Origin of the sequence: Pseudomonas sp. OTU5201 (genome assembly GCF_038440135.1) — a bacterium.
Lineage (GTDB): Bacteria > Pseudomonadota > Gammaproteobacteria > Pseudomonadales > Pseudomonadaceae > Metapseudomonas > Metapseudomonas resinovorans.
In genome coordinates this window covers 1-55,927 of sequence record NZ_JASATC010000028.1, presented here as the reverse complement: position 1 = coordinate 55,927, position 55,927 = coordinate 1, and the positions used below count along the sequence as shown (strand labels likewise).

Annotated in this window: 50 protein-coding genes, 3 pseudogenes and 1 riboswitch (1 of these 54 cut by a window edge); of the genes and pseudogenes, 27 read left to right on the top strand and 26 right to left on the bottom strand. The window is 64.3% G+C overall.

All coding sequences use genetic code 11. The features are described 5' to 3' along the window. The 3 genes in view from AAHM40_RS17875 to AAHM40_RS17865 are tightly spaced (at most 13 nt apart) and all read left to right on the top strand, a layout consistent with a single transcriptional unit that may run on beyond the window. Positions 1–286: the final stretch of an Hpt domain-containing protein gene (locus AAHM40_RS17875; protein ID WP_342245838.1), read on the top strand. The gene continues 7,487 nt to the left of window position 1, outside the view; 286 of the gene's 7,773 nt are visible here — the last part of the coding sequence; its start codon lies off the left edge, out of view; it ends in the stop codon at positions 284–286. Continuing rightward, positions 283–1,302: a chemotaxis protein CheB gene (locus AAHM40_RS17870; protein ID WP_342245837.1), complete on the top strand. Its 1,020-nt coding sequence runs from the start codon at positions 283–285 to the stop codon at positions 1,300–1,302. The genes AAHM40_RS17875 and AAHM40_RS17870 overlap by 4 nt, the downstream gene beginning before the upstream one ends. Positions 1,303–1,315: 13 nt before the next feature. Continuing rightward, on the top strand, positions 1,316–1,786 hold the full coding sequence (locus AAHM40_RS17865; RefSeq protein WP_342245836.1) for a chemotaxis protein CheW: 471 nt from the start codon (positions 1,316–1,318) through the stop codon (positions 1,784–1,786). Positions 1,787–1,897: 111 nt separating this feature from the next. On the opposite strand, the gene AAHM40_RS17860 is transcribed toward AAHM40_RS17865, so the two are convergent. Together AAHM40_RS17860 and AAHM40_RS17855 are read right to left on the bottom strand one after the other, a co-directional pair. Beyond that, positions 1,898–2,617, bottom strand: a complete 720-nt coding sequence (locus tag AAHM40_RS17860; RefSeq protein WP_342245835.1) for a 16S rRNA (uracil(1498)-N(3))-methyltransferase — start codon at positions 2,615–2,617, stop codon at positions 1,898–1,900. Positions 2,618–2,682: 65 nt separating this feature from the next. Next, a complete protein-coding gene (locus AAHM40_RS17855) occupies positions 2,683–4,089 on the bottom strand; it encodes an adenosylmethionine--8-amino-7-oxononanoate transaminase (protein ID WP_342245834.1) in 1,407 nt (468 codons plus the stop codon). A gap of 161 nt (positions 4,090–4,250) precedes the next feature. Between AAHM40_RS17855 and AAHM40_RS17850 the strand changes: the two are divergent. The 3 genes and pseudogenes from AAHM40_RS17850 to AAHM40_RS17840 all read left to right on the top strand — a co-directional run. Next, a pseudogene (locus AAHM40_RS17850) lies at positions 4,251–5,714 on the top strand (flavin monoamine oxidase family protein); the annotation flags it as partial. A 238-nt stretch (positions 5,715–5,952) separates the two neighbouring features. Continuing rightward, positions 5,953–6,507, top strand: a complete 555-nt coding sequence (locus tag AAHM40_RS17845) for a cytochrome b (protein WP_342245833.1) — start codon at positions 5,953–5,955, stop codon at positions 6,505–6,507. Positions 6,508–6,538: 31 nt separating this feature from the next. Beyond that, positions 6,539–7,114: a YceI family protein gene (locus tag AAHM40_RS17840; protein WP_028629563.1), complete on the top strand. Its 576-nt coding sequence runs from the start codon at positions 6,539–6,541 to the stop codon at positions 7,112–7,114. Positions 7,115–7,299: 185 nt separating this feature from the next. Here AAHM40_RS17840 and AAHM40_RS17835 read toward each other — a convergent pair whose 3' ends face one another. The 6 genes and pseudogenes from AAHM40_RS17835 to ahcY form a co-directional block, all read right to left on the bottom strand. After that, positions 7,300–9,264, bottom strand: coding sequence for a DEAD/DEAH box helicase (locus AAHM40_RS17835; RefSeq protein WP_342245832.1), 1,965 nt, complete (start codon positions 9,262–9,264; stop codon positions 7,300–7,302). Between the two features lie 183 nt (positions 9,265–9,447). Further along, the gene (locus AAHM40_RS17830; RefSeq protein ID WP_342245831.1) at positions 9,448–10,209 is read right to left on the bottom strand and encodes a substrate-binding periplasmic protein; all 762 of its coding nucleotides are present in this window, start codon (positions 10,207–10,209) and stop codon (positions 9,448–9,450) included. A 108-nt stretch (positions 10,210–10,317) separates the two neighbouring features. Continuing rightward, positions 10,318–10,509, bottom strand: coding sequence for a DUF2817 domain-containing protein (locus tag AAHM40_RS17825; RefSeq protein WP_446731588.1), 192 nt, complete (start codon positions 10,507–10,509; stop codon positions 10,318–10,320). A 73-nt stretch (positions 10,510–10,582) separates the two neighbouring features. Continuing rightward, positions 10,583–10,772 (bottom strand): annotated as a pseudogene (locus AAHM40_RS17820) (DUF1302 family protein). A gap of 285 nt (positions 10,773–11,057) precedes the next feature. After that, a complete protein-coding gene (gene metF / locus AAHM40_RS17815; RefSeq protein ID WP_342245829.1) occupies positions 11,058–11,903 on the bottom strand; it encodes a methylenetetrahydrofolate reductase [NAD(P)H] in 846 nt (281 codons plus the stop codon). Positions 11,904–11,974: 71 nt separating this feature from the next. Continuing rightward, positions 11,975–13,384 (bottom strand): adenosylhomocysteinase, encoded by a 1,410-nt coding sequence (gene ahcY / locus AAHM40_RS17810; protein ID WP_342245828.1) that lies wholly within the window; start codon positions 13,382–13,384, stop codon positions 11,975–11,977. Between the two features lie 22 nt (positions 13,385–13,406). Next, positions 13,407–13,533: riboswitch (S-adenosyl-L-homocysteine riboswitch) on the bottom strand. Between the two features lie 186 nt (positions 13,534–13,719). On the opposite strand from ahcY, the gene AAHM40_RS17805 reads away from it, so the two are divergent. The 3 genes and pseudogenes from AAHM40_RS17805 to AAHM40_RS17795 all read left to right on the top strand — a co-directional run bounded on the left by AAHM40_RS17805 (position 13,720) and on the right by AAHM40_RS17795 (position 15,099). Then, positions 13,720–14,109 carry an acyl-CoA thioesterase gene (locus tag AAHM40_RS17805; protein WP_028629575.1) on the top strand — a complete coding sequence of 130 codons (390 nt, stop codon included), beginning with the start codon at positions 13,720–13,722 and terminating at the stop codon, positions 14,107–14,109. Between the two features lie 104 nt (positions 14,110–14,213). After that, positions 14,214–14,420 (top strand): annotated as a pseudogene (locus AAHM40_RS17800) (MAPEG family protein); the annotation flags it as partial. Positions 14,421–14,646: 226 nt separating this feature from the next. Beyond that, a complete protein-coding gene (locus AAHM40_RS17795; RefSeq protein ID WP_342245827.1) occupies positions 14,647–15,099 on the top strand; it encodes a c-type cytochrome in 453 nt (150 codons plus the stop codon). Here AAHM40_RS17795 and ligB read toward each other — a convergent pair. The 4 genes from ligB to AAHM40_RS17775 form a co-directional block, all read right to left on the bottom strand. Then, positions 15,093–16,763, bottom strand: a complete 1,671-nt coding sequence (gene ligB, locus AAHM40_RS17790; RefSeq protein WP_342245826.1) for an NAD-dependent DNA ligase LigB — start codon at positions 16,761–16,763, stop codon at positions 15,093–15,095. The two genes, AAHM40_RS17795 and ligB, sit on opposite strands and share 7 nt — an antisense overlap. Positions 16,764–16,936: 173 nt before the next feature. Further along, complete coding sequence (metK, locus tag AAHM40_RS17785; protein ID WP_280283680.1) at positions 16,937–18,127, bottom strand: methionine adenosyltransferase; 1,191 nt, start codon at positions 18,125–18,127, stop codon at positions 16,937–16,939. A gap of 19 nt (positions 18,128–18,146) precedes the next feature. Next, positions 18,147–19,148, bottom strand: coding sequence for an ArsR/SmtB family transcription factor (locus AAHM40_RS17780; protein WP_342245825.1), 1,002 nt, complete (start codon positions 19,146–19,148; stop codon positions 18,147–18,149). Between the two features lie 77 nt (positions 19,149–19,225). Continuing rightward, positions 19,226–20,107, bottom strand: coding sequence for a LysR family transcriptional regulator (locus AAHM40_RS17775; RefSeq protein WP_342245824.1), 882 nt, complete (start codon positions 20,105–20,107; stop codon positions 19,226–19,228). Between the two features lie 108 nt (positions 20,108–20,215). On the opposite strand from AAHM40_RS17775, the gene AAHM40_RS17770 reads away from it, so the two are divergent. The 8 genes from AAHM40_RS17770 to AAHM40_RS17735 all read left to right on the top strand — a co-directional run bounded on the left by AAHM40_RS17770 (position 20,216) and on the right by AAHM40_RS17735 (position 28,116). Further along, positions 20,216–21,349, top strand: a complete 1,134-nt coding sequence (locus AAHM40_RS17770; protein ID WP_342245823.1) for a TDT family transporter — start codon at positions 20,216–20,218, stop codon at positions 21,347–21,349. Between the two features lie 104 nt (positions 21,350–21,453). Then, complete coding sequence (gene tkt, locus AAHM40_RS17765) at positions 21,454–23,454, top strand: transketolase (RefSeq protein WP_342245822.1); 2,001 nt, start codon at positions 21,454–21,456, stop codon at positions 23,452–23,454. A gap of 110 nt (positions 23,455–23,564) precedes the next feature. Beyond that, on the top strand, positions 23,565–24,614 hold the full coding sequence (gene epd, locus AAHM40_RS17760) for an erythrose-4-phosphate dehydrogenase (protein ID WP_342245821.1): 1,050 nt from the start codon (positions 23,565–23,567) through the stop codon (positions 24,612–24,614). Between the two features lie 28 nt (positions 24,615–24,642). Then, positions 24,643–25,803, top strand: a complete 1,161-nt coding sequence (locus AAHM40_RS17755; protein WP_342245820.1) for a phosphoglycerate kinase — start codon at positions 24,643–24,645, stop codon at positions 25,801–25,803. A gap of 65 nt (positions 25,804–25,868) precedes the next feature. Then, positions 25,869–26,063, top strand: a complete 195-nt coding sequence (locus tag AAHM40_RS17750; protein WP_028629585.1) for a hypothetical protein — start codon at positions 25,869–25,871, stop codon at positions 26,061–26,063. Between the two features lie 45 nt (positions 26,064–26,108). Next, the gene (locus AAHM40_RS17745; protein ID WP_342245819.1) at positions 26,109–26,426 is read left to right on the top strand and encodes an MliC family protein; all 318 of its coding nucleotides are present in this window, start codon (positions 26,109–26,111) and stop codon (positions 26,424–26,426) included. A gap of 122 nt (positions 26,427–26,548) precedes the next feature. Then, entirely contained in the window at positions 26,549–27,613 is a 1,065-nt protein-coding gene (fba, locus tag AAHM40_RS17740) for a class II fructose-bisphosphate aldolase (protein WP_280283671.1), read from the top strand. A 68-nt stretch (positions 27,614–27,681) separates the two neighbouring features. Beyond that, on the top strand, positions 27,682–28,116 hold the full coding sequence (locus AAHM40_RS17735; RefSeq protein ID WP_342245818.1) for a hypothetical protein: 435 nt from the start codon (positions 27,682–27,684) through the stop codon (positions 28,114–28,116). A gap of 98 nt (positions 28,117–28,214) precedes the next feature. Here the strand turns inward: AAHM40_RS17735 and AAHM40_RS17730 are convergent, their stop codons facing one another. Next, positions 28,215–28,886, bottom strand: a complete 672-nt coding sequence (locus AAHM40_RS17730; protein WP_342245817.1) for a polysaccharide lyase family 7 protein — start codon at positions 28,884–28,886, stop codon at positions 28,215–28,217. 521 nt (positions 28,887–29,407) lie between these two features. Between AAHM40_RS17730 and AAHM40_RS17725 the strand changes: the two genes are divergently transcribed. From AAHM40_RS17725 to AAHM40_RS17705, 5 genes are all read left to right on the top strand, one after another. Further along, entirely contained in the window at positions 29,408–29,902 is a 495-nt protein-coding gene (locus AAHM40_RS17725) for a M48 family metallopeptidase (RefSeq protein ID WP_342245816.1), read from the top strand. Positions 29,903–30,028: 126 nt separating this feature from the next. Beyond that, the gene (locus AAHM40_RS17720) at positions 30,029–30,784 is read left to right on the top strand and encodes a substrate-binding periplasmic protein (RefSeq protein ID WP_342245815.1); all 756 of its coding nucleotides are present in this window, start codon (positions 30,029–30,031) and stop codon (positions 30,782–30,784) included. Between the two features lie 87 nt (positions 30,785–30,871). Continuing rightward, positions 30,872–31,729: an HDOD domain-containing protein gene (locus AAHM40_RS17715; RefSeq protein ID WP_342245814.1), complete on the top strand. Its 858-nt coding sequence runs from the start codon at positions 30,872–30,874 to the stop codon at positions 31,727–31,729. A gap of 45 nt (positions 31,730–31,774) precedes the next feature. Continuing rightward, positions 31,775–32,665, top strand: a complete 891-nt coding sequence (locus AAHM40_RS17710) for a hypothetical protein (RefSeq protein ID WP_342245813.1) — start codon at positions 31,775–31,777, stop codon at positions 32,663–32,665. Between the two features lie 116 nt (positions 32,666–32,781). Continuing rightward, complete coding sequence (locus AAHM40_RS17705; RefSeq protein WP_446731587.1) at positions 32,782–34,881, top strand: methyl-accepting chemotaxis protein; 2,100 nt, start codon at positions 32,782–32,784, stop codon at positions 34,879–34,881. Between the two features lie 24 nt (positions 34,882–34,905). On the opposite strand, the gene AAHM40_RS17700 is transcribed toward AAHM40_RS17705, so the two are convergent. After that, positions 34,906–35,139 (bottom strand): DUF1127 domain-containing protein, encoded by a 234-nt coding sequence (locus AAHM40_RS17700; RefSeq protein WP_342245856.1) that lies wholly within the window; start codon positions 35,137–35,139, stop codon positions 34,906–34,908. 187 nt (positions 35,140–35,326) lie between these two features. Between AAHM40_RS17700 and AAHM40_RS17695 the strand changes: the two genes are divergently transcribed. Then, the gene (locus AAHM40_RS17695) at positions 35,327–36,772 is read left to right on the top strand and encodes an aminotransferase-like domain-containing protein (RefSeq protein ID WP_342245811.1); all 1,446 of its coding nucleotides are present in this window, start codon (positions 35,327–35,329) and stop codon (positions 36,770–36,772) included. 139 nt (positions 36,773–36,911) lie between these two features. Next, the gene (locus AAHM40_RS17690; RefSeq protein ID WP_342245810.1) at positions 36,912–37,367 is read left to right on the top strand and encodes an REP-associated tyrosine transposase; all 456 of its coding nucleotides are present in this window, start codon (positions 36,912–36,914) and stop codon (positions 37,365–37,367) included. A 99-nt stretch (positions 37,368–37,466) separates the two neighbouring features. On the opposite strand, the gene yccS is transcribed toward AAHM40_RS17690, so the two are convergent. After that, entirely contained in the window at positions 37,467–39,644 is a 2,178-nt protein-coding gene (gene yccS / locus AAHM40_RS17685) for a YccS family putative transporter (RefSeq protein ID WP_342245809.1), read from the bottom strand. A gap of 230 nt (positions 39,645–39,874) precedes the next feature. Here yccS and AAHM40_RS17680 point away from each other — a divergent pair, with 230 nt between their 5' ends. Next, entirely contained in the window at positions 39,875–40,618 is a 744-nt protein-coding gene (locus AAHM40_RS17680; RefSeq protein WP_342245808.1) for a substrate-binding periplasmic protein, read from the top strand. A 1-nt stretch (position 40,619) separates the two neighbouring features. On the opposite strand, the gene dbpA is transcribed toward AAHM40_RS17680, so the two are convergent. Together dbpA and AAHM40_RS17670 are read right to left on the bottom strand one after the other, a co-directional pair. Continuing rightward, on the bottom strand, positions 40,620–41,999 hold the full coding sequence (dbpA, locus tag AAHM40_RS17675) for an ATP-dependent RNA helicase DbpA (RefSeq protein WP_342245807.1): 1,380 nt from the start codon (positions 41,997–41,999) through the stop codon (positions 40,620–40,622). Between the two features lie 60 nt (positions 42,000–42,059). After that, positions 42,060–42,221: a hypothetical protein gene (locus tag AAHM40_RS17670; protein ID WP_342245806.1), complete on the bottom strand. Its 162-nt coding sequence runs from the start codon at positions 42,219–42,221 to the stop codon at positions 42,060–42,062. 68 nt (positions 42,222–42,289) lie between these two features. Here AAHM40_RS17670 and torT point away from each other — a divergent pair, with 68 nt between their 5' ends. Continuing rightward, positions 42,290–43,321, top strand: a complete 1,032-nt coding sequence (gene torT / locus AAHM40_RS17665; protein ID WP_342245805.1) for a TMAO reductase system periplasmic protein TorT — start codon at positions 42,290–42,292, stop codon at positions 43,319–43,321. A gap of 121 nt (positions 43,322–43,442) precedes the next feature. On the opposite strand, the gene betA is transcribed toward torT, so the two are convergent. From betA to betI (AAHM40_RS17650), 3 genes are all read right to left on the bottom strand, one after another. Continuing rightward, positions 43,443–45,131, bottom strand: coding sequence for a choline dehydrogenase (gene betA / locus AAHM40_RS17660; protein ID WP_342245804.1), 1,689 nt, complete (start codon positions 45,129–45,131; stop codon positions 43,443–43,445). A gap of 152 nt (positions 45,132–45,283) precedes the next feature. Then, complete coding sequence (betB, locus tag AAHM40_RS17655) at positions 45,284–46,756, bottom strand: betaine-aldehyde dehydrogenase (RefSeq protein WP_342245803.1); 1,473 nt, start codon at positions 46,754–46,756, stop codon at positions 45,284–45,286. A gap of 47 nt (positions 46,757–46,803) precedes the next feature. Beyond that, complete coding sequence (gene betI, locus AAHM40_RS17650; protein WP_028629604.1) at positions 46,804–47,397, bottom strand: transcriptional regulator BetI; 594 nt, start codon at positions 47,395–47,397, stop codon at positions 46,804–46,806. Positions 47,398–47,684: 287 nt separating this feature from the next. On the opposite strand from betI (AAHM40_RS17650), the gene AAHM40_RS17645 reads away from it, so the two are divergent. Continuing rightward, complete coding sequence (locus AAHM40_RS17645) at positions 47,685–49,229, top strand: BCCT family transporter (RefSeq protein ID WP_342245855.1); 1,545 nt, start codon at positions 47,685–47,687, stop codon at positions 49,227–49,229. A 96-nt stretch (positions 49,230–49,325) separates the two neighbouring features. Here AAHM40_RS17645 and betI (AAHM40_RS17640) read toward each other — a convergent pair whose 3' ends face one another. From betI (AAHM40_RS17640) to AAHM40_RS17615, 6 genes are all read right to left on the bottom strand, one after another. Further along, positions 49,326–49,919 (bottom strand): transcriptional regulator BetI, encoded by a 594-nt coding sequence (gene betI / locus AAHM40_RS17640; RefSeq protein WP_342245802.1) that lies wholly within the window; start codon positions 49,917–49,919, stop codon positions 49,326–49,328. A 200-nt stretch (positions 49,920–50,119) separates the two neighbouring features. Continuing rightward, entirely contained in the window at positions 50,120–50,977 is an 858-nt protein-coding gene (locus AAHM40_RS17635; protein ID WP_342245801.1) for a glycine betaine ABC transporter substrate-binding protein, read from the bottom strand. A gap of 149 nt (positions 50,978–51,126) precedes the next feature. Further along, positions 51,127–52,071 (bottom strand): choline ABC transporter substrate-binding protein, encoded by a 945-nt coding sequence (locus AAHM40_RS17630; protein WP_028629607.1) that lies wholly within the window; start codon positions 52,069–52,071, stop codon positions 51,127–51,129. Between the two features lie 35 nt (positions 52,072–52,106). Then, a complete protein-coding gene (locus tag AAHM40_RS17625; RefSeq protein WP_028629608.1) occupies positions 52,107–52,994 on the bottom strand; it encodes an ABC transporter permease in 888 nt (295 codons plus the stop codon). 2 nt (positions 52,995–52,996) lie between these two features. Then, positions 52,997–54,193 (bottom strand): quaternary amine ABC transporter ATP-binding protein, encoded by a 1,197-nt coding sequence (locus AAHM40_RS17620; RefSeq protein ID WP_342245800.1) that lies wholly within the window; start codon positions 54,191–54,193, stop codon positions 52,997–52,999. Positions 54,194–54,609: 416 nt separating this feature from the next. Next, positions 54,610–55,563 (bottom strand): choline ABC transporter substrate-binding protein, encoded by a 954-nt coding sequence (locus AAHM40_RS17615; RefSeq protein ID WP_342245799.1) that lies wholly within the window; start codon positions 55,561–55,563, stop codon positions 54,610–54,612. Positions 55,564–55,927: the final 364 nt, after the last annotated feature.

Genomic DNA, 55,927 nt, shown 5'->3' with positions numbered 1-55,927 from the left:
GCTCACCGCCAAGGATGGGGTCGATGCCATCGGCCTGCTGCAGGAGCAGCGGCCGGACATCATGCTCCTGGATATCGAAATGCCACGCATGGACGGCTTCGAGGTGGCGACCCTGATCCGCCACGACGAGCGCCTGAAAGACCTGCCGATCATCATGATCACCTCACGTACCGGTGAGAAACACCGCGAGCGCGCCATGGCCATCGGCGTCAATGATTACCTGGGCAAGCCCTACCAGGAGTCTCTGCTGCTCGAAACCATCCAGCATCTGGTCAAACGGACATGACAGAGAAAACATCCGCACGCATTGCCGTGCTCGCCGACACCTCGCTGCAGCGTCATGTGTTGCAGCAGGCCCTGACCGGCAACGGCTACCAGGTCGTGCTCAACAGCGATCCGGCCCGGCTGGACGAAGCGGCGCTGAGTGCCTGCGAGGCGGATCTCTGGCTGGTGGACCTGGCCCTTTCCGAGGATTCGCCTCTGGTGGACAGCCTGCTGGAGCACGCCAGTTCTCCCGTGCTGTTCGGCGAAGGCCATGCCCCTGAGCGCCATTCAGAGCATTACCCGCGTTGGGAACGGCGTTTGTTCGGCAAGCTGAAAAAGCTGGTGGGCGATCCGGCGGTGGCCGTGGGGCCGAGCCTGGAATCCCTGCTGGCCGAGGCCCAGCGCCCGACTCGCCTGGAACTGCCCAAGGCGCTCGCCGATACCCCGCTGGTGGCGGGCGAGCCCGCGCGCCAGGTCTGGCTGCTGGCTGCCTCCTTGGGGGGGCCGGCGGCGGTCAAGGCGTTTCTCGATGCCTTGCCCGGCGGCCTACCCATCGGCTTTCTTTACGCCCAGCACATAGACCCCAGTTTCGAAGGCGCGCTGCCCCAGGCCGTGGGCCGCCATAGCCAGTGGCACGTCAACCAGGCTCGCCACGGTGATGCCGTGCGCTGCGGAGAAGTGGTGGTCGTGCCCATCAGCCGTGAACTGAATTTCTCCGACGACGGCCGCATGCAGATGGGCGAACGACCCTGGCCGGAACCCTACAGCCCTTCCATCGACCAGGCCATGCTCAACCTGGCCCAGCATTTCGGCGCCCAGTGCGGCGTGATCTCATTCAGCGGCATGGGCAGCGATGGCAGCGCCGCAGCCGCCTACCTGCGCCGTCAGGGCGGGTTGATCTGGACCCAGAGTGCCGAGACCTGCGCCTGTTCAAGCATGCCCGACAGCCTGCGTGAAGGCGGCTATAGCAGCTTCGGCGGCGACCCCCGCGAGCTGGCCGCCAAGCTGGTCGAACATCTCGCCGCGCAGTGCAGCTAACCCAGGAATTCTCATGAGCCAAGCCGTTACCACCCAGAACAGCTCTGCCAGCCTTACCGGGCTTCTGCTGCCCCTGTCCGACCGTACCCTGCTGGTGCCCAACGTGGCACTGGCCGAGCTCATTCCCTATCGCGCGCCCCAGGCGACGCCGGGACTGCCGGCTTGGCTACTGGGCCAGGTGGCGTGGCGCGACCTGCGCCTGCCTCTGTTGTCCTTCGAGGCGGCCGCCGGCGGTGAGCCGAAGGTCGGTTCAGGTGCCCGGGTAGCGGTGCTCAACGCGCTGGGCGGACGCCCCCATGTGAAATTCATCGCCCTGCTGCTGCAAGGCATTCCCCGCTCGCTGAAGCTGGAGGAAGACCTGCGCCGCGCCAACGCGCCGCTAGCTGCGCTGGAGCTGGATGCGGTGCAGCTCGGCACCGATGTAGCGAAGATTCCGGACCTGGCAGGGCTGGAGCAGATGCTGGCCGATGCCGGTTTGATCTGATTCAGAGGGGCTGAATGCCGTAGGTTGGTCCGAGTGTAACGAGGCCCAACCTTTCTCCGGTATTCCGCTCGTTGGGCTTCGCGTAGCTCAGACCAACCTACGCCAGTACATCTAGAAATCACCCCAGAGTTGCTGCGCCACGCTGAGCGCCACCACTGGTGCCGTTTCGGTGCGCAGCACCCGTGGCCCCAGGCGAGCTGCGTGGAAGCCCGCCGCCTTCGCGGCCTCCACTTCGGCCTCGGACAATCCGCCCTCTGGGCCGATCAGGAAGGCCAGGCTGCCCGGCCTGGCATGGCCGGCCAGGGGCTCGGCCACCGGATGCAGGACCAGCTTGAGATCCGACTGCACGTCGCGCTGCCAATCGGCCAGTGTGACTGGTGAATGGATCACCGGCAGTACCGAGCGGCCGCACTGTTCACAGGCGCTGATAGCCACCTGGCGCCAGTGCGCCAGGCGCTTGTCGGCGCGTTCGTCTTTCAGGCGCACTTCGCAGCGCTCGCTGACGATGGGGCTGATCTGAGCGACACCGAGTTCGGTGGCCTTCTGGATCGCCCAGTCCATGCGCTCGCCGCGCGACAGGCCTTGGCCCAGATGCACCCGTAGTGGCGATTCGGGCATGCCGGTAAAGGCTTCGCGTAGCTCTACCCGCACCGTCTTCTTGCCGACCTCGACCAGCTCACCCAGGTATTCCTGGCCGGAGCCGTCGAACAGCTGAACGGGGTCACCGCAGGCAAGCCGCAGCACGCGGCCGATGTAGTGGGCCTGGGCTTCGGGCAGGTCGTGTTGGCCGAGGGCGAGTGGGGCGTCGATGAAGAAGCGGGAGAGGCGCATGGGCGTTCGGGCAAAGGGAGGACAGGCGCGCAGTTTAAGGCCTGGCGCGCCGTCCGTGTTACCCGTCAGCCCGGATCGCGATGGTTCGGGTGGAGGTCGGCGGCAACTTGCACGCTCACCGACTCGCGGGTGGCGATGTCGATGCCTTCACTGGCCACTTCGGCGAGAAAGTCGATCTGCTCCTCCGTGATCACGTAGGGCGGCAGGAAGTACACCACGTTGCCCAGGGGACGCAGCAGGGCGCCGCGTTCCAGGGCGTGCTGGAAGACCTTCAGACCGCGACGCTCCTGCCAGGGATAGGGCGCCTTGCTGGCTTTGTCCTGGACCATTTCGATGGCCAGCACCATGCCGGTCTGACGCACTTCGGCCACGTGCGGGTGGGCCGCCAGGTGCGCGGTGGAGGTGGCCATGCGCATGGCCAGTTTTCGGTTGGCCTCGATCACCTGATCCTGCTCGAAGATATCCAGCGTCGCCAGGGCGGCTGCACAGGCCAGCGGATTGCCGGTGTAGGTGTGGGAATGGAGGAAGGCGCGCAGGGTCTGGTAGTCGTCGTAGAAGCCCTGGTAGACGGCTTCGGATGTGAGCACGGCGGCCATGGGCAGGTAGCCACCGGTCAGCGCCTTGGACAGCACCAGGAAGTCCGGCGCGATACCGGCCTGCTCGCAGGCGAACAGGGTGCCGGTGCGGCCAAAGCCGACGGCGATCTCGTCGTGGATCAGGTGCACGCCGTAGCGGTCGCACGCGTCGCGCAGCAGCTTGAGGTACACCGGGTGGTACATGCGCATGCCGCCGGCGCCCTGGATCAGTGGCTCGACGATCACCGCCGCGACTTCTTCATGGTGTTCGGCCAGAGTGCGCTCCATATGGGCGAACATGGCACGGGAGTGTTCTTCCCAGCACATGCCCTCCGGCCGCAGATAGCAGTCGGGGCTAGGCACCTTAAGGGTGTCCAGCAGCAGCGACTTGTAGGTCTCCGTGAACAGCGCCACGTCGCCCACCGACATCGCCGCCACGGTTTCGCCGTGGTAGCTGTTGGTCAGGGTGACGAAGCGCTTCTTGCGCTCAAGCCCCTGGTTGCGCCAGAAGTGGTAGCTCATCTTCAGGGCCACTTCGATGCCGGAAGAGCCATTGTCGGCATAGAACACCCGGTCCAGGCCCTTGGGCGTGATCTTCACCAGTCGCTCGGACAGCTCCACCACCGGCTGGTGGCTGAAGCCGGCGAGGATCACATGCTCCAATTGGTCCACCTGGTCCTTGATGCGCTGGTTGATGCGCGGGTTGGCGTGGCCGAAGACATTGACCCACCAGGAACTGACGGCGTCCAGGTAGCGCTTGCCTTCGAAGTCCTCCAGCCAGACGCCTTCGCCGCGGCGGATCGGTACCACCGGCAGGCGCTCGTGATCTTTCATCTGGGTGCAGGGGTGCCAGAGCACGGCGAGGTCGCGTTGCATCCAGTCGGCGTTGAGGCCCATGAGTCGTTCTCCTGTAGCGATCGGCGAAGCCTATGCAATGAGGCTGGCCCGGACAAGCAGGACGCACCCAGCCACCCGGAAGGCACGTCTGGCCCGGCCGTTGGGGCTGGCGTATCCTGCGCGCCAATTTCGAGTAACGGTGTTTCACCGGGGGAATCTTCATGCCTGCAGCCTGGCGCGCCTTGGCGCTGATCATCGTGGGAGGGCTCAGCGCGACGGCGCTGGCCAAGGACAAGCAGCCGACGGCCATCGTCATCGGCGGTGGCATGGCGGGCCTGACCTCGGCCTACGAGCTGCAGCAGAAGGGCTGGCAGGTCACCGTTCTGGAGGCCAAGCCCAGCATCGGTGGTCGCTCGGGCCTGGCGGCCAGCGAGTGGGTCGGCAGCGCCAAGTTGCAGCCGAGCCTCTATCGCTACCTGGACCAGTTCAAGCTGAAGGCCGTGCCCGCACCGGATTACGTGCGCAATCCAGGCTACCTGGTGAACGGCCGTTACTACTCCGAGGCCGACCTGCTCAAGGAAGCCCCCAGCACCGCCGAAGGCCTGAAGCGCTTCGACAAGAGCCTGGACGACCTGGCCGCCTCCATCGACGATCCGATGAAGCCGCTGGCCAATCACACCCTGCAAACCCTCGATTCCGTCAGCGTCGCCCGCTGGCTGGAAAAACTGGGCCTGCCGCCAACTGCCAGGGCGCTGGTGGATCAGCGCATTCGCTCCCGTTATGACGAACCCTCGCGCCTGTCGCTGCTCTACCTGGCCCAGCAGGCCCGCGTCTATCGCGGCCTACCGGATACCGAGATGCGCGCCGCGCGCCTGCCCGGCGGCAGCCAGGGCCTGGCCCAGGCCATGGCCAAGCAGATCAAGACCATCAAGACCAACGCCCGGGTCTCGGCCATCGTGCAGGAGAAGGACGGCGTCACCGTGAAAGTTGGCGGCGCCGGCTACCACGCCGATTACGCGGTGCTCGCCGTGCCTCTGCCGGCACTGGGCAGGATCAGCATGACGCCGTCTCTCTCGGCCCTGCAGCTGCGCGCGCTGAAGGACATCAACTACGGCTGGCGCGACCAGATGCTGCTGCAGTTCAAGAAACCGGTCTGGGGCAAGAGCCGGCTTTCTGGCGAGGTCTACAGCGACCAGGGATTGGGCATGCTCTGGGTCGAGCCGGCCCTCAAGGGCGGTGCCAACCTGCTGATCAACCTGTCCGGCGACAATGCCCGACTCATGCAAGCCTTCGGCGACCGGCAGATGGTCGATCAGGTGCTGATCCGCTTCGACAAGCACTTCCCGGGTGCCCGCGAACAGTTCAAGGGCTTCGAAGTGCGTCGCTACGGCAAGGACGCGTTGGCCGGTGGCGCCTACCTGGCCTATGGCCCAGGCGAAATCAGCCTCTACTGGCGCATGTGGGAGCAGCCCTTGGGCCGCGTGGTGTTTGCTGGCGAGCATACCGATGCCCTGTATCCGGGCACCCTCGAAGGCGCCCTGCGCAGCGGCCAGCGCGCCGCCATCCAGGTGGCCGACCTCAAGGCCGGCAAGGTGGTGGGTCCGGTCGAGGCCGTTGCCAAGCCGGTAGCGACGCCCAAGGCGGCTGCCAAGGTAGAGACGCAGGGCTTCTTCTCCCGCCTGTTCGATTGAGTTGCACCTCCGGCGGCGGGTCTTCCGCCGCCGATCCCTTCCGCCGCGCCGTTCGGCTGCGGCTGACGAACTTTCAGCCAGTTCCCTCGACACAATTCCGCAAAGATGCGTTCGTTATAAAGATCGTATTGCTCGATATTTCAAAGCAAAATTTTCCGCTTTAATTCGATAGATTAGCCGCTAGGCTTTATCAATTGCGTTTACCCAGCCTGTGTTTCCAAGGATTCATTTCATGCAATGGCGTAATTCCCCGTCCCGCTTCGGCCTGGTCAGCATTCTTCTGCACTGGGGGGTGGCCATCGTCTTCGTCGGCCTGTTCGCCCTGGGCCTGTGGATGGTCGGTCTGAACTACTACAGCAGCTGGTACAAGACCGCCCCGGACATTCACAAGGGCGTCGGTATCCTGCTCTTCCTGGTGATGCTGGCGCGCATGGCCTGGCGCTTCATCAGCCCGCCGCCGCCGGCGCTGCCCAACCACGGGCCAATGACCCGCCTGGGCTCCAAGGTCGGTCACCTGGTGCTTTATCTCGGTCTCTTCGCCCTGATGATTTCCGGTTACCTGATTTCCACCGCAGAGGGCCGCGGCATTGCCGTGTTCGGCCTGTTCGAGGTTCCGGCCACCCTTACCAGCATCCCCGATCAGGAGGATGTTGCCGGCGCCATACACGAGTACCTCGCCTGGGGCCTGCTGATCTTCGCGGGCGTCCATGCTCTGGCCGCCCTCAAGCACCATTTCATCGATCGCGACGCGACCCTGACCCGCATGCTCGGCCGCGCCGCCAAATAACGCTGCAACCTCTCAATAAGGAGATTCACCGATGCTGAAGAAAACCTTCGCTGCGCTCACTCTTGGTGCCGCACTGTTCGCTGGCCAAGCCATGGCCGCTGACTACGTGATCGACAAGGAAGGCCAGCACGCCTTCGTCAACTTCAAGATCGGTCACCTGGGCTACAGCTACATCTACGGTACTTTCAAGGATTTCGACGGTACGTTCAGCTTCGACGAGAAGAACCCTGAGGCCAGCAAGATCAAGGTCACCTTGAAGACCGCCAGCGTTGATACCAACCACGCCGAGCGTGACAAGCACATCAAGAGCGGTGACTTCCTGAACGTCAGCAAGAACCCCACCGCCACCTTCGAGTCCACCGCGGTCAAATCCACTGGCCAGGGCACTGCCGACGTAACCGGCAACCTGACCCTCAACGGTGTGACCAAGCCGGTCGTCATCAAGGCCAAGTTCGTTGGCCAGGGCGACGACCCGTGGGGCGGCTACCGCGCCGGCTTCGAAGGTTCGACCACTATCAAGCTGAAGGACTTCGCGATCCAGAAGGACCTCGGCCCGGCCTCCCAGGAAGCCGAGCTGATCATCTCCTTCGAAGGTGTTCGCTCCTAAGCGCGTTCCCGTTACAGCAAAACGCCGGCTTCAGCCGGCGTTTTGCTTTCTGTCAATCAGCCACTCCCGATTTGGAGCCCAACGAGCGGCCCATCCACGGGGAAGGCGCGAGCCCATTCGCGAAACCCGGCGGGCACCAACGAAAACGCCGGCACTGGGCCGGCGTTCTCATGAGCAGCTGAAACTCAGCGATTGCGGGTCAGCAGTGCCGGCTTCTCGCCGCGCGGGCGGTTGCTCTGTTGCAGTTCGTCCAGTTGCTCCGGCGTTGGGAAACGGTCGGTGCGGGACTCTTTCATGATGATCTTCGGTGCCGGCTTGTTGGCCCGTGGGTCCTGCACGGCCGGCTCGTCGCGACCACGGGACACCAGTTGATCGTCGCCACGGCGCGGGCCGTTGCCACGGCCTTTGGCGGGCTTGCCCTGGCGCTGCTGACCTTGTTTCTGGCCCTGCTTCTGGCCACCACCACCCTGACGCGGAGCCGGGTTGCTGCCTTGGCTACGGCTTTGACCGCCGCCGCCACTGCGACCCTGACCCTGCCCTTGGCCCTGCGGACGCGGTGCCTGGCCTTGGCCCTGACCGCCACGGCGCTGATTGCGGCCCTGGTTCTGGCCCTTGGGTGGGTAGGGGCTGACGTAGTCGACGCGGTTCCCGAAGTTGTCCACCTCGTCATCGAGGAACTCTTCCGGATCGCGATCTGCGTTGGACTGCTGCGGACGTGCCTGCTTGGGTTGCTGGGCCTGGGGCTGTCGTTGGCCGGCAGCCTGTTGGCCTTGCTGGCCTTGCTGGCCTTGCTGGCCCTGCTCCTGGCCTTGGCCCTTACCCTTGCCACGGCGGCGATTGCGACTCTTGCGCTCCTTGCCTTCGGCACTTTCGCCGGTGGCGTCCTTGGACTCACCGGCCGCCTGGTGTGCCGGTGCCTTGCCTTCGCGCTTGGGCTTGTCGGCGCGCGGCTGGCGTTCGGGGCGCGATGGGCGCGCTTCGGGGCGTTCGGCCTCGACTGTCGCCGGGTCGAAGCCCTGGGTGTCGCCGTCCGGGATCTTCTGCTTGGTCAGGCGCTCGATGGCCTTCAGCAGTTTCTCTTCATCCGGCGCTACCAGGGAGATGGCTTCACCGCTACGGCCGGCACGGCCGGTACGACCGATACGGTGCACGTAGTCTTCTTCGACGTTAGGCAGCTCGAAGTTGACCACATGGGGCAACTGGTCGATGTCCAGGCCGCGGGCGGCGATATCAGTGGCGACCAGGATGCGTACGTCGTTGGCCTTGAAGTCTGCCAGGGCCTTGGTGCGCGCGTTCTGGCTCTTGTTGCCGTGAATCGCGGCAGCGGCCAGGCCGTGCTTGGTGAGGTACTCGGCGAGCCGGTTGGCGCCGTGCTTGGTACGGGTGAAGACCAGTACCTGCTCCCAGGCGCCGACCGTGATCAGGTGCGCCAGCAAGGCGCGCTTGTGGCTGGCGGGGAGATGGAACACGCGCTGCTCGATGCGCTCCACCGTGGTGTTCGGCGGGGTCACCTCGATGCGTTCGGGGTCATGCAGCAGCTTGTTGGCCAGGTCTACGATGTCTTTCGAGAAGGTCGCCGAGAACAGCAGGTTCTGGCGCTTGGGCGGCAGCTTGGCAAGGACCTTCTTCACATCGTGGATGAAGCCCATGTCGAGCATCCGGTCGGCTTCGTCGAGCACGAGGATTTCCACGTGGGAGAGATCGACTTTGCCCTGTCCGGCCAGGTCGAGCAGGCGGCCGGGACAGGCCACCAGCAGGTCCACGCCCTTGGACAGGGCCTGCACCTGGGGATTCATGCCGACACCGCCGAAGATGCAGGCGCTGGTCAGGCTCAGGTCACGGGCGTAAAGCTTGAAGCTGTCGTGTACCTGGGCCGCCAGTTCGCGGGTGGGGGCCAGTACCAGTACGCGCGCCTGGCGCGCGCCGTGGCGCTGGGATTTGTCGTGGTGACCGTTGGGGAACAGCAGTTCCAGAACGGGCAATGCGAAACCGGCAGTCTTGCCGGTACCAGTCTGGGCAGCAACCATCAGGTCGCGGCCTTGCAACACGGCGGGAATGGCCCGCTGTTGCACGGGGGTGGGCTGGGCGTAGCCGGCAGCTTCGACGGCGCCGACCAATGCCTCGGAGAGACCGAGGGAAGCAAAGGACATGGGAAATCCTGTGTAGTTCTAAGGGGCTGGCCCAATAGGGTGATCGTGTCTGGCTAGAATCGCGGCGATGGCGCGCGGTCCCGACCGGTCCTGCTGGCCGAAGGGATGGCTCAGCGTCCGGGCGTATGCCTGACGGAGCGCCGAGTATAACAGCTCCTAGGCAATGTACAGCCCTTGTGGTGCTCAACGGTTACCGGAGATGTCTCCACCGGGCTCTTGGTAGCGCGCTACCAGCTGTGCATATTCGGGTTCCCGCTTTAAGCGCCGCAGCGCTTCGCCGAAGCGTTCGGCCAGGCCTTCCAGGCGCGGCAGACGGCGGAATGCGAGGTACAGGTGGTCGCGGCTGATCACTTGGGCGTGCTGACCGACCTGGTTTTCGAGCCCCATCTGGCGGAGCAGGAATTGTCCTGCCCGGCGGTCGTTCACCACCAGGTCGACCCGGTCGCGCACCAGCTTACCGAGGTTGGCCTCGTGGGTGGGCGCCGGCTCGCGGATGAACAGCGGCGAGGTGCGGAAGGCCTGGTCGGCGTACCAGTAGCCGGGGGAGACACCCACCTTCAGACCCTGAAGATCGGCCAGGCGCTGGAAGGGATAGGGCCGTTGCCGGGCGCAGAACAGCACGAATTCCACTTGCGACAACGGCTCACGGGGAAAGGCCATCCGCTTCTCGCGCTCCCGGTTCTGGAAAATATCCAGCACCGCGTCGGCCGATCCGCTCTCCAGCTCCACCAGACAGCGCTTCCAGGGCATCAGACTCCATTGCACCTCGATTCCCAGACGCCGAAATACGATGGCGCTGGCCTCGTAGTCCAAGCCGCGCGGCTGGCCGTTCTCCTCGTAGATATAGGGTGCCCAGGGCTCGCTGACGATGCGCAGGGGCGCGGCCTGGACGGCTGAGCCGAGGCTGGCGAGCAGGGTGAGGAGGAGCATGCTGAGTAATGGCATGTGGCCAGATTACGTGGCCGCAAGCGCTGTGGGTAGTGCGCCAAGGGTCAAAGAGGCGAAGCTGTGACCGCCTTCGCGACCGAATCGCGCAGGCGGATACAGCCGTCTTCAATCCAGCGGACTGGCCAACCCGGCCAGGGTCCGGTCCAGCACCTCGCGTGCCTGACTCAGTACCTCTCGTTTCCAGCCGTCCTGTTGCGGGTAGAAAGCGCCACGCAACTGCTGCTTGATGCGTTCGCGTGTCGTGTGGACGGTGCCCGGATTGTTTTGCAACCACTGCTCGGCGCGCAGCGCGGACAGTATCCGTATTGAAGCGGCATTCGGCGACCACGCTTTGCCGTTGTATGGCTGAAGCCCACTTCGGCCACCAGGTTCAGGCGGTCTTGTCCCACTCCAGCTGGTAGAAGGCTTCCACCGAGAGGTTCTCGGTCAGGCCCAGGGCGGCGGAACGCGGCGGCGTCGGTCGGGTTGATGGCGTTAATGCCGTTGGCGATGAAGGTGCTTTCGCCCCAGCTCACCACCTGCTTGCCGACGCGCGCGCTGCCGGGCAGGTCGCCGAGCAGGTAGTTGCGGGGGCATCCTAGGTAAGGGGACGGCGATAATCCTTATGCCCATAGCCAAAGGTGAGGATGGCGACGGTGCGGTTGGCGACGAGGCACAGGCGGGAGCCCGGAAAGGCTGCTCCGGTAGGCGCTGGTCGCGCGTAACCCGGAATTATCCCGATAAGCAGGATGAAAGACGGATGTGGCGTTCCGGGCTGAGTCGGCGCTCGCTCCTACACGGCCATGCAGATGCGGAAAAGAAAAAGGCCGGGACAACGCCCGGCCTTCTTGTCCTCTAAAAGGAACTCAACGCGGCAGATTGAGGTTCTTCCAGATTGCCAGGCTCGGTTCGGCCTGGTTCAGGGTGTAGAAGTGCAGGCCGGGAGCACCGCCCTGGAGGAGCTGTTCACACATCTCGGTGATCACCTGCTCGCCGAAGGCCTGGATGCTCTGCGTGTCATCGGCGTAGGCCTCCAGTTGCTTGCGTATCCAGCGCGGGATCTCCGCGCCGCAGGCGTCGGAGAAACGGGCCAGCTTGCTGTAGTTGGTGATCGGCATGATGCCTGGGACTACCGGGATGTCCACGCCCAGCTTGCGCACGCGCTCGACGAAGTAGAAGTAGCTGTCGGCATTGAAGAAGTACTGGGTGATCGCGCTGCTGGCGCCGGCCTTGACCTTGCGCACGAAGTTGGCGAGGTCGGACTCGTAGCTGCGCGCCTGCGGGTGAACTTCCGGGTAGGCGGCGACTTCGATGTGGAAGTGGTCACCGGTTTCCGCGCGGATGAACTCAACCAGTTCGTTGGCGAAGCGCAGCTCGCCGCTGGCCATGCCCATGCCCGACGGCAAGTCGCCACGCAGGGCGACGATGCGCTGGATGCCAGCGTCCTTGTAGTAGGCCAGCAGGGCGCGCAGTTCGGCCTTGCTGTCACCGACGCAGGACAGGTGCGGCGCGGTGGGCACCTTCACCTCACCGTCCAGCTGCAGCACGGTCTGCAGGGTGCGGTCGCGGGTGGAGCCGCCGGCACCGTAAGTGCAGGAGAAGAAATCCGGTTGGTAGTTGGCCAGGTTGCGGGCAGTGGCCATGAGTTTTTCATGCCCGGCTTCGGTCTTGGCAGGGAAGAACTCGAAGCTGTAACGGCGTTCTTGGGACATTGAAGACTTCCTTCAGTGGCAGACCTCAAGCTGCGGGAAGCACCTTCCACGCAGCTTGCTGCCCATGGCTCTTAGTAGCGGTAGGTGTCCGGCTTGAAGGGGCCTTCCACGGTCACGCCGATATAGTCGGCCTGCTGCTTGGTCAGCTGGGTGACCACGCCACCGAAGCCTTTGACCATCTCCAGAGCCACTTCTTCGTCCAGCTTCTTCGGCAGCACTTCGACGGTCAGGCGCGTGGCCTTGTCGGCGGCTGACAGGTCGGCGAACTTCTGCTCGAAGAGGTGGATCTGTGCCAGCACCTGGTTGGCGAAGGAACCGTCCATGATCCGGCTCGGGTGACCGGTGGCGTTGCCCAGGTTCACCAGGCGGCCTTCGGCCAGCAGGATCAGGTAGTCGTCGTTGAGCGGGTCGAAGCCGTTGTTGCCGGTGCGGTGGATCTTGTGCACCTGCGGCTTCACTTCTTCCCAGGCCCAGGTCTTGCGCATGAAGGCGGTGTCGATCTCGTTGTCGAAGTGGCCGATGTTGCACACCACGGCGCGCTTCTTCAGGGCCTTGAGCATGTTGGCGTCGCAGACGTTGACGTTACCGGTGGTGGTGACGATCAGGTCGATCTTGCCCAGCAGCGCAGCATCGACGCTGGCTTCGGTGCCGTCGTTGAGGCCGTTCTTGTAGGGCGAAACCACTTCGAAGCCGTCCATGCAGGCCTGCATGGCGCAGATCGGGTCGACTTCGGAGACCTTCACGATCATGCCTTCCTGACGCAGGGACTGGGCTGAGCCCTTGCCCACGTCGCCATAGCCGATCACCAGCGCCTGCTTGCCGGACAGCAGGTGGTCGGTGCCGCGCTTGATGGCGTCGTTCAGGCTGTGGCGGCAGCCGTACTTGTTGTCGTTCTTGCTCTTGGTCACCGAGTCGTTGACGTTGATCGCCGGGACTTTCAGGGTGCCGGCCTTGAGCATGTCGAGCAGACGGTGCACGCCGGTGGTGGTTTCTTCGGTGATGCCGTGGATCTTCTCCAGCATCGCCGGGTATTTCTTATGCAGGATCTCGGTCAGGTCACCGCCGTCGTCGAGCACCATGTTGGCGTCCCACGGCTGGCCGTCCTTGAGGATGGTCTGCTCGATGCACCACTCGTACTCCTCCTCGGTCTCGCCCTTCCAGGCGAACACCGGGATACCGGCGGCGGCGATGGCGGCAGCGGCCTGGTCCTGGGTGGAGAAGATGTTGCAGGAGGACCAGCGTACTTCAGCGCCCAGGGCGGTCAGGGTTTCGATCAGCACGCCGGTCTGGATGGTCATGTGGATGCAGCCGAGGATCTTCGCGCCTTTGAGCGGCTGCTGGCCAGCGTACTTGCGGCGCAGGGCCATCAGGGCCGGCATTTCGGATTCGGCGATGATCAGCTCGCGGCGGCCCCAGGCGGCCAGAGAAATGTCGGCGACCTTGTAGTCGTTGAAATCGGCAGGCGTCATGACAGCGCTCATGCGTGAGTCTCCATTCGTAGTGTGCGAATGGGCGCCGTTGATGCGTTTGTCGATCGACGGGGTGCCGACCGGGTCTACGCCCCTTCCGAGCCTGACAGGCGGAGCCTGATTCGAAGCAGGCACCACTTGCTGCAGCGCCCCTCGGAAGGGAGGCGGGAACGACCGGGCTGTGCCGGTCGTTTGAAAAAACCTGCGGATTATAGCGGTGCTGGCGGGCAAGCCCAAGGTTTTCCGTCGCCCGGACGGGGGCCTATCGCAGCCATTGAAACCCTTGTTGCGACAACTCGCGGCCGCGCGTTCATGATTCATCCCATCTCACACAAGGAGGACGCTGCATGAATTTCCATACGCGCAAATGGATCAAGCCCGAAGACCTCAACCCCAACGGCACCCTGTTCGGCGGTAGCCTGCTGAAGTGGATAGACGAAGAAGCGGCTATCTACGCCATCATCCAGCTCGGCAATCAGCGCGTGGTCACCAAGTTCATCTCCGAGATCAATTTCGTCAGTTCGGCGCGCCAGAGCGACATCATCGAGCTAGGCATCACCGCCACCGAATTCGGTCGCACGTCCATAACCCTGTGTTGCGAGGTGCGCAACAAGATCACCCGCAAGAGCATCCTGACGATCGACAAGATGGTGTTCGTGAACATCGGTGAAGACGGCCTGCCTGCGCCGCATGGCAAGACCGAGATCACCTTCATCAAGGACCAGTTCAAGGAATAGTCGTGCATTGGCCCGGGCGCGTTTCGCTCGGGCGGGTCGGCCATGGCTGGCGATGGCGCGACGGGGGAGGCTGGCACGCCTGTCCCTTACTGCGCGGAGCCGCCATGACCCTTGCCTGCTGGTGCGTACTGATCGCCCTGTTCCTGCCATATCTCTCCACCGCCACGGCCAAGTTCACCGGGGGCGATTTCGGCCTGCGCCAGAACCACGAGCCACGCAGTTTTCTCGCCAGCCTCGACGGTTGGCGCAAGCGCGCTCACAACGCCCAGCTCAACGCCTTCGAGGTCACCCCGACCTTCGCCGCGGCAGTGCCTGCTCGGCTGCCTGCAGCTCGGCGCGGGACGCCACGGGTAGGATAAAGCGTCTGTTCATCGGTTTTTCCTCCAGTCGCGGGGGCGCCATTCTGGCTGGAATCGCCGGCTGGTGCGGGCTGGGTCGTCTCTTCATTGATCTGCGACAAACTGTCGCCAGGCTTGGTATTTGCCGGACAGGTGGGGATACTGTCGCCCGCCGTCAGCCCTACCCGTGATCCTGCCGATGAATGCCAAGACGCTTCTGATCGTTGTCACCGCCTGCCTCGGCCTTGCCGCCTGCGGAGGCGTGGACCCCAATTCGCCGCTGGGCAAGCGCCAGGCGATCTTCAAGGACATGCTGCGTACCAGCGAAGACCTCGGCGGCATGCTGCGTGGCCGCATCAGTTTCGACGAGCAGCGCTTCGCCACTGGCGCGACCAAGCTGGATCAGCTCTCCCGTCAGCCCTGGCAGCATTTTCCACAGGTACAGGAAGGCGATGCCGACAGCGCTGCCCGCGATGAGGTCTGGCAACGCGAGGAGCGTTTCCAGACGCTCGTGCGCGAGCTGGAAGCCAGCACCGGCCAGCTCGCCAGTGCAGCCCAGGCCCGCCCGCTGACCGCCCAGGGCATGGCGCCCCTGGTGCAGAAGGTGGAAGACAGCTGCGAGGCCTGCCACAAGGAATTCCGCGCTTACTGAGTCGCGGAGAATCCGTCTACCCCGGCGCTCCGGAGCCGCTCTGCCAGCGCCTTAACGTCCGGATGCTGAAAGAAGGCCTCCAGCCTGGCAGCCTTGATCGTCCCCAGGCCTTCGCGCGTTTGCCAGTCTCGTGCGTTCCTGCTGCTGAGCGTTGCCCAGTTGCCCTCCAGCCGTACTCCGCCCGTGGGCGGCAGGCCCAATGCGGCCAGCCACCGCGCGAACGGCCTTGCGCGGGCATCGTCGAAGCGCTGTGCCAGTGCGCTGGCGCGTAGTGCGCCGATGCCAGGTCTGGCTTCCAGTGCCGCCACGTCGAGGTCCAGCCAGTCCAGCAGCCCGCTCAGTTGCAGGCGGGCCCAGGTGCCGCGCCCCATTCCTTGCAAGTCCAGCCCCTTGCGGCCGCCCAGCCATTCCAGGCGCGAAAGGAATTGCTCGTGGCAGTCAGGTTCCGGGCGAAAGCAACTGAGGGCGTGATACTGGCCAGCCGCGGGCGCTTGCACCTGGGGACGCTCGGCGGCACGCAGCACCACGGAATCCAGCTGTGGAATCGTCAGGCCGGCCAGGGCGATGGCCACCTGGTCGCCGGGGCGGACGTCCAGTGCTCGCCAGCGTTTCAGGGAGCCCAGCCCGACGCGCTGGATACGCCGGCCATCCAGTTCGACCGGCGCCAGCTTCAGCAGTGGCGTGACCCGACCGGTGCGACCCACCTTGAATTCCACCGCGCGGACTTCCGCCAGGGCCCTGGTGAACGGGTATTTCCAGGCCACCGCCCAGTGCGGCGGTTGCGGCTTCCACCGTCGCGCCGCCGGTCGCGTGCCCTGGCGAATGACGATGCCGTCGCTGGCGAACGGCAGCGGCGAGCGATACCAGCGTTCGCGCCAGGCCGCGATGTCCTCGGTGCTGGCGACGGGGCGGGTGAGTTCGATGGCCTCTTCGAACCCCATTGCCCCCAGGCCTTGCAGGCGCTTGCCCATCTGCGCGGGGCCGTCTGGCCAGTCCCAGACGAAGAGGCCGATGCCGCGGGCGTCGCGATCTTCCAGTTCGCGTCGATTGAGCAGCCCGGCCACTTTTCCGCGCGCGCCTTGACCGCCATGTTCCGCCTGCACGTGAGCGTCCAGTCGCCAGTAGAGTTCGCCCTGCAATACGCCATTGCCGATGCCGGCTAGCTGCGCCGGAATAGCGGCGATGCGCCGTGCCTTGTCGGTCCAGTCCTGCCCGTGGTCGCCGTCGCCCCGGCTGATGGCCTGCGCCAGCCGCCCCTGGCGGTACACCAGGGTGACGGCCACGCCATCCACCTTGGGCTGGACCCACAGGTCGCGGCGCTGGCCCATCCAGCGGCGCAGTTCGTCGATGTCCCGCAGCTTGTCCAGGCCGGTCTGGGACACCGGGTGGCGGACCCTGCCTGAAGCGCCGGCAAGGGGGGCGCGGATCGGCGGCGCTTCGGCGGGAAAGCAGTCGCGCAGCAGGTCCAGGCGTGCGCGGCTCTGGTCGTAGAGCTCGTCGTCCACCGGCGAACGGCCCTCGCGGTGGTACTGGACGTCCCAGTCGGCGATGCGCTTGTCGAGGGCGGCGAGTTCGGTGCTGGCGCGTTCGCTTGGCCAGTCCGGGCAAGCGGCGGCCAGGGCGAGGCAAGGCAGGAGGAAGGGAAGAAACACCCAGGTTTTCATGGCGAGCCTCCGTGCTCGTGGGGGAGGCGGCCAGTCTAGGCAGGGTGCTTGCCGGCGGGAGCTGAATTGCGTGTCCGTCCAGGCGCGGTTCGTTGTGGGGGAAAGCGCAGCGCTGTGAAGCGCCCAACAAAAAGCCCCGCACCAGGCGGGGCTCTTTGCCGATCGGTCAGGGCTTAGAGGCCAGCGGCAATGCGCAGGGCGTCGGCCTTGTCGGTTTTTTCCCAGGTGAACGCGGTGAAGGTGTCGTCACCGTAGGTCATCTCATAGGGATTGCGGCCGAAGTGGCCGTAGGCCGCGGTCGGCTGGTACATCGGGTGCAGCAGGTCGAGCATCTTGGTGATCGCGTACGGACGCAGGTCGAAGTGCTCGCGAACCAGCTGGACGATCTTGTCGTCGCTGATCTTGCCGGTGCCGAAGGTGTTGATCGAGATGGAGGTCGGCAGGGCCACGCCGATGGCGTAGGACACCTGGATCTCGCAACGCTCGGCCAGACCGGCGGCGACGATGTTCTTGGCCACGTAACGGCCGGCGTAGGCAGCGGAACGGTCAACCTTGGACGGGTCCTTGCCGGAGAACGCGCCGCCGCCGTGACGGGCCATGCCGCCGTAGGAGTCGACGATGATCTTGCGACCGGTCAGGCCGCAGTCGCCCACCGGGCCGCCGATCACGAAGTTGCCGGTCGGGTTGATGTGGAACTGGGTGTCCTTGTGCAGCAGTTCGGCCGGCAGCACGTGCTTGACGATCAGCTCCATCACGCCTTCGCGCAGGTCGGAGTACTTCACGTCGGGGTTGTGCTGGGTGGACAACACAATGGCGTCGATGCCGACGACCTTGCCGTTCTCGTAGCGGCAGGTGACCTGGCTCTTGGCATCCGGGCGCAGCCACGGCAGCAGGCCGGACTTGCGGGCTTCGGCCTGACGCTCCACCAGACGGTGGGAGAAGCAGATCGGGGCGGGCATCAGCACGTCGGTTTCGTTGCTGGCGTAGCCGAACATCAGGCCCTGGTCACCGGCGCCCTGGTCTTCAGGCTTGGAGCGGTCGACACCCTGGTTGATGTCGGGGGACTGCTTGCCAATGATGTTCAGGATGCCGCAGGTGGCGCCGTCGAAGCCGACGTCGGAGCTGTCGTAGCCGATGTCGATGATGACCTTGCGCACCAGCTCTTCCAGGTCGACCCAGGCAGAGGTGGTGACTTCACCGGCGATGATCGCAACGCCGGTCTTGACCAGGGTTTCGCAGGCAACGCGGGCGTGCTTGTCCTGGGCGATGATGGCGTCGAGGACGGCATCGGAAATCTGGTCGGCGATCTTGTCCGGATGGCCTTCGGACACGGATTCGGAGGTAAACAGGGAGTATTCGCTCATCTATCGGTTTTCCTATTCGTTACCGGTGGGTGAGTTCGCTTCGTGAGTCCGGTTTGGCGAAGTGCCGAACCTGAATCTGAAAGCCGTTTCGCAAGCCAATGTAGAGGCTCTCGCCGGGCGTGAGCCCCGCGGCATTGGCCCAACGGGCCAGGTCGTCCTGTTCGAAGCCCAACCATAGATCGCCGCAGGCCTCCCTGGCCCAACTCTGGTTGTGGCTGCACAACTCGGTTACCAGCAGCGCGCCACCTGGCTGCACCCGCTGGGCCAATTGTTTCATCGCATCGGCCGGTGCCGCGAAGTGGTGCAGGACCATGTTCAGCACCACGCAGTCGGCGGCCGCCTGCTCGTCATTCAGGGCATCGGCCAGTCGCAGTTCGACGTTGCCGAGGCCTTTTTCGCTGCAGCGCATCCGCGCCAGTTCCAGCATGGCCGGGCTGTTGTCCAGCGCCGTGACCTGGCGGAAACGCCGTGCCAGGTCCGGCAGGAAGCCGCCGTCTCCAGGCCCGACCTCCAGCGCCGTGGCGCCGGATTCGAAACTCAGTGCGTCGAGCAATGCCAGCACGCTGTCACGGTATTGCGGCAATCCTGCGATCAGGTCTTGCTGCGCCTGGAATTTTTCCGCCGCACGGGCGAAGAAGTCGCGACTCACCGCTTCGCGCTGGGCGTGCACCTCGGTGATGCGTCCAGCGATTTCGGCCGGTAGCTCCAGTTCGTCTACCTCGGCCAGCAGGGCTGCGTGCAACATGCCGCCGACCCGCTCGTTCTGCGCCAGGGCGCGACGGTAGAAAATCGCATTGCCTTCGCGTCGGGTCGCCACCAACCCCGCCTGCGCCAGCACCTTGAGGTGATGGCTCATGCCTGATTGGCCGGTGGCGAAGATCTGTGCCAGCTCCAGCACGCCGAACGAGTCGTTGGCCAGTACCCGCAGCACGTTCAGGCGCAGCGGATCGCCGCCGGCCTTGCACAGGGCGGCCAGCTCGTCGCTGTCGTCATGACGGATCTGGGGTACGCGCAGGCTCATAGGGGGCGCAGTCTAGCCCCCGACCCCGGGTGTCGCAATGCCAATATCAAAAAGTTTTGATATTGGGTGATCGGCGGTTAGCCGGCCTGGCGCACCAGGTCGAGGAAGGCGGCCGGGGCGGGGCTCAGGTTCTGCTTCGGCCGCCAGATGGCATGAAGCGTGCGCTCGATGCGCAGATTCGCCACCTCCAGGCGGACCAGGCGACCGCTGGCCAGCTCCTCGCGAACCATGTGCGGCGACAGCCAGGCAATGCCGTGGCCGTCCTGTACCAGCCTTTTGAGCGCTTCCGTGCTGCCGATGGACATGCGCGGGCGCAATTCGATGCCGCGCTCACGGTAGGCCTGCTCGACGCTGGCGCGCGTGGCCGAGCCCTGTTCGCGCAGGTAGTGGGGCTGTCCGGCGAGGTCTCGTGCATCGAGTTCACTGCGTCCCGCCAGCGGGTGCGCCGGTCCGGCAACCGGAAGCAGGCGGTCACGGTCCAGTAGGTGGCTGGCAAAGGCCTTGTCATCGAAGGCGCCCTCCACGAAGCCCAGGCTGATGCGGCCATCCTCCAGCTGTGCTGCCACTTCGCGTGTATTGCTGACGGCGAGGTCCACCGCCACGGACGGATGCACCTGGTGGAAGCGTTCGATCAGTTCCGGCAGCAGGTAGCTGCCCAGGGTGGCGCTGGCGCCGAGGCGCAGCTCACCGTCATCGAGGCTGGCGAAGTCACGCAGGTCGCGCTCGGCGGCCGCTTCCAGGGCGAAGATGCGCTGGGCGTACTGCAGCAGGCGCCGGCCGCCTTCCGTCAGGCTCACCCCGCGCGGCCGGCGGTCGAACAGGGGCAGGCCGATGCTGGCTTCCAGATCGCGGATTTCCCGGGTTACCGCCGGCTGACTAATGAACAGGTGGCTGGCACCGGCACTGATGCTGCCGCTCTCGGCGACGGCAAGGAAGACCTTGAGGTGGTGTAGGTTCATAAATAAAAGGCATGTGATAGATACTGAATATGTAGTTTTCATATAGCACAGCGCGACCTAGTCTGGCTCCGTCTTTCCCGCTGCGGGATCACCCGACCGGAGTCCACGATGCCACGCCCCTTTACCCGTCTCGCGGAGCCCTTGGCCTTCGTTCGTCAGTTCACGCCCAGTTGGTTCGCCATGACCATGGGCACCGGCGCGCTGGCGCTGGTGGTGGCCGCATTACCCGGGGGCGGGGCATTCGAGGCGCAGCTGGCGGAAGGCTTGTGGTTGTTCAATGCCGTGCTCTTTGGCGGCTTCGCCCTTCTGTTCATTGCCCGCTTCCTGCTGTATCCCGACACGCTGCGGCCGATGCTGTCGCACCCGGTGCAGTCAATGTTCCTCGGCGCCATTCCCATGGGGCTGGCAACCCTGACCAACGGCCTGGTGCTGTTCGGCGTGCCGCGCTGGGGCGATGGGGCGCTCGCCCTCGCTCATGGGTTGTGGTGGCTGGATGTGATGCTGGCGCTGGGGGCGGCGCTGCTGGTGCCCTATCTGATGTTTACACGTCAGGAACACGCCCTGGAGAAGCTCACGGCGGTGTGGCTGCTGCCCATCGTCGCACCGGAAGTGGCTGCTGCTGCAGCCGGGGTGCTGGCGCCGCACCTTGCCCCGGAAGCGGCGCGGCAGGTGCTGCTGGTCGGCTACCTGCTCTGGGGCGTCTCCCTGAGCCTGGCCTTCTCCCTTATCACGCTGGTGCTGTTGCGCCTGGCTCTGCACAAACTGCCGGGCAGCGAGTTTGCCGCGACCAGTTGGCTGCCGGTCGGCCCGTTGGCCACGGGCTGCCTGGGGCTGCTGAGCCTGGGCAAGGCGATGCCCGCCGCTTTTGCCGGCACCGCGCTGGCGGGCGTGGCGGAACTCGCCCGCGATGTCGGTTTGCTCGGCGGCCTGCTGCTCTGGGGCGCTGCGTGCTGGTGGCTGGTGATGGCGCTCTTCTGCACCCGACGCCACTTGCGCCAGGACATGCGATTCAACCTCGGCTGGTGGGGTTTCACCTTCCCGCTGGCGGTTTTCACCCTGGCTACCTTCGAGCTCCAGCGGCGTACCGGAATGGACTTCTTCGGTCCGGTGGGCGCGACGCTGGCCCTCGGATTGGCACTGATCTGGCTGCAAGTGATGGCGCGGACACTGACCGGACTCTGGCACGGAGAGCTGTTCCAGGCGCCCTGCCTTGCGGCTGCCGAGGGGCTTTCGCGTAACTGACCGGCGAACTGCGACCATCTGTGATTGCCCGCGACCTGCTGGCTGGGCGAAAATAGCGGCCTTTTTTCGATTAGCCGTCTATTCAGACCTGCAGGAGATAAGCGATGCCCAGCCGTCGTGAGCGTGCCAATGCCATTCGTGCCCTGAGCATGGATGCGGTGCAGAAAGCCAACAGCGGCCACCCCGGCGCCCCCATGGGAATGGCCGATATCGCCGAAGTGCTCTGGCGGGATTACCTGCAGCACAACCCGAACAACCCCGAATGGCCCAACCGCGACCGTTTCGTGCTGTCCAACGGTCACGGCTCGATGCTGAACTACTCGCTGCTGCACCTGACCGGCTACGACCTCACCATCGAAGACCTGAAAAACTTCCGCCAGCTCGGCAGTCGTACGCCGGGTCACCCGGAATATGGCTACACCGCCGGCGTCGAGACCACCACCGGTCCGCTGGGACAGGGCATCGCCAACGCCGTGGGTTTTGCCATCGCCGAAAAGACCCTGGCTGCCCAGTTCAACCGTGACGGCCACAATATCGTCGACCACAACACCTACGTGTTCCTCGGCGATGGCTGCATGATGGAAGGCATTTCCCACGAAGTCTGTGCCCTGGCCGGTACCCTGGGCCTGGGCAAGCTGGTCGCGTTCTACGACGACAACGGCATTTCCATCGATGGCGAAGTCCATGGCTGGTTCACCGACGATACCCCGAAGCGCTTCGAAGCCTACGGCTGGCAGGTGATCCGCAACGTCGACGGCCATGACGCCGACGAGATCAAGACCGCCATCGAGACCGCGCGCAAGTCCAGCGACCGTCCGACCCTGATCTGCTGCAAGACCGTGATCGGCTTCGGTTCGCCGAACAAGCAGGGCAAGGAAGAGTGCCACGGTGCGCCGCTGGGCAACGACGAAATCGCCCTGACCCGCGCTGCGCTGGGCTGGAACCATGCACCCTTCGAAGTCCCGGCCGACATCTACGCCGAGTGGGACGCCAAGGCTGCCGGTGCCGCCCGCGAGGCCGCGTGGAACGAGCGTTTCGCCGCCTACGCCGCCGCTCATCCGGAACTGGCTGCCGAGTTCCAGCGCCGCATCAAGGGCCAGCTGCCGGCTGACTTCTCCGCCAAGGCCGATGCCTACATCGCTGAAGTTGCCGCCAAGGGCGAAACCATCGCCAGCCGCAAGGCCAGCCAGAACGCCCTGAATGCCTTTGGTCCGCTGCTGCCGGAATTCCTCGGTGGCTCGGCTGACCTGGCCGGCTCCAACCTGACCCTGTGGAAAGGCTGCAAGGGCGTGTCCGCTGAGGATGCCTCCGGCAACTACCTGTTCTACGGCGTTCGCGAGTTCGGCATGAGCGCCATCATGAACGGCATCGCCCTGCACGGCGGCTTCATTCCTTACGGCGCCACCTTCCTGGTGTTCATGGAGTACGCCTGCAACGCCGTGCGCATGGCCGCGCTGATGAAGAAGCGCGTGCTGTTCGTCTACACCCACGACTCCATCGGTCTGGGCGAAGACGGTCCGACCCACCAGCCGGTCGAGCAGCTCGCCAGCCTGCGCTGCACCCCGAACCTGAACACCTGGCGTCCGGCCGACGCGGTGGAATCCGCCGTGGCCTGGAAGTCCGCCATCGAGCGTAATGATGGCCCGAGCGCGCTGATCTTCTCCCGCCAGAACCTGCCTCACCAGACGCGCGATGCCGGCCAGATCGCCGATATCGCCCGCGGTGGCTATGTGCTGAAGGACAGCATTGGGGAGCCGGAGCTGATCCTGATCGCCACCGGTTCCGAAGTCGGTCTGGCCGTCCAGGCCTTCGACAAGCTGACCGCCGCCGGCCGCAAAGTGCGCGTGGTGTCCATGCCGTCCACCAACCTGTTCGATCAGCAGGACGCCGCCTACAAGCAGGCCGTACTGCCGGTGCAGGTTGGCGCGCGCATCGCCATCGAGGCCGCCCATGCGGACTTCTGGTACAAGTACGTCGGCCTGGAAGGTCGCGTGATCGGTATGACCAGCTTCGGTGAGTCGGCCCCGGCCGCCGCGCTGTTCGAGCACTTTGGCTTCACCGTCGACAACATCGTCGGCACCGCCGAAGAACTGCTGGACGTCTGACCCGTCCGTAGGAGCGAGCTCTGCTCGCGAAGCTTTTTTGCTTCGCGCAGGGTTCGCGAGCAAAGCTCGCTCCTACAGGATTTCCTACCTCCCGGTCCTGCGAGCGCACTATGCCCAGCAATCGCCCCTTCAAAGTCGCCCTCAACGGCTACGGCCGTATTGGCCGTTGCGTGCTGCGCGCGCTCCATGAGCGCAGTGGCGAGGCGAGCTTCGAGATCGTCGCGCTGAACGACCTGGCCGACCAGGCCAGCATCGAGTACCTGACCCGCTTCGACTCCACTCACGGCCGCTTCCCCGGCGAAGTGCGTGTGGATGGCGATTGCCTGCATATCAACGGCAACTGCGTGAAGGTGCTGCGCAGCGCCGAACCGGAGGGCATCGACTGGACCGCCCTCGACGTGGACCTGGTGCTGGAATGCTCCGGCCAGTACACCCATCGCCAGCAGGCCGAGCGTTTCCTGGCTGCCGGCGCGCCCCGGGTGCTGCTGTCGCAGCCGATGGCCGGCGAGGCGGACATCGACGCCACCATCGTCTACGGCGTCAACCAGGACAGCCTGACCGGCTCCGAAAAGCTGGTGTCCAACGCCTCCTGCACCACCAACTGCGGCGTGCCGCTGCTGAAACTTCTCAACGAGTCAGTGGGTCTGGAGTACGTCTCCATTACCACCATCCACTCGGCGATGAACGACCAGCCCGTGATCGATGCCTATCACCACGAAGACCTGCGCCGCACCCGCTCCGCCTTCCAGTCGGTGATCCCGGTATCCACAGGGCTCGCCCGGGGTATCGAGCGCCTGCTGCCGGAGCTGACCGGGCGCATCCAGGCCAAGGCTATCCGCGTGCCCACGGTGAATGTGTCCTGCCTGGACATCACCCTGCAGACCGCCCGCGATACCTCGGCCGCCGAGATCAACCGGGTGCTCCGCGAGGCCGCGGAAAGCGGCCCGCTGAAGGGCCTGCTGGCCTACACCGAGTTGCCTCACGCCAGCTGCGATTTCAACCACGATCCCCATTCCGCCATCGTCGATGGCAGCCAGACCCGCGTGTCCGGCCCGCGCCTGGTCAACCTGCTGGCCTGGTTCGACAACGAATGGGGTTTCGCCAACCGTATGCTCGACACCGCAGACCACTATCTGCGGGTTTCCGCTGTTTCTCGTTAACAACCAGCCCCCGTGAAGGACTGACCCCATGACCGTGTTGAAAATGACCGACCTCGACCTCCAGGGTAAGCGCGTACTGATCCGTGAGGATCTCAACGTGCCGGTGAAGGACGGCGTCGTGAAGAGTGATGCGCGCATCCTCGCCTCCCTGCCGACCATCAAGCTGGCACTGGAGAAGGGCGCGGCGGTAATGGTCTGCTCCCACCTGGGCCGTCCCACCGAAGGCGAGTTCTCCGAAGAGAACAGCCTCAAGCCAGTCGCCGACTACCTGAGCAAGGCCCTCGGTCGCGAAGTGCCGCTGGTGGCCGACTACCTCGGTGGCGTTGATGTGCAGCCCGGCCAGGTCGTGCTGTTCGAGAACGTGCGCTTCAACAAGGGCGAGAAGAAGAACGCCGACGAGCTGGCCCAGCAATACGCCGCCCTGTGCGACGTCTTCGTGATGGACGCCTTCGGTACCGCCCACCGCGCCGAGGGTTCGACCCACGGCGTGGCCAAGTTCGCCAAGGTTGCTGCTGCCGGCCCGCTGCTGGCTGCCGAGCTGGATGCACTGGGCAAGGCCCTGGGCAACCCGGCCCGTCCGATGGCCGCCATCGTTGCCGGCTCCAAGGTGTCCACCAAGCTCGATGTGCTGAACTCCCTGTCGCAGATCTGTGATCAGCTGATCGTCGGCGGTGGCATTGCCAACACCTTCCTCGCCGCGGCGGGCTACAAGGTGGGCAAGTCCCTGTACGAGGCTGACCTGGTCGACACTGCCAAGGCCATCGCCGCCAAGGTCAGCGTGCCGCTGCCGGTGGACGTTGTGGTCGCCAAGGAGTTCGCCGAAAGCGCCGCCGCTACCGTCAAGGCCATCGCCGATGTTGCCGATGACGACATGATCCTGGACATCGGCCCGCAAACCGCCGCCCAGTTCGCCGAGCTGCTGAAGTCCTCGAAGACCATCCTCTGGAACGGTCCGGTGGGTGTGTTCGAGTTCGACCAGTTCGGCAACGGCACCAAGGTCCTGGCCATGGCCATCGCCGAAAGCCCGGCCTTCTCCATCGCTGGCGGCGGCGACACGCTGGCGGCGATCGACAAGTACGGCGTGAACGAGCAGATCTCCTACATCTCCACCGGCGGTGGCGCATTCCTCGAGTTCGTTGAAGGTAAAGTGCTCCCGGCCGTAGAGGTTCTGGAGCAGCGCGCCAAGTAAAACGACCTAAACCATGGCTGGCACCCGTGGTCCCTTGAAAGGGGATGCAAAAAGGAGTGCCTGCCATGCGCTACGCTGCGATTCTGCTGTTTCTAGGTGCTGGGTTGCTCGGCTGTTCCGGCGGTAAGCCGTCCAGCACCTGTGAAGTGATGAGCCCGCCCCAGGTGATAATCCCGAGCAATCAGGACGACCAGCGGGTCGAGGCGCAAAGCAGTGGTGATCCCACTGAGAGCAACGAAGGACAACAGCATTGCCCGTGACGGCGCAGTGCCCGGATGGCCGGAGCCATCCCCAAGGAGACGTGGATGAAAGGTTGGTTCGCCCTCGCGGGCTTCGCACTGCTGGCCGGTTGTGCCAGCCAGCAGGCACCCAGCGACGACTGGACCCGCTGGGTCTGCGACAGTCAGACCGAGGTCCTCTGGCGCTTTGCCGGCGCCGACAAGGAGAGTGTCGATCTGCGCCTGGGCGGCGGCGATATCGTCCATCGCTTGAAACGGGAACCCTCAGGCTCCGGCGCGCTCTACAGCGACGGCAACCTGGCCTTCCACACCAAGGGTGACGAAGGCCTGGTCTACTGGGTGGCTACCGATGATCTGATCGGTCGCGGCTGCAAGGCACTTTGATCCGTTTCTGATTCATCCCGGGGTTAGCGGATGACCGCTCCTCTCCGGGAACTTGAACCCGGCCTGCCCCTGCGGCAGGCTTTGTAATTTGACAGCCCACCCACTTGGGAGACTGAAACACCATGGCACTCATCAGCATGCGCCAGATGCTGGATCACGCCGCCGAATTCGGCTACGGCGTACCGGCTTTCAACGTCAACAACCTGGAACAGATGCGCGCCATCATGGAAGCGGCCGACAAGACCGACTCCCCGGTGATCGTGCAGGCTTCCGCCGGTGCCCGCAAATACGCCGGCGCGCCCTTCCTGCGTCACCTGATCCTGGCTGCCATCGAAGAATTCCCGCACATCCCGGTGTGCATGCACCAGGACCACGGCACCAGCCCTGACGTCTGCCAGCGCTCCATTCAGCTGGGCTTCTCCTCCGTGATGATGGACGGCTCCCTGCGTGAAGACGGCAAGACCCCGTCCGACTACGAATACAACGTCCGCGTCACCCAGCAGACCGTTGCCTTCGCCCACGCCTGCGGCGTGTCCGTGGAAGGCGAACTGGGCTGCCTGGGCTCCCTGGAAACCGGCCAGGCCGGCGAGGAAGACGGCGTTGGCGCCGAAGGCATCCTGGATCACAGCCAGATGCTGACCGACCCGGAAGAGGCCGCTGACTTCGTCAAGAAGACCCAGGTGGACGCCCTGGCCATCGCCATCGGCACCAGCCACGGCGCCTACAAGTTCACCAAGCCGCCGACCGGTGACATCCTCGCCATCGATCGCATCAAGGAAATCCACAAGCGCATCCCCAACACCCACCTGGTGATGCACGGTTCGTCCTCCGTACCGCAGGACTGGCTGGCGATCATCAACGAGTTCGGTGGCGACATTAAGGAAACCTACGGCGTGCCGGTCGAAGAAATCGTCGAAGGCATCAAGTACGGCGTGCGCAAGGTGAACATCGACACCGACCTGCGTCTGGCTTCCACGGGTGCCATCCGTCGCTTCCTGGCCCAGAACCCGGCCGAGTTCGACCCGCGCAAGTACTTCGCCAAGACTGTCGAAGCCATGCGCGACATCTGCATCGCCCGTTACGAAGCCTTCGGCACCGCCGGCAACGCCTCCAAGATCAAGCCGATCTCCCTGGATGGCATGTTCGCGCGCTACGCCAAGGGCGAGCTGGTAGCGAAGGTCAACTGACCCCCGACCGCCTTCACGAGGAGCCCCGCAATGCGGGGCTCTTTCGTATCCGGTAACAGGAGTTTCCGATGCGCCTGCCTCTGATGATGGGTTTCGCCTTGCTGCTCGCAGGCTGTGCCGGCCAGCCGCCGACGGCTCCCGCGCCACCGCCTGAGCCGGTTTCCAGCGATCCGCAGCTATGCCTCGATCGCACCGACTGCACCACCAAGACCTCGCGCACGCTGATGTTCGTCTTCGACTACGCCGAGGCGGGCGGCGCCCTGGTACAGCGCAAGGGCGCCTGGCTGTTCACACCTTCGGCGGCGAAGCCCTCTGGCTGGCCGTCGTTGAAGATCCGCCTGGCGGACCCGCCCGCCGGGCGCTTCGAGTTCGCCAGTCAGTGCCCGGCAGACGATTGCCGGATCAGCGAAGGCGATCTGCTCAGGGTTTATCGGAGTTACTTGGCCGATCAGCCTTGCCTGCTGACGGATAGCAAGGCGCTGGCGCGCTGCCTTGGCGAATGAAATCGGCTTTGTCCGTTGCGGGAAACCACATTCCCTGTAGGAGCTGGCTTGCCAGCGAATAGCACCTGTTCGCCAGCAAGCTGACTGCTACGGGGTCCTCAAGGCGCCCGATGCTCGATCTTCAGGCTGTAGAAGGTCGCCGCTCCCGCTTCCGTCTCATACCCCTCGTTGTCCTGTGCATACACCCCCGCCTTGAAGTACAGCGGTTTCGGCGCCCAGGTCGTGGAGAGCTGCTGGCTCCACAAGCTGCCGTTGACCATCACGCTGAGCAGGCCCTTGGGTGACAGGTCGATCACGTAGCTGAAGCGCTGGTTGAGCGGGATACCACTGAGCAACGGGATCACCACGCTGGTTTCGTCGTCGGGTGAGTTGCGTACCTTGGCGACGATGTTGGCGGTCTGCGTCTTGGTCTTGAACTGGTACTCCAGCTTGAGCATGGGGCTGGTGCTGCCGTAGGCGTGGATCTGGCCGATCACCAGCTTGCCGGTGGAGGGTACCTGGCTGACGGCGAGGTTGGCGCTGAGCAGGTTGTCGGCGCTGGGATAGGTCCAGTTGCGCAGCTTGCCGTCGGCGTAGGTCTCGCGCAGTTCGCTGCGCGGGTAGATGGCGTTGGCGGTGGTGCTGCCGTTGACCGGGACCCAGAAGCGCACGGTGGAGCTGTCGTTCTGGAAGTAATAGTCCCGGTAGCCGCCCACCAGCAGCGGGGTTTCGATGGTGACAGCGGGTACGCCTACGGGAAGGGTCAGGTTCCAGGTGGAGAGGTCGATCATCGCGGAGTTCTCGAAAGAATCTTCCGGTCGGGCGCTGCGAGACCACGTCACACGACGGTGTTCCGGCCAAAGTCGCTCGAACCAAAAGTGAAGGTTGCAGGTGGCAGTTGCCCGCCGTTTCGTCCGAAGGCGTTTGGCCGTCTCGCGAGCGCTTTATACGAAGGCACAGGTGCCTTTGTCAGCCACCAATTGTCGACATATTGGCGTCAATAAAATGTCTAAATCGACGCTGGCCAGTATTGCGCTATTGCTTTTCTGTGAGCGGCGAAAAACGGCCGGATATGACTGGCCTTGATGGATAAGGAATTTCTTCTGATGGCCGCGCCGGTTTTTTGGAAGGCTCTGGCTCGGTGCTATCAGCGATACCCGCGGCGGGCCCGAGGGGGAATTTGTTGGGAAATTGAACTGTGTCGCAAAGCCCTTGGGAACTTTTCGAGGTGCATCCGGTTGGTCCGGGAAGCGCTCGCATCTCGCCCGGCTCGGGTAGACTGTCGCGCCTTCCATCCCCCGCTTGCTCTGTCATGACCAGTCTCAAGTACCTCCGCGGCTACCCAGCCAACCTCCAGGATCAGGTTGCGCAGATGATCGACGCCGGCCGCCTGGGCGATTACCTGGAGCGGCGCTATCCGGGCCGCCACGAGGTGCAGAGCGACAAGGCGCTATACAGCTACGCCATGGCGCTGAAGCAGGAACACCTGCGCAACGCCCCGGCGCCGGACAAGGTGCTCTACGACAACAAGCTCGACGTCGTGCACAAGGCCCTGGGGCTGAATACCGCCATCTCGCGGGTGCAGGGCGGCAAGCTCAAGGCGAAGAAGGAAATCCGCGTCGCCTCGCTGTTCAGAGAAGCCGCCCCGGAGTTCCTGCAGATGATCCTGGTCCACGAGCTGGCGCACTTGAAGGAGCGCGACCACACCAAGGCCTTCTACCAACTCTGCGAGCACATGCTGCCCGGCTACCATCAACTTGAGTTCGACCTGCGTGTCTATCTCACCTGGCGTGAGCTGCCCGCCTGACCCGAACTGACACAGGATCACGCTTCATCGATCCACCGTCGGTACTCGGCTCGAGCGCCGGTGGACATGAAAAGCGATGTCGACCCAACTAGGCTCATGGATAGCAGCTGACCGAGGTCCGCGGGCATGCGTCCGAGTTTTCGCACCCTCTGCGTCATTCTCTGGGTGCTGGGCCTGGTCCCCTTCGCCAATGGCCGTGAATTGCTTGCGGTCGGCACCGAGTTCCCCGGAATCTACGTCCTCGACCCGAACGGGGAGCACCGCGGGCTGGGAGTGGACGTGATGCGCGCGATTGCCCGGGAACTTGGCGATGAGGTGCGCTTCGAGATCTATCCCTGGGCCCGTGCGCAGAAGCTGGTGGAGGAGGGACGTGCCGATGTGCTGGTCGGCCCTTACCGCACTGCGGCTCGGGAGCGCCGCTTCCAGTTTGCCGAGCCGGGTTTCTACCGCGACCGCGTGGTCTTCTATGTCCGCAGCGAATCTGAAGTGTCCTGGGATGGCAGCCTGACCAGCCTGATGGGGCAACGTATCGCCATCATCCACGGCTGGAGTTACGGCGAACGCTTTGAAGCCATGCGCGGGCAGCTCGACCTGCACGTCGCGCCGTCGGTCGAGTTGGCCTTCAAACTGCTGATGGCGAATCGGGTCGATCTGGCGGCGAGCAACGAGCGCGATTCCCTGCCACGCATCGAGGCACTCGGCATCGCCGACAAGGTGCGTCGCCTTACCCCAGTGATCGATACCCAGATCGGCTACTTTGCCCTGCCCAGGGACGAATCCCACCGCCAGTTGCGCGACGATATTGGCCGCGTGATGCGGCAAATGCGTGCCGATGGTCGCTTGGCGAAGCTCGCCAGGCCCTACGGTGTAACGCTGCCCTGAACAGGTCGTCCGATCATTTCTCGACGCCCATGGGCGTGGCGGTCGGGCATGGCTACACTGCCGCCACACGAATCAGGGGGAAGCGGATTGAGCGCAGCAGAGTCGGACTATTCGATCTACCGCAAGGTGGTCACTCAACTGATGAATGGCGAGGAGCAACTGCCCAGCCTGCCAATGATCACCCTGGACATCCGTCGCGCACTGGCCGACCCGAATGTCACCGTGGCCCGCTTGAAGCAGGTCATCAGCAAGGACCCGGCCCTCAGCGCCCTGTTGATGAAGCACGCATCCAGCATCATGTTCCGCTCCAGCCAGCCACCCAAGACCCTGGAAGATGTGATCCGCATGCTCGGTCTGCAGGAAGTGGATCGCGTCACCCTGGTGCACAGCCTGAAGAGCCTTTTCACCCTCCACAGTGCCGCCCACAAGCAGCTGTTCATCGGCGTCTGGGGACGACTGACCCGCCAGGCCGCCATCAGCGCGGTACTGGCGCGTCCCCTGGGGTTCTCTTCGCCGGACCATGCGATGCTCGCCAGCCTGCTCTGTGATGTGGGCGAGCTGGCGGTGCTTTCCGCCTTCAAGGACGCCAGCCAGGTGCCGACCCCGGAGGTCTATGCGCGGCTCTGCCGCGAGTACGGCCAGTCGCTCGGCGTGATCGTGCTGCAGAAGTGGTCAGTGGACCAGGGCTACATTGAGGTCGTGCGCGGAGCCAGGCGCTGGGACGCCGACAGCGGTGGCCGGCTCGGTCTGATCGACCTGGTGAACCTGGGGCTTTACCACGCCCAGCGCGATGAGGGGCGGGTCACCCAGTTGCCGGCCATCGACCAGCTTGCCGCCTACCGAAAACTGACGCCGCCGCTGGATTCCCTCGACGCCGGAGGCGGCCTGGCCCTGGTCGGGGCCCAGCAGGACGCCATTCAGCGCATGGCCAGTCTGTTGCGCTAGGACGCGCACCTATACTCAGGCGCACCGCTTCCGCTCGGGTGATACATGCGTCGACTTCCGCTGCTTTGCTTCAGCTTGTGCCTGGCCTGGGCCCCTGCCGCAGCGGCTGCAGAGCAGTGGCGGGTGGCAGTTGCCGAGGTGCCGGGGCTGGCCGAAGCGAACGGTACTGGGCCGCTGCCCGACTTGCTTCGTGCCCTTGACGAGCAATTGCCGGATATCGAATTCGACCTGCAAATCACCCCCTTCGCCCGCACCTTCCACCTGTTGCAGAACGGCCAATGCGAGTTCCAGGTGCCCTTTCTTGGCAGTCTTCCACGCTTGCCGGCTGGATTGCGCTATGGCTCGGGCCGCCTGTGGCAGGTGCGCTTCGGCCTCTTCACCCGGCGTGACAATGCTCTCGGTGTCGCCCAGCTGCTCGATCCGGCGCACGTGCTGAGCGCCGAGCGGATCGCCGCAAGCGGCCTGGCGCCGGATCAGCAAGCGCAACTGCAACCCTTGCTGGGGCGTAGCTGGCGCCCGGATGAATTGCAGGAACAGCTCGCCGCGCCCACCGTGAGCCCAGCCCTGCGCAATCTGGCCTATCCCTACCGGGTCGAGACCGACCGCGCCCATGCTCCCTGGCTGGGCTTTCCGGCGTTGTCCGGCAACAGCATCGAGAGCAGCCTGCAGAAGCTGGTGCGCGGCCGCATCGACGGTTACGTCTTCGCCGTAAACGAGACCGAACACGAGATCGACCGCTTGGGCCTGCGCGAGCAGCTCCGCGCCCAGGACTTCGGCCTGTATCCAGTGCGCTGGTTGGTGCCCGACAACCCCCGTGGTGCCCACGTGGACCAGCGTCTGGCCAGCGCCCTGCGCAAACTTCAGGCGCAGCCAGGTTTCCAGCGATTGCAGGGGCCCCTGGACAAGCCATCCAGCGACTGGAAACCCTGGCCTTGATACAGCCAGGCGACATCCTGAGTCGAGATCAGGACCGTCCCCTTCTGTAGGGTGGCACAAAGCTACTATTCTCCAGCGGCTGACTCCCCGACCGGGGAGGCTTCCACCACATAAGAATGGCCGGACGCTTCGCCCGGGAGCTCGCCGCCCGCCTGGCAAGGATGACCGGAAGCAGACGAGGGGTCGCGATGACAGCTTTGCTCACGCCAGGGGTGCGTCTACTCGAGCGCTTCAGTTTCGCCCGCAAGTTCCAGTTGCTCTTCCTCCTGTTCATCTTGCCCCTGGGCTATGCCCTGTCGGTGATAGTTAGCGACTACCGTGAACGCCTTGGCGTGGTGGACAACGAGCTGAGTGGCCTGCGCGTGGTGGAAGCGCTGTCTGCCGTGCAGCAGGAACTGGATAGCCAGCGCTTCCTGGTGGCGCGCGTGAAGGGTGGCGATGACAGTGCCCGGCCGCTGCTGGAGCAGCGCGCTCAAGCACTGGACAAGACGCTGGCGCAGGTAACCGCCCAGTTCAAGGTGGAAGGCATCGCGGGTCAGAGCCAGGTCCTGTTCGACGAGCTCCAGGGACGCTCTGGCCAGGTACGTCTGGAGAGCGTACTGGGCCTTGCGCTGCCGGATGCGCTGGAGCGCTACCAGGGTATGTTGCAAGTGCTCCAGGCCCTGCGCGAGCAAGTCGCAACCGATTCCGGGCTGATCCTCGATCCCTGGCTCGACACTTACCTGATGATGGACCAGCTGACCAGCGTGCAGCCGCGCCTGCAGGAGACCCTTGGCAGCTTCGCCAGCAACGGCCACGGCGCCCTGGTGGCGCAGCATTTCACCCTGCAGAGCCGCGTGGCCCTGCGCGACTTGCGCCGCGCCCTGGGCGAAACCGCTCGCCAGCTGCGCAAGGCCCGCAATGCCCTGGCGCAGGCGCCGGGCGACATGAGTGCCCTGGAAGGCCCCTTCGGCGCGGCGGACGAGGGCATGGCCAACTTCCTCGCCCAGGTGGACAAGCAGGTCTTCGAATCGACGCCCTTCACCCTGACGCCGGCCCAGTTCGTCAGTCTGACCGACGGCTTGAACGGACGCTTGCAAAGCCTGCAACAGGCGCTGGCTACGCGTATGGCGTCACGCCTGGGCGAGTACCGTGACCAAGCGCTGGGCAGCATGGCCGAAGTTATTGGCGGGTTCACCGTCCTGACCCTACTGGCGCTGTACATGCTCTTGTGCCTGAACCAGTCGATCCGCCGGGGGACTGCGAGCATCACCGAGGCAGCGGAGGGCTTGCGCGGCGGCGATTTGCGTGTTTCGGCGCGAGTCCATGGACGCGATGACCTGGCGGGCATCGCCGAAGCCCTGAACGCCGCCCTGGCGCAGTTGCGCGAATCCTTGCTGGGGGTCAATCGCGAGAGCGAGCAGTTGGGCGGTACGGTCGAGCAGCTCAGTAGCCACGCGCGGGACACCCTGGTGTCGGTGGAGCAGCAGCAGGGTCAGGTCAGCCAGATTGCCGCCGCGGCCAATCAGTTGGCCGCTACCGCCCAGAGTGTGGCGGAAAGCTGCGAGGACGCCGCCCGCGATGCGCTGCACACCCGCGAGATCGCCATGCAGAGCAACCAGCGCAGTGCGCGTACCAGCGCCAGCATGAACCAGCTCAGCAGCAACCTGGGCAATAGCGTCGCCGCGCTCCAGCAACTGCGCGACCAGACGCAGCAGATCAACCAGGTGGTGGATGTGATCAAGGGCATCGCCGAACAGACCAACCTGCTGGCGCTGAACGCCGCCATCGAAGCAGCACGGGCCGGTGAGCAGGGGCGAGGGTTTGCCGTGGTCGCCGACGAGGTGCGCAACCTGTCCCGGCGAACCCAGGATTCCACCAGCGAAATCGGCCAGACGGTCAATGCCCTGCAGGCGGTGGTGGGCGAGACCGTGGCACAGATCGAGGCCGCTTTCGGCCAGGCCGCGGCGGATGTGGGTAACGTCCTGGCCATGGGGGCCGACCTGTCAGGCATCGCCGAGGCGGTGCAGCGGGTCAGCGACCGCCTGGCCCAGATCGCCACGGCTTCAGAGCAGCAGGCCGCCACGGCGGACGAAGTGAGCGGCAGCATCCAGCAGGTGGACCAGGCCGCCACCCTGTTGCTGCAGGGGGCTCAGTCGGTACAGGTGGCTGCCGTGCAACTGCAGCAGGGCAGCCAGGCCCTGAGCCAGAACACCGGTCGCTTCCGCCTCGTCTGAGGCGGCGACCGGCGTTTGTTGGGGCTAGACCTTCCAGAAGGGTTTCAGGGCCTCTTCCAGCGCCTGCGAGCGGTTGAGGCCGATGTCCTTCAGGGCGTGCTCGTCCAGCTCCAGCAGCTGGCGGCGGGTATGCAGACGCATCCAGAAGCAGTTCCAGAGGTTACCTGACCAGGCCGGTGCCAGGGAGACAGGGGTGCGCTGCTCCTGTTCCAGTTCCCGTGCTTGGAGAGTCAGGCGTACATCGCTCAGGCCGTTCATCATTGCGTTCCTCATGCCCTGTGGTGGATCGGGGTGGAACCATGATGTCCGTCGGAAGAATCTCAATACAGATTCACGATCTGTATATTTTTTAAATACAGATTGCGTGGTTTCCTATCTGAATCCTGTATTTCGGAATCATCTGTACTGGTTCTGATGCCGGTTCGGATAGATCCTGGAGACTGTCATGAAGCTCTATATCAAGCTGGCCGAGACCCTTGGCGAACGCATCGAACAAGGCTACTACCGCCCCGGCGACCGCCTGCCTTCAGTACGCGCCCTAAGCCTGGAGCACGGTGTAAGCCTGAGCACGGTGCAGCAGGCCTACCGGATTCTTGAAGACAGCGGTCTGGCCGAGCCCCGGCCGAAGTCTGGCTACTTCGTCCCGCCACGCCGGCAGACGCCTGCCTTGCCTGTGGTGAGCCGGGCCCCGCAGCGACCGGTGGACGTGTCCCAGTGGAACGACGTGCTGGACCTGATCAAGCGCAGCGCCAAGGACAACGTGCTGCAGCTCGGCCGCGGCATGCCGGACATTTCCAGTCCGACGCTCAAACCCTTGCTGCGCAGCCTCGGCCAGATCAGCCGGCGTCAGGACGGCAGCGGCCTCTACTACGACAGCATCTACGGCACCCAGGCCCTGCGCGAACAAGTGGCGCGGTTGGCGCTGGATTCGGGCTGCCAGCTGTCTGCCGACGACGTTGTCATCACCACGGGCTGTCACGAGGCGCTGTCGGTGGCGATTCGCTCCACTTGCGAGCCCGGTGACATCGTCGCGGTCGACTCGCCCAGCTTCCACGGCGCCATGCAGACGCTCAAGGGCTTCGGCATGAAGGCTCTGGAACTGCCAACCGATCCGCTCAGCGGCATCAGCCTGGAGGCGCTGGAGATGGCCCTGGAACAGTGGCCGATCAAGCTGATCCAGCTCACGCCCAACTGCAACAACCCGCTCGGCTACATCATGCCGGAGGCGCGCAAACGCGCCCTGGTGACCCTGGCCCAGCGCTATGACGTGTCGATCCTGGAGGATGATGTCTACGGCGACCTCGCCTACCAGTACCCGCGCCCGCGCACCATCAAGTCATTTGACGACGACGGCCGCGTGCTGCTCTGCAGTTCGTTCTCCAAGACCGTGGCACCGGGCATCCGCGTCGGCTGGATTGCCCCCGGCCGCTATCTCGACCGGGTGCTGCACATGAAGTACATCTCCACCGGCGCGACCGCCACCCAGCCGCAGCTGGCGCTGGCCGACTTCGTCGGCAATGGCCACTACGAGCCTCACCTGCGGCGCATGCGCAGCCAGTACCAGCACAGCCGCGACCAGATGATCGACTGGGTGATGCGCTACTTCCCCGAAGGTACCCGCGCCAGCCGTCCCCAGGGCAGCTTCATGCTCTGGGTTGAACTGCCCGAGGATTTCGACACCCTGCGCCTGAACCGCGCGCTGCTGCCCAAGGGCGTGCAGATTGCTGCCGGCAGCATCTTCTCCGCTTCCGGCAAGTACCGGAACTGCCTGCGGATGAACTACTCCTCCAAGCCGACCCCGGCGATCGAGGCGGCGGTGAGGAAGGTAGGGGAGACGGTGATGGAGTTGATGGGGGACGCGGGGATCAGTAGCAGCGGACACACTTTGTAGGGGCGAATGAATTCGCCCCTACAGCGACAGCGCACCATTTGGCGATTTCCTCGGCCTGAATCATCCATTTCCCTGTAGGGTACAGACCTGCTCGGATTTGTCCCCCCATAGAGTCATTGCCTTCTGCATCAGGAGGGCAATGGATATGCCGAGGGACAATTTACTCAAAGGCCGGGTATCACGAGCCGGTCAGATCTATCACATCGCCATAACCACCGAAGACCGTCGGCCGTTGTTCAGAGACTTCCATTGCGCCCGCATCACCGTTGCCGAGCTGCGCCGATTGCATGAGCAGAACGTGGTCAATTCCCTGGCCTGGGTTCTGATGCCGGATCACTTGCACTGGTTGGTTCAGCTCAATGGCCCCATCGGACTGTCTACTGTGATCAAGGTGTTCAAGGGACGCTCCGCCAGACAGTTGGGTTTGCACATGGAAACCGGTGGGGCGGTCTGGCAACCAGGCTTCCACGACCATGCGCTGAGACGTGAGGACGACATCCGCAAGGTTGCGCGTTACATCGTGGCCAATCCATTGCGGGCCGGCCAGGTCGAACGAATTGGCGATTACCCGTTCTGGGATGCCAGGTGGATCTGAGGCAGACCCTGTAGGGGCGAATTCATTCGCCAAGCAGGCCGAAGTTCTGCCCTTGCAGGCTGCCCCGCTCCTGGCGAATGAATGCCTCCGGAGGAGGACTTACGCCACCTTCCCCTCATTCAGCAGATGCGCCGCCAACGTCCGTAACGCACCCAGCTGTCCGCAGATCAGCCCCAGTTCTGTCTGCACCAGGCGCGGGCGATCGTCCATGTCTTCGGGTAGTTGTGCCAGCGTCCTGGCGAGGGATTCCTCCTGGTCGCAGTGAATACTCACCGAGCCCTTCTCGGCCAATCCCAGGGCGATTTCGTCGAGGCTGCCGGCGATGCGTTCGGCGGCGTCTTCGATCGTCGAGGTCAGCGCTTCACCCGGGGTTTCGCTGCGGTGCGCGCCAAGCGCGGAGAGGTAGCTGAGCAGCGTGTGGGAAAGCACCAGGAAGCGGAAACCAATGTCGGCCTCCTTCCGGAAGTGGCCCGGCTCCATGAGCATGTTGGAAAGCGTGGTGGACAGCGCTGCGTCGGCGTTGTGGGCGTTGCGCCGTGCCAGGCGGTAGGCCAGGTCGTCGCGCTTGCCGTTGACGTACTGCTGCATGATCTGGCGCAGGTACCGGCTATTGCAGGCCAGGGTGTTGGCCACCACCTGGTTGAGCCGGCGGCCCTGCCAATCGGGAAGCACGAAGATCACCGCCAGGCCGGCGATCAGCGCGCCGAGCAGGGTGTCGACCAGACGCGGCAGGAACAGGCCGTAGCTGTCGCCGGTCTGGTTGAAGCAGAACAACACCAGCAGGGTGATGGCGGCGGTGGCCAGGGTGTAGCGGGTGGCGCGGGTGGCAAAGAACACCACCCCGGCGACCACGGCGAAGGCCGACTGCACGAGGGCGCCGGGGAACAGGTCGAACAGGGCCCAGCCCAGCGCCAAACCGAACAGGGTGCCGGCGATCCGTTGCACCAGCTTGCGTCGCGTAGCACCGAAGTTGGGTTGGCAGACGAATACCGTGGTCAGCAGGATCCAGTAGCCCTGTTCGGGATGGATCAGGTGCAGCACGCCGTAGCCGGTCGCGAGTGCCAGGGCCATGCGCAGGGCGTGGCGGAACACCAGGGACGTCGGCGTGAGGTTCTGCCTCAGGCGTTCCCAGACGTCCTTCAGGCCTTTGGGGGAGCGGTCCAGCAGGCTGGTGTCCTGGGCTTCGGCGAGGGCGTCGGGGTTGCTGGCATCGATGAGCAGGCGGTCGAGGGTGGCGAGGTTGCGCGCCAGGGCGTTGAGCGAACGCAGCAGTCCGCGCCAGGCAGGGTTGCTCTGGATGCGCAGGTGTTCCAGGGATTTGTTGAGGTCTTCCAGGGCCTGGGTGCCGTCCAGGTAGTCGAAGGGTTGGCGCATCTGGAGTGCGCGGCCCAGCGCCTGGCAGGCGCCGCCTTGCTGGCGCAGCAGGCGCTGGCAGCGGAACAGCACGTCACTGTGGAAAAAGGCTTCGGCCAGTTCGTTGTAGGCGTAGTGGGAGGAACTGGCGCGTTCGTGGATGTCCTGGGCGAGGAAATAGAGCTTGAGGTAGCGGCTCACCTTGGGGCCCGGCCGGCCATTGCCGACCCGGTGCAGGATGATCTCCTTGGCCGCATTGAGCGCCGCCACCACCTTGCCGTTCTGCCGTGCCAGCTCCAGGCGTCGTGCTTCCACGTCGAGTTGGCGCACCGGCTCCAGCAGCGCGGATTTCAACTTGAGGTACTGCCCCAGTTCACGGAACAGCTTGGCCAGGCTCTGCTGCACCGGCTGGTGGGTGAAGAGCGCCTGCCAGAGCACCGACAGCAGGCCGTACCAGGCGGCGCCCGCCACCAGCAGCGCGGGTTCCTGCCAGAGGTTGGTGGGCGCGCCGTCACGCTGGTCCACGCCGATCATGGTGTAGATGGAGAGGATCAGCGTTGCCGAGGCGATGGTGGCGTAGCGTTCGCCGAGGGCGCCGAGCATGGTCAGGCCAAAACTGGCCAGCGCCAGGGCGCCAACGAAGATCCAGGGATAGGGGAACAGCAACTCCACTGACAACGAGGCTACGCTGAAGCAGCCGAGGGTCACCAACAGTGCGGTGAGACGCCCCTGCCAACTGTCGTCGGTTTCCGCCAGGGCGCTGGCGATGATGCCGAGGAAGAGGGGGATCAGCAGGTCCATGCGGTCCTGCTGCCAGCACAGCGCCATGCTCCCGGTCAGGGCGATGAAGACGCGCAAGCTGTAGCTGAACTTGTCCAGCGCCCAGAGACGGCGCAGCGTTTGGGTGAATCGGGTCGAGGGCATAGGGGCCTTGTGGGCGAATGTCCGTATACGGCTGGGCTGCCGGGTACAGCCTACGGGCAGCCGAGGGCGCTGTCAGCCACCCTGTCGCATTCGATGCCCGGGGATGACGGGAGTCAAATGGAACAGGATGGAAAGTCAGGTACTGAAGTACCAGGTCAGGCTGGTGACTACCGGAATTTTGGTGCAGTCTTGGCTACCTGCCGGCCAAACCTGTTCTCGGATGCCCCCGCATGAGACGACGTTGTGGTTTTGCCCTGTTCGCCCTGCTGATCGTTACGCTGAGCACCCATGCTGAAACCTTGCGCATGGCCGCCGACGTCTGGCCGCCTTTCACCGACGCGAGGTTGGCGGGCAACGGCCTGGCTGCGGAGCTGGTGAGCACGGCGCTGAAGCGCGCCGGGCACCGCCCGGAGTATGTCGAAGTGCCCTGGGCCAGGGCCTTGCGCGGATTGCAGACGGGCGACTACGACCTGATTGTCAGTGCCTGGCACAGCGATGAGCGCGCGACCTATGGCCAATTCTCCAAACCCTACCTGACCAATCGCATTCGCTTTCTCAAGCACAAGGGCAGCGATGTGGACTTCCAGGCTCCCGAGGACCTGAAGCGCTACAGCATCGCCGTGGTGCGCGGCTACAGTTATCAGCCGGCCTTCGATGCCGATACCCGCCTGAAGAAGGTGCCAGTGATGGGCTTCCAGATGGGCGCGCGGATGCTCGCCGCCGGGCGTGTGCAACTGACCCTGGAAGATGAGCTGGTGGCGCGCTTCTACCTCAACCGCGAGCTTGCGGGCATTCGCGAACAGCTGGAATTCCTGCCGCGGCCACTCAGCGAGAACGGCCTGCATATCCTGGTGCGCCGCAGCCACCCGCGGCACCAGCAATTGGTTGAAGACTTCGATCAGGCGATGCAGGCCATGCGCGAAGACGGCACCTATCGGGCCATCTTCGCCCGCCACGGGCTATCCGAACCCTGAATCAGAGGATACGGACCTTGTAGGTGCGCCCTTTGATCTTCCCTTCACTGAGGCGCTTGAGCGCCTGCTTGGCGATGCCGCGTTCGACGGCGACGAAAGCCTGGAAGTCGAAGATGGCGATCTTGCCCACCTGGCTGCCGGGTAGCCCGGCGTCACCGGTGAGGGCGCCAAGTATGTCGCCGGGGCGCAGCTTCTCCTTGCGACCGCCGCTGATGCACAGGGTGGCCATGGGCGGCAGCAGCGGCTCGCGGTTCTTCACGATCAGCTCGTCGATGCGCTGCCAGTTCAGCGGCGCCTGCTGCAGGTCCTCGATGGCCTGGGCGCGGTTGGCTTCGGCCGGCGCCACCAGGCTCAGGGCCAGGCCTTTCTCGCCCGCACGGCCGCTGCGGCCGACGCGATGGATGTGTATCTCGGGGTCGCGGGACAGTTCGACGTTGATCACCGCTTCCAGGCCGGCAATGTCCAGGCCGCGGGCGGCGACGTCGGTGGCTACCAGCACGCTGCAGCTCTGGTTGGCGAACAGCGCCAGGACCTGGTCACGCTCGCGCTGTTCCAGATCGCCATGCAGCGATTGAGCGGAGACACCGTTGTCGCGCAGGTAGGTTTCCAGTTCCTGGCATTGCTGGCGGGTGTGGCAGAAGGCGACGCAGGACTGCGGGCGGGTGCTCTGCAGCAGGCGCAACACGGCATCCATACGCTGGCGCGGATCGATTTCGTAGAAGCGCTGCTCGATCTGGCTGTCGTCGTGCAGGGCCTCCACCTTCACTTGCTGCGGCTCGCGCATGAAGGTCTTGGCCAGTTGTGCAATGCCCGCCGGGTAGGTGGCGGAAAACAGCAGGGTCTGCCGGCGCGCCGGGAGCTGGCCGATGATGTCAGCGATGCTGTCGTAGAAGCCCATGTCGAGCATGCGGTCGGCTTCGTCCAGCACGAGGGTGTTAAGGCCGTCCAGCACCAGAGTGCCCTTGCGCAGGTGTTCCTGGATCCGGCCCGGCGTACCGACGATGACGTGGGCACCGTGTTCCAGCGAGCCCACTTGCGGGCCGAAGGGTACGCCGCCGCAGAGGGTCAGTACCTTGATGTTGCCGTGGCCACGAGCCAGGCGGCGGATTTCCTTGGCCACCTGGTCGGCCAGTTCGCGGGTGGGGCAGAGCACCAGGGCCTGGCAGCCGAAGAAGCGTGGGTTGAGCGGCTCGATCAGGCCGATGCCGAAAGCGGCGGTCTTGCCGCTACCGGTCTTGGCCTGGGCGATCAGGTCCCGGCCCTTGAGGATCAGCGGCAGGGCCTGGGCCTGGATCGGTGTCATGTCGAGGTAGCCCAGAGTCTCCAGGTTGGCCAGGGTGGCCGCGGAGAGGGGCAGGGAAGAAAAGGCGGAGGTGGTCACGGGACGGGCCTGTAAGTCGAAATGGCGCGCAGTTTAGCAGGCTCCTGCGCGCCTCCTCCGTCACTCGTCGAGTTCGCGGTGCACTTGGCGCACCGCACGGCCGCTATCCGGCGACAACTGGGGGAGGATCGCCGCTGTTACCGCCACGCCGGGGCTCATGGATAGCTGCATCACTGCGGGGAGCAGGCTGTTGCCGCTTTCAACTGATCGGGAGCAAGGCATGCTGGTATCTGCCTGCTAGGCTTGCCACTATCCAGACCCCCTACCCTTGCCATGGAAGGACTCTTCCGATGCGGACCCTCTGTGTCTTGCTGCTGAGCTGGCTGAGCGTTACCTCCTGCGCTGCGGCGGAGTGGTTTCCGTTGCAGGTCGAGATGGATGGCCGCGAAGCGAGCTACCGTCCGCTGAGCGGGGCAAGCAAACCCTGGCGCGTCTGTGCGCTGTTGCCCCACGGCATGGATCGCTACTGGTGGGGCGTGGCCTGGGGCATGGACGAGGAAGCGCAGCGCCAGGGCGTGAGGCTGGGCATCTACGAAGCGGGTGGTTACCAGTATGAGGACATGCAGCGCGCCCAACTGACCCGCTGCATTCAGTTGGCGGCCGATGCCTATGTGATCGGAGCCATCAGCGCCAAGGGACTGTGTGATGAGATCGCCCTGCTGCACCGTGACAAGGTGCCGGTGATCGATCTGGTCAACCGCATCGACTGCCCTGGCATCACCGCCCAGTCCCAGGTGGATTTCGCCGACATGGCCCTTGCGGCGATGGCCTACATCCGCGAACACAGTAAGGGGCGACCCGTGCGTGTGGGCTGGCTACCGGGTCCCCAGGACGCCGGTTGGGTGGAGGATGCCGAGCGCGGGTTGGCGAAACTGGGGGCGGACAGTACCGCGACCCTGATATCGGCCGGTTACGGCCCGGTCGACCGCTCTACCCAGGCGGTGCTGGTGCGCCAGTTGCTGGCCCGCGAGCCGGAGCTCGACTACATCCTTGGCAACGCCGAGGCCGCTGCCTTCGCGGGTCACCTGGTGCGTGCCGGCAGCGGTCGCTACAAGGCCAAGGTCGTCGCGCTCTATGCCACCGAGCGGGTGTTGGAGGCGATTGCCGATGGCACCGTCCTGGCTTCGCCCACGGATTCGCCGGTGATCCAGGCACGGGTCGCGGTGGACTTGGCCGTGCGTGTGCTGGAGGGTAAGCCGTCACCGAAACGGGTCAGCCCGCGAATCGAGGTGATCGACAAGGAGAACCTCAAGCATTTCGACATCAGCCACCTGATGCCGCCCAGCGGGCACTGGATGATCCGGCAAGAGCTACCGGAGTAGGTGCACAGGATTTTCTTGTTGCAGGGGCGACTGAATTCGCCCTTACGGTGATGTTCACCCGCGACTATGAAAAGGCCCCTGATGCATCGCGCCAGGGGCCTTTTCCGTTCAGGCGTTTGCCTTATAGCTTACGCGTCGGCTGGCCGCGCACCGGCTTGTCACCGGCAACGTAGTAGCTGGCGGTGCTGCGTGGAAGCGGTTTGCGACCACGGATCCTGTCGGCAATTTTCTCGGCGATCATGATGGTGGTCGCGTTGAGGTTGCCGGTGATGATCTCCGGCATGATGGACGCGTCCACCACCCGCAGGCCTTCCATGCCGTGCACGCGGCCCTGGCCGTCAACTACCGCCATGTCATCGGTGCCCATCTTGCAAGAGCAGGAAGGGTGGAAGGCAGTTTCGGCGTGGGTGCGGATGAACTCATCCAGCTCGGCGTCGCTCTGCTGGTTCGCGCCCGGGCTCAGCTCGCGGCCGCGGTACGGGTCCAGCGCGGGCTGCCCCATGATCTCGCGGGTAATGCGGATACCGTCGCGGAACTCCTGCCAGTCCTGTTCATGGGACATGTAGTTGAACAGGATGCTCGGATGCTGGCGCGGGTCCTTGGACTTCAGGTGGATACGGCCACGGCTCGGCGAGCGCATCGAACCCATGTGAGCCTGGAAGCCGTGTTCCTTCACGGCGTTGCTGCCGTTGTAGTTGATTGCTACCGGCAGGAAGTGGAACTGGATGTTCGGCCACTCGAACTCAGGCCGGGTGCGGATGAAGCCGCCGGCTTCAAACTGGTTGCTCGCGCCGAGGCCAGTGCCGAGAAACAGCCATTGGGCACCGATGGCAGGCTGGTTCCACCATTGCAGGGCGGGGAACAGCGACACGGGCTCCTTGCAGGCGTACTGCAGGTAGAGCTCCAGGTGGTCCTGGAGGTTGGCGCCTACACCCGGCAGGTCATGCACCACCGGCACATCGAGGTCGCGCAGCAGGGCCGCCGGGCCGACGCCGGAACGCTGCAGCAGTTGCGGCGAAGCGATGGCACCGCTGCAAACCAGCACTTCGCGGCGAGCATGCACGGTGATCCGGTTGTCGCTGTTGCCTTTCAGGTAGGCGACGCCGATTGCGCGTTTGCCACTGAACAGGATGCGATCGGACAGGGCGTGGGTGACGATGGTCAGGTTGGGGCGATTGCGCGCCTGGTCCAGATAGCCGCGACCGGTGGCGGCACGACGGCCTTCCGGGGTCACGGTGCGGTCCATGGGGCCGAAGCCTTCCTGCTGGTAGCCGTTGAGGTCGTCGGTACGCGGGTAGCCGGCCTGCACGCCGGCCTCGACCATGGCGTGGAACAACGGGTTGTTGCCGGTCTTGGGCGTTGTCACGCTCACCGGTCCGTCGCCGCCGTGGAAATCGTTGGGGCCGATGTCGCGGGTTTCCGCCTTGCGGAAGTAGGGCAGGCAGTCCAGGTAGCTCCAGTCTTCCAGGCCTGGGGCCTTGGCCCAGCTGTCGAAGTCCAGGGCGTTGCCGCGGATGTAGCACATGCCGTTGATCAGCGAGGAGCCACCGATGCCCTTGCCACGGCCGCACTCCATACGGCGGTTGTTCATGTAGGGCTCCGGATCGGTCTCGTAGGCCCAGTTGTAGCGGCGGCCTTGCAGCGGGTAGGCAAGGGCGGCGGGCATCTGGGTACGGAAATCCAGGCGATAGTCCGGACCGCCGGCTTCCAGCAGCAAGACGCTGACATCCGGATCTTCGGTCAGGCGGGTGGCTAGCACGTTACCGGCGGAACCGGCGCCGACGATGATGTAATCGAATTCTTGGGACATGTGACTTACCTGCTAGGTAACCCGGATGACTCCGGGGCGCGGCAAACTTCGTTCCCGGATTGCATCCGGGCTACCGGGGTGGTGTTGCGACGTGGTCAGGAGGTAATCCGAGAGCGCCCATGCGCCCCGGTTACCTCTCGAGGCCGCGTCGGTCAGAACACCGAGTAGTAGTCGCCCATCTCGACCTGCACGGACTTGATGCGGGTGTAGTGGGCCAGGGTGGTCAGGCCGTTTTCGCGGCCGACGCCGGACTGTTTGTAGCCGCCCACCGGCATTTCGGCGGGGGACTCGCCCCAGGTGTTGATCCAGCAGATGCCGGCTTCCAGCTTGTGGATCACGCGGTGGGCGCGGGCCAGGTCGCGGGTGACGACGCCGGCGGCCAGGCCGTAGTCGGTGTCGTTGGCGCGGCGGATGACTTCTTCCTCGGTGTCGTAGACCAGGATGCTCATCACCGGGCCGAAGATTTCCTCGCGGACGATGGTCATGTCGTCAGTGCAGTCGCTGAACACGGTCGCGGATACGTAGGCACCCTTGGCGAACTCACCCTCGGTGACGCGCTCGCCGCCGATCAGCAGGCGTGCGCCTTCCTTGCGACCGGCCTCGATGTAACCGAGAACGCTTTCCATGTGGGCGAAGCTGGTCAGCGGGCCGAAGTTGGTGTTGGCGTCTTCCGGGTTGCCCAGGCGGATGCGTTTGACGCGTTCGATCACCTTGGCTTCGAAGCGGGCTTGCAGGGCGCGCGGCACGAACACGCGGGTGCCGTTGGTGCAGACCTGGCCGGAGCTGAAGAAGTTGGCCATCACGGCGATGTCGGCCGCGCGGTCGAGGTCGGCATCTTCGAAAATGATCAGTGGCGACTTGCCGCCCAGTTCCATGGTCACTTCCTTCAGCGAAGAGCTGGAGGCGCTGGCCATGACCTTCTTGCCGGTGGAGGTGCCGCCGGTGAAGGAGATCTTCTCGATCTGCGGGTGCTCGGTCAGCCACTGGCCAACTTCACGGCCGCTGCCGGTGAGCACGTTGAACACGCCGTCCGGTACGCCGGCCGCGGTGTAGATCTCGGCCAGTTTCAGGGCGGTCAGCGGGGTGACTTCGCTGGGCTTGAAGATCATGGCGTTACCGGCGGCCAGGGCCGGGGCGGATTTCCACATGGCGATCTGTACCGGGTAGTTCCAGGCGCCGATGCCGGCGACCACGCCCAGGGGCTCGCGACGGGTGTAGACGAAGCTGGTTTCGCGCAGCGGGATCTGCTCACCTTCGATGGCGGGGATCAGGCCGGCGTAGTACTCGATCACGTCGGCGCCGGTGACGATGTCCACGGCGCGGGTTTCGGCCAGCGGCTTGCCGGTATCCAGGGTTTCCAGTTCGGCCAGTTCGTCATTGCGCTCACGCAGGATGTCGACGGCGCGGCGCAGGATGCGCGAACGCTGCATGGCGGTCATCGCGGCCCAGACCTTCTGGCCTTCGATGGCGCTGGCGACGGCACGCTCGACGTCTTCCTTGCCGGCGCGCTGGACTTTGGCCAGGACTTCACCATTGGCCGGGTTCACGGTCTCGAAGGTGGCGCCGCTGGTGGAGTCGACGTAGCGGCCGCCAATGTAGAGCTTCTGTTCTTCGAATCGGGCCATGGTGGTTGTCCTCTCTAGGTCTTGTGTTCGCAAGGCTGCGGGGCGGCTCAAGCCGCCTGCTTGGCCAGTTGTTGATCAAGGAATTCGTAGGCGAGCCGGCGCGCTTGCGCGGTATCGAAGGCTTCGCCGGACAGGGCGCCGCGCAGCCACAGGCCATCGATCAGGGCGGCCAGGCCGCGGGCGGCAGTGCGGGCGCTTGGCACGTCGAGTTCGCGGCGGAACTGACAGCAGAGATTCGAGTAGAGGCGCAGGTCGTTGATGCGCTGCAAACGACGCAGGGACGGCTGGTGCATGCTGCTGGCCCAGAACGCCAGCCAGGTTTTCATGGCCGGGCCGTTGACCTGGGAGTCGTCGAAGTTGCCGTCGATGATGGAGCGTATGTAGCCACGCGCACTGTCGTCGCGCATGGTCTCGCGGCGCTTGCGCACCGCGTCCTGCAAGTCGCTCATGAGGAAGCGCATGGTGGCTTCCAGCAGTCCGTTCTTGTCCTGGAAGTAGTGGCTGATGATGCCGTTGGAAACCCCAGCCAGCTTCGCGATGTAGGAGATGCTGGCGTCGCCCATGCCGACCTGGTCCACCGCCTCGAGTGTGGCGTGGATCAGTTGGGTGCGCCGCAGGGGCTGCATTCCGACTTTTGGCATGGGGTTTCCTCCTCTTCCGGAACCATTCCGGGTGGGTTGAAATCCAGCCTACTTTATTTTTATTGAACGTTCAAACAACAAAGAATAAGCTGCGCACCATGGAACGGGATGCGGCAGTTCGCCGCACCCGATTTCAGGCCTTCGGCCGGCGGATGCCACCCGTCGCCGGCCGCTGGCGCGGGTCTGTCGTTGCGTCCATGAGGCGCCTGCTTTCACTGCCCTGGAAATTCCAAATGAGTAAAGCTCCTACAACAACAAGCCATGGGAAGGTGCGCCTGAATCCGGTCGTGTTCTTCGGATCCACCGCGCTCATCCTGCTCCTCACGGTTGCCTTGATTGCGTTCCCCGAGAGCGCCGGCAGCGTGCTCGGCAAGGCCCAGGCCTGGCTGTCGCGCAGCTTCGGCTGGTACTACATGCTGGCCATCGGCGCGTATCTGTTCTTCGTCCTCTATGTCGCCTTCTCCCGATACGGCCACTTGCGCCTGGGACCTGATGACAGCCGTCCTGACTTCAGCTACGGCGCCTGGGCCGGCATGCTGTTCTCCTCGGGCATCGGCATCTCGCTGCTGTATTTCGCGGCGTCCGAGCCCATCGATCACCTCTACAATCCGCCGGAAGGCGAGCCCGGCAGCCAGTCCGCCGCGCGCCAGGCGCTGCAGCTCACTTTCCTCCACTGGGGCGTGCATGGCTGGGCCATCTACGCGCTGGTGGGCCTGGCCGTGGGCTATTTCGCCTATCGCCACAACAAGCCACTGGCGCTGCGTTCGGCGCTCTATCCGCTGTTCGGCGAGCGCCTGATGAAGGGCTCCGTGGGTAACGCGGTGGACTGCTTCGGCATCTTCGTGACCCTGCTGGGCCTGGTGACCAACCTTGGTATCGGGTCGCTGCAGGTCTCTTCCGGTCTGGAATACCTGTTCGGTCTGCCTCACAGCCAGGGCGCCCTGCTGGCGGTGATCCTGGTGATGAGCGCGGTGGCCACTCTGGCCGCGGTGTCCGGGATCGAGAAAGGCATCCGCCGACTGTCCAACCTCAACATCATCCTGTTCAGTGGCCTGCTGGTGTTCGTGCTGCTGGCTGGCCAGACCCTGCACCTGCTCAATGGCTTCGTGCAGAACCTGGGTGATTACCTCAATGGCCTGGTGCTGAAGACCTTCGACCTCTATGTCTACACCGGCCAGTCCGGCAAGAGCGAAGAGTGGATGGGCCTGTGGACCCTGTTCTACTGGGCCTGGTGGATTTCCTGGGCCCCCTTCGTGGGCATGTTCGTGGCCCGTATTTCCCGCGGTCGTACCGTGCGCGAACTGGTCAGCGGCGTGCTGCTGATCCCGCTGGGCTTCACCCTGGCCTGGTTGTCGGTGTTCGGTAACAGTGCCATCGACCTGGTGATGAACCAGAACGCGGCGGACCTCGGCAAGGCGGCGCTGGAGCAGCCGGCGATGTCCATCTACCTGCTGCTGGAGCATTACCCCTGGGCCAAGGCCGTGATCGGTCTGTCGATCTGCGTTGGGTTCGTGCTATTCCTCACGCCGGCCGATTCCGGTTCGGTGATGCTGGCCAACCTGTCCCGCGAGGAAGGCGACCTGGACGAAGATGCGCCCAACTGGCTGCGTATCTTCTGGTCGGTGGTCGTGACGCTGGCCACCATCGGCCTGCTGTTCGCCGGCAACTTCACCGCCATGCAGACGGTGGTGGTGCTGGCCGGCCTGCCGTTCTCGGTGGTGCTGCTGCTCTACATGTTCGCCCTGCTCAAGCAGATGAAGGCGGATGTGGCAGCACAGGAGCAAGTGCCGAAGCACCCGAAAGTCGTCCAGTTGCAAGGCGAGGCGGCCTGACAGCCCATCAGCCTGAAATGAAGAAGCCCGGTCTCGTGACCGGGCTTTTTCGTTCTCGGGCAGGTCGTGTCCTTGTAGGGGCGAGTGAATTCGTCCCTACAGAGTGGCCTTGGCCAGTTGCTGATCCAGGTAGTCGTAGGCGATGTGCAGCGCCTGCTCGACGTTGAAGCCATCACCCGACAGCGCACCGCGCAGCCACAGGCCGTCGATCAGCGCCGCCAGGCCGCGGGCCGCGGAACGGGCCTGGTCCAGGGGCAAGGTGCGGCGCAGTTCGCAGCAGAGGTTGGAGTAGAGCCGGTGGTCATTGATGCGCTGCAGCCGACGCAGGGAAGGCTGGTGCATGCTGGCGGCCCAGAAGGCCAGCCAGGTCTTCATGGCCGGGCCGCTGACCTGGCTGTCGTCGAAGTTGCCGGCGACGATGGCCCGCAGGTGCGCGCGTGGCGTGTCTTCGCGCAGGGCGGCGCGGCGCTGGCGCACACCGCTGCTGAGAGCACTCATCAGGTGGCGCATGGTGGCTTCCAGCAGGCCGTTCTTGTCCTGGAAGTAATGACTGATGATGCCGTTGGACACGCCTGCGATACGGGCGATGTAGGCAATGCTGGCATCGCCCAGGCCAACCTGGTCGACGGCTTCGAGGGTCGCCTGGATCAACTGCGAGCGGCGGATCGGCTGCATTCCGACCTTGGGCATCGGGTACTTCCACCAGTTTTTGTGGGAATTGGAAGCGCGCAGTCTAGGGGGAATTTGATTGATCGATCAATCGATGGGGTTGATCACCAGAGGAGGCGGGGGCGATCGATGTAGGGGCGAATGAATCCGCCCCTACAGAAAAGCAAAACCCCCGCGGGCCCGAAGGCCGGCGGGGGTTTTGCGACGCTGAAAGCAGACTGTTACTTCAGCCACTCCTCCACGCGCTGCGGGTTCTTGGCGATCCAGTCCTTGGCGGCGGCTTCCGGCTTGGCACCTTCGCGGATGGCCAGCATCACCGCACCCACTTCCTCGCCGCTCCAGGAGAACTTCTTCAGGAAGGCGGTGGCGTCGGCGGCCTTGGCTTCCAGGCCAGGGTTGACCACGGTGTCGACGTGCTCGTCATCGCCATAGACCTTTTTCGGGTCTTCCAGGAAGCGCAGCTTCCACTTGGCGAACATCCAGTGCGGAATCCAGCCGGTGACCACGATCGGTTTCTGGGCTTTCTCGGCGCGGGTCAGGGCGGTGGCCATGGCTGGGCCGGAGCTGGGCATCAGCTTGATGTCCAGGTTGTACTGCTTGATGGCGTCTTCGGTGCGGCGCATTACACCGGCGCCCGCGTCGATACCGGTGATCTTGCCGTCGAAGTCAGCCTTGTAGGTGTTCAGGTCTTCGATGGACTTGGCTTGCACGTAGTCAGGGACGATCAGGCCGATCTTGGCGCCTTTGTAGTTGGAGCCCAGCACCACGACCTTGTCTTTCAGTTTCTCGTAGTACTCGCCGTGGGTGGCGGGCAGCCAGGCGGAGAGGGTGGCGTCCAGATCACCGCGGGCCACGCCCTGCCACATGATGGCGGGCTCAACGGGCTGCAGTTCGACGCCGTAGCCGAGTTTTTCCTTGAGGATTTCGCCCGCGACGTAGCTGGCGGCGACACTGTCGTCCCAACCGTTCACGAAGCCGATTTTAAGGGTTGGTTTGTCAGCGGCGTTGGCCATGCCCATGCCGAGGGCAAGGGTGGCGACGCCGAGGGTTTTCAAACACAGGGACTTCAACTTGCGCATACGTATTGCTCCATCAGGTGGGATTGGCAGCCAACTACGTGGTCGATGACCCGTTCTGAGGCGGGTTTCGCGACAGTGCCCCGCGCGGCCCGTTGCTGGGCCGCGATTGGCGAATTGCAAGGAAACGGGCTCGCGGGGAGCCCGTGGGATTACAGGCCGATGTGTTTCTTCACGGCAGCGGCGCCGTCCTGGCCGTCATAGGTGGTAACGCCAGCCAGCCATTTGTCCAGCGCGGCCGGGTTGGCCTTGAGCCAGCCAGTGGCGACTTTCACCGGATCTTCCTTCTCCAGGATCTTCTCCATCAGCTGGCTTTCGATCTCGACGCTGAACTGCAGGTTGTTCAGCAGTTTGCCGACGTTGGCGCAGCGCTGTTCATAGTCCGGCGGTACCACGGTGTAGACCTTGGCGGCGCCGTAGTCCGGGCCAAACACGTCATCGCCACCGGCCAGGTAGGTGATGTCGAACTGGGTATTCATTGGGTGCGGGGCCCAGCCCAGGAACACCACCGGCTCCTTCTTCTTCACGGCGCGTTGCACCTGGACCAGCATGCCGGCTTCGGAAGATTCGACCATGCGGAACTCACCCAGCTCGAACTGGTTACCCTTGATCATCTTGTCGATCAGCAGGTTGCCATCGTTGCCCGGCTCGATGCCGTAGATCTTGCCGCCCAACTGGTCCTTGAACTTGGCGATGTCCTGGAAGCTCTTCAGCCCGGCATCAGCCGCATAGGTCGGTACCGCCAGGGTGTACTTGGCGCCTTCCAGGTTCGGCGTCGGCAGCACCTTCACGCCGTTGTCCTTGGTGAAGGGCTCGATTACCGCGTCCATCGAGGGCGCCCAGTAACCGAGGAAAACGTCGATCTGCTTGTTCTTCACGCCGGTGAAGGCGATGGGCACCGAGGCCATGATCTTGCGCGGGGTGTAGCCCAGTCCCTCGGTCAGCACCATGGCCACGCCCGTGGTGGCGGCGATGTCGGCCCAGCCGATTTCGGCAAAACGGACCTGCTTGCAGCTCTCCGGCTCCTGAGCCCAGGCACCCTGGGACAGTGCGCAGGCTAGCAGGCCCAGTGCAGCGACTTTTTTCATTCTTTTCATTAGCGACTCCCTGACATTGAAAGATGAAACGTGCGTTATTGCGCTTGCTGCCGTTGCAACTTGGCGCTCAGCCAGCCGAAGGGCTTGCCACGAGTCGCGGTTTGACGAGTCCCGAAACTTTCGGTGATGCGGTCGAGAATGATCGCCAGCAGTACCACGGCCATGCCGCTTTCAAAGCCCAGGCCAATGTCCAGACGCTGGATACTGGCGAGCACGTCGTTACCCAGACCGCCGGCGCCGACCATCGACGCGATGATCACCATGGACAGCGCCATCATGATCGTCTGGTTGACCCCAGCCATGATCGACGGCATGGCATTCGGCAGCTGCACTTTGTATAGCAGTTGCCAACTGGTGCAGCCGAAAGATTGACCGGCTTCGACGATTTCCTTGTTCACCTGGCGGATGCCGAGCGCGGTCAGGCGCACGGCCGGCGGCATGGCGAAGATCACCGTGGCGATGATGCCGGGTACGCGGCCGAGGCCGAAGAGCATCGCCGCCGGAATCAGGTAGACGAACGCCGGCATGGTCTGCATGAAGTCGAGAATCGGGCGGATGACCACCGCGACGCGCTCGCTCCTGGCCGCCCAGATGCCCAGCGGGATGCCGAGTAGCAGGCTGATCAGGGTTGAGGAGAAGGTCAGGCCGAGGGTGACCACGGTCTGCTCCCAAAAGCCGGTCATCACGATCAGGATCAGCGAGACCGCGGTGAAGCCGGCGAACTTGGCACCGATGCGCCAGAAGCCGAGGGCGACGAAGATCGCAATCAGCACCCAGGCCGGCGGCCACATCAGGAGGCGTTCGATCAGCTCGGAGAAGCCGCTGACCACATTGCCGACGCTTTCGAAGGCGCCGCTGTAGTTTTCGAGCAGGTGTTGGACGACGTCATTCACCCAACTGCCAAGATCCAGTTTTTCGCTCATCGTCATTCTCCCCGCAGGCGGCTCAGCAGGCGGCCTTTGCTGATCGCGCCGCTGTAGCGGCCACTCTGGTCGACCACCGGGATCGGCCCTTCATTGATCACCAGGCGCTGGATGACACTGTCGAGCGGCAGGTCCTCCGGTACCGGGTCGATGTGCTTGAGCAGGTTCTGCTCCAGGTCCAGGGTGCGACCGCCTTCGACCAGCAGGGCGATCTTTTCCAGGCTGATGGAGCCGCGGAAGTTGTTCTTCTCGTCGACGATGAAGGCGTAGTGCTTGTCCATCGATTGCAGCTTCTGGCAGACCATCTGCGCGTCCGGCGCCTTGCCGTTGTGCACGAACAGCGGAACGCTGTCGGACTTGAGCTGGCCGGCGGTGAGGTAGCGGCTGCAGTCGACCGTGTTGAAGAAGTTGCGAACGTAGTCGTTGGCCGGGTTCTCGATGATCTCCTGGGGCGTGCCCACCTGGATCAGCTTGCCGCCTTCCATGATGCCGATGCGCGAACCGATGCGCATGGCCTCTTCGATATCGTGGGATACGAAGATAATGGTGCGGCTGTGCTTCTTCTGCAGGTCCAGCAGCACGTCCTGCATTTCGCGGCGCTTGAGCGGGTCGAGCGCGGAGAAGGCCTCGTCCATGATGATCATGGAAGGGTCGACCGCCAAGGCGCGAGCCAGGCCGACGCGCTGTTGCATCCCGCCGGACAGCTCATGGGGATATTTGTGGGCGAAGCTGGCCAGGCCAACCTGCTCCAGCACCTCCATTGCGCGCTTCTCACGCTCTTTCTTGCTCTTGCCCGCCACTTCCAGGCCGAAGGCGGCGTTGTCCAGCACGCAGCGCGAAGGCATCAGGGCGAAGGACTGGAAGACCATGCTCATGTCACGGCGGCGCAGGTCGATCAATTGCGACTTGGGCAGCTTGGCGACGTTCTGGCCGTCGATGAACACATCGCCGGCAGTGGGTTCGATCAGGCGGTTGATCAGACGGATCAGGGTCGACTTGCCCGAACCCGACAGGCCCATCAGCACGAAGATCTCGCCTTCGTTGACGCTGAAAGACACGTCGCTGACACCGATTACGGCGCCGCGCTCAGCCAGGATCTTCTCCTTGCTCCAACCTTGCTTGAGTAAATCGATTGCTTCTTGTGGTTGTTGCCCGAAAACCTTGTAGAGGTTTTGAACCACGATCTTTCCAGACTGCATGGGATATTTCCCCTTCAGTAGACATCCAGGTCAGTTACATGGAGCCAGAACCGGCGCTCAACGACGCTCAGCCTGGTGATGCCGACTGCCTTGCCTGTGTGGATAACAATGTTTCGAGAACCTGAAAGCCCTCTGGCAGTGTTACGAAACCCATTCCCTGGGCGGGTTCAGCACCTCGGTCCGAGGTGCGCGTACTTCCGAAATTTCTTATTAGGCCGACCTCATGTTCGGGGGAGGCCGCCGCTTGTGTTCTTCGGTCCGGAGCGGAGTGCTCGCGGTCTGTCGATCCACGGGAACCGACAGCGACGAAATCGGGTGACTCAACGATAAAGCCTTGAGGCCTTGGCAATTGTCGGTTTACGACGTCCATATGTTGCGCGACGACATGGCCTATGGATATCGCTGAATGCGCCGCTTCACGGTGCTTTGGCCTGGACGAGGGCAACCGGGAGCGGGCCGCCGTCGCGCGCGGTGACGCCCTGCAGCCAGGCGGCCAGGGTGTCGGGATTGGCTTTCAGCCAGGCTTTGGCCTCGCGCCTGCGGTTGGTGCTCTGGTTGAGTATGGCCTCCATCAGGTGGTTCTCCATGGCCAGGCTGAATTTCAGGTTCTTCAGCAGCCGCCCGAGGTTCGGACATTCCTGGGTGAGCCCCTTGCGCACGTTGGTGTAGACCGTGGCGCCGCCATAATCCGGGCCGAACCAGTCGTCGCCGCCGGCGAGGTAATGCATCTTCAACTGGTTGTTCATCGGGTGCGGTTCCCAGCCGAGGAATACCGCCCACTGGTTGAGGTGCTCGGCGCGCTTGACCTGGGACAACATGCCGTTTTCGCTCGACTCCACCAGCTTGAAGTCGCCAAGGTTGAACGCGTTGCCCTTGATCATCTTGTCGATCAGCTTGTTGCCGTCATTGCCGGGTTCGATGCCGTAGATCTTCGCGCCCAACTGCTGCTTGAACTTCGCCAGGTCGGCGAAGCTCTGCACGCCGCCGTCCCAGGCCGCCTGGTTCACCGCCAGGGTGTACTTGGCACCGATGAGGTTGGCGCCGAGGTTCTCCACCGTGCCTTTTTCCAGGTAGGGACGGACGTCGTTTTCCATGCTTGGCATCCAGTTGCCAAGGAACACGTCGATCTTGCCGTCGCCCAGGGCCTTGTAAGTGTCGGGTACCGACAGGCGCTTGACCTTGGTGATGTAGCCGAGCTCGCTCAGTACATGGCGGGTAACGGCGGTGGTGACGGTGATGTCGCTCCAGCCGACGTCGGCAAAATGCACGGTGGAGCAGCGTTCCGGGTCGGCGGCAAGGCTCGCCTGGGTGTTGAAGAGGGAGGCGGCCAGCAGCGTCGCCGCCAGCAGGGAAGGGGTGGGTCGAATCATGGAAGGGGTCCGTCCACAGCAGGATTTATTGTCGTTCTCCGGACTCGCGTGGCTGTCGGACTGCTGCAGGCCCCCGCCCCGGGCGCCCGAATGATGCGTGCCAGACACATCGCCTGACTACCGACCAAGTCGCACGCAGAACTTATCTGTCGTGGGTGGTGCAGGGAGGGGGTGTCCTGCGGCGTCTCATATGGGCGCTTTGGTGTAGGGGCGAATGAATTCGCCCCTACAGTGTGTTCGTCCCTCGGTGCCTACGGCGACGTATTTGGATACGAGTAAGTCGGTGTGGGAAGTCGCCGCTTCGGTGAAATGCCGATCATGGCGCCAAGAGTGATCCCTACCGGAGTTGTCCCCCGTGGCTATC

Excerpts from the sequence above, each read along its gene's own strand:
- yccS (WP_342245809.1), bottom strand. The coding sequence starts at position 39,644 with ATGCCCTCGACCCGATTCACCCAAACGCTGCGCCGTCTCTGGGCGCTG.
- AAHM40_RS17750 (WP_028629585.1), top strand. The coding sequence starts at position 25,869 with ATGCGCTACGCTGCGATTCTGCTGTTTCTAGGTGCTGGGTTGCTCGGC.
- metK (WP_280283680.1), bottom strand. The coding sequence starts at position 18,127 with ATGAGCGAATACTCCCTGTTTACCTCCGAATCCGTGTCCGAAGGCCAT.
- AAHM40_RS17670 (WP_342245806.1), bottom strand. The coding sequence starts at position 42,221 with ATGCCTTGCTCCCGATCAGTTGAAAGCGGCAACAGCCTGCTCCCCGCA.
- AAHM40_RS17855 (WP_342245834.1), bottom strand. The coding sequence starts at position 4,089 with ATGGGCCTCAACGCCGACTGGATGCAACGCGACCTCGCCGTGCTCTGG.
- ligB (WP_342245826.1), bottom strand. The coding sequence starts at position 16,763 with ATGAAAACCTGGGTGTTTCTTCCCTTCCTCCTGCCTTGCCTCGCCCTG.
- torT (WP_342245805.1), top strand. The coding sequence starts at position 42,290 with ATGCGGACCCTCTGTGTCTTGCTGCTGAGCTGGCTGAGCGTTACCTCC.
- betI (WP_028629604.1), bottom strand. The coding sequence starts at position 47,397 with ATGCCAAAAGTCGGAATGCAGCCCCTGCGGCGCACCCAACTGATCCAC.
- AAHM40_RS17635 (WP_342245801.1), bottom strand. The coding sequence starts at position 50,977 with ATGCGCAAGTTGAAGTCCCTGTGTTTGAAAACCCTCGGCGTCGCCACC.
- AAHM40_RS17700 (WP_342245856.1), bottom strand. The coding sequence starts at position 35,139 with ATGAACGGCCTGAGCGATGTACGCCTGACTCTCCAAGCACGGGAACTG.
- AAHM40_RS17745 (WP_342245819.1), top strand. The coding sequence starts at position 26,109 with ATGAAAGGTTGGTTCGCCCTCGCGGGCTTCGCACTGCTGGCCGGTTGT.
- AAHM40_RS17865 (WP_342245836.1), top strand. The coding sequence starts at position 1,316 with ATGAGCCAAGCCGTTACCACCCAGAACAGCTCTGCCAGCCTTACCGGG.
- AAHM40_RS17680 (WP_342245808.1), top strand. The coding sequence starts at position 39,875 with ATGAGACGACGTTGTGGTTTTGCCCTGTTCGCCCTGCTGATCGTTACG.
- AAHM40_RS17630 (WP_028629607.1), bottom strand. The coding sequence starts at position 52,071 with ATGAAAAGAATGAAAAAAGTCGCTGCACTGGGCCTGCTAGCCTGCGCA.
- AAHM40_RS17755 (WP_342245820.1), top strand. The coding sequence starts at position 24,643 with ATGACCGTGTTGAAAATGACCGACCTCGACCTCCAGGGTAAGCGCGTA.
- AAHM40_RS17795 (WP_342245827.1), top strand. The coding sequence starts at position 14,647 with ATGAATGCCAAGACGCTTCTGATCGTTGTCACCGCCTGCCTCGGCCTT.
- betI (WP_342245802.1), bottom strand. The coding sequence starts at position 49,919 with ATGCCCAAGGTCGGAATGCAGCCGATCCGCCGCTCGCAGTTGATCCAG.
- AAHM40_RS17835 (WP_342245832.1), bottom strand. The coding sequence starts at position 9,264 with ATGTCCTTTGCTTCCCTCGGTCTCTCCGAGGCATTGGTCGGCGCCGTC.
- AAHM40_RS17775 (WP_342245824.1), bottom strand. The coding sequence starts at position 20,107 with ATGAACCTACACCACCTCAAGGTCTTCCTTGCCGTCGCCGAGAGCGGC.
- ahcY (WP_342245828.1), bottom strand. The coding sequence starts at position 13,384 with ATGAGCGCTGTCATGACGCCTGCCGATTTCAACGACTACAAGGTCGCC.
- metF (WP_342245829.1), bottom strand. The coding sequence starts at position 11,903 with ATGTCCCAAGAACGCCGTTACAGCTTCGAGTTCTTCCCTGCCAAGACC.
- AAHM40_RS17690 (WP_342245810.1), top strand. The coding sequence starts at position 36,912 with ATGGATATGCCGAGGGACAATTTACTCAAAGGCCGGGTATCACGAGCC.
- AAHM40_RS17780 (WP_342245825.1), bottom strand. The coding sequence starts at position 19,148 with ATGAGCCTGCGCGTACCCCAGATCCGTCATGACGACAGCGACGAGCTG.
- AAHM40_RS17860 (WP_342245835.1), bottom strand. The coding sequence starts at position 2,617 with ATGCGCCTCTCCCGCTTCTTCATCGACGCCCCACTCGCCCTCGGCCAA.
- AAHM40_RS17735 (WP_342245818.1), top strand. The coding sequence starts at position 27,682 with ATGCGCCTGCCTCTGATGATGGGTTTCGCCTTGCTGCTCGCAGGCTGT.
- AAHM40_RS17695 (WP_342245811.1), top strand. The coding sequence starts at position 35,327 with ATGAAGCTCTATATCAAGCTGGCCGAGACCCTTGGCGAACGCATCGAA.
- AAHM40_RS17705 (WP_446731587.1), top strand. The coding sequence starts at position 32,782 with ATGGCCGGACGCTTCGCCCGGGAGCTCGCCGCCCGCCTGGCAAGGATG.
- AAHM40_RS17845 (WP_342245833.1), top strand. The coding sequence starts at position 5,953 with ATGCAATGGCGTAATTCCCCGTCCCGCTTCGGCCTGGTCAGCATTCTT.
- AAHM40_RS17730 (WP_342245817.1), bottom strand. The coding sequence starts at position 28,886 with ATGATCGACCTCTCCACCTGGAACCTGACCCTTCCCGTAGGCGTACCC.
- AAHM40_RS17615 (WP_342245799.1), bottom strand. The coding sequence starts at position 55,563 with ATGATTCGACCCACCCCTTCCCTGCTGGCGGCGACGCTGCTGGCCGCC.
- AAHM40_RS17805 (WP_028629575.1), top strand. The coding sequence starts at position 13,720 with ATGAATTTCCATACGCGCAAATGGATCAAGCCCGAAGACCTCAACCCC.
- AAHM40_RS17710 (WP_342245813.1), top strand. The coding sequence starts at position 31,775 with ATGCGTCGACTTCCGCTGCTTTGCTTCAGCTTGTGCCTGGCCTGGGCC.
- AAHM40_RS17770 (WP_342245823.1), top strand. The coding sequence starts at position 20,216 with ATGCCACGCCCCTTTACCCGTCTCGCGGAGCCCTTGGCCTTCGTTCGT.
- AAHM40_RS17620 (WP_342245800.1), bottom strand. The coding sequence starts at position 54,193 with ATGCAGTCTGGAAAGATCGTGGTTCAAAACCTCTACAAGGTTTTCGGG.
- epd (WP_342245821.1), top strand. The coding sequence starts at position 23,565 with ATGCCCAGCAATCGCCCCTTCAAAGTCGCCCTCAACGGCTACGGCCGT.
- betA (WP_342245804.1), bottom strand. The coding sequence starts at position 45,131 with ATGTCCCAAGAATTCGATTACATCATCGTCGGCGCCGGTTCCGCCGGT.
- AAHM40_RS17625 (WP_028629608.1), bottom strand. The coding sequence starts at position 52,994 with ATGAGCGAAAAACTGGATCTTGGCAGTTGGGTGAATGACGTCGTCCAA.
- betB (WP_342245803.1), bottom strand. The coding sequence starts at position 46,756 with ATGGCCCGATTCGAAGAACAGAAGCTCTACATTGGCGGCCGCTACGTC.
- AAHM40_RS17720 (WP_342245815.1), top strand. The coding sequence starts at position 30,029 with ATGCGTCCGAGTTTTCGCACCCTCTGCGTCATTCTCTGGGTGCTGGGC.
- AAHM40_RS17725 (WP_342245816.1), top strand. The coding sequence starts at position 29,408 with ATGACCAGTCTCAAGTACCTCCGCGGCTACCCAGCCAACCTCCAGGAT.
- AAHM40_RS17840 (WP_028629563.1), top strand. The coding sequence starts at position 6,539 with ATGCTGAAGAAAACCTTCGCTGCGCTCACTCTTGGTGCCGCACTGTTC.
- fba (WP_280283671.1), top strand. The coding sequence starts at position 26,549 with ATGGCACTCATCAGCATGCGCCAGATGCTGGATCACGCCGCCGAATTC.
- AAHM40_RS17870 (WP_342245837.1), top strand. The coding sequence starts at position 283 with ATGACAGAGAAAACATCCGCACGCATTGCCGTGCTCGCCGACACCTCG.
- AAHM40_RS17830 (WP_342245831.1), bottom strand. The coding sequence starts at position 10,209 with ATGCCATTACTCAGCATGCTCCTCCTCACCCTGCTCGCCAGCCTCGGC.
- tkt (WP_342245822.1), top strand. The coding sequence starts at position 21,454 with ATGCCCAGCCGTCGTGAGCGTGCCAATGCCATTCGTGCCCTGAGCATG.